Here is a 56,188-nt window from a genome sequence, read left to right on the forward strand (position 1 = left end):
CGCGCGCATGCTGGAGGTGCTGCGGCCCGCGCCCGCCCTGGCCACCGGCCGCGGGGCGTGAGCGTCACGGCGGCGGCTGGAGCGTGCGGACCTTCGCGACGAGGTCGTTGAACCAGTCCTGGACCGTGCCGCGCACGTCGTCGTGGTCCTGGTGGTAGGCGTTCAGGTGGCAGACGAACTGGAGCGCGGTGACGCCGTCGCCGGCGTCGGTCGCGACGAGCGATCCGTCCTGCACCTCGACGTTCACCGTGCCGTGGATGCGCTGGTAGCGGAAGCCGATCACCTCGGGCGCCTCGACCGTGCCCACCAGCGGCCCGCCCCGGTAGGCGATCACCCAGTGCACCCGGAGGCCCGACGGGCCGGCCTCGTAGCGGATCTCGAACGAGAGCGGGAAGTCCGGCTCGACTGTGCCGGTCACGCGCCAGTCCGCGCCGTGGATGTGGCTGGTGGCCGGGTCCTGCAGCGCCTCCCAGACGACCGGGAGCGGCACGTGCACGTAGGCCGCGCCGTGCGCCCACGACCACTCGGGCCCGTCGCCGTCCACGGTCACCAGCGTCTCGGGGTGGGGATCCCCCTCCACGGGCGCGGGGAAGCTCGCCCTGCAGTCCTCCAGCGGCTCGTAGCCGGCGGACGGATCGAAGGGGCTGTCGGTGTTCCCGCAGCCGCGGCCGCACCCGGCGAGCGCGACGATGGCGGCGAGCCCGAGCCGGCGGACGGTGCGCATCGCGACCTCCACCGTCAGCGTAGCGCCGGCGGCACGCACCGATCCGGCCCTGCTGCGCTCCGTCCTTCGGGGCGCGCCCGACGGACGCGGCCGGAGGGGCGAACCCGGGACGGCGGGCCACGCCCGGTGCGTTGACGGGCCCGCTCCCGGGTGGTGCGCTTCGTCCGTCCACTTCACAGGGGGAACCACCGTGCGCACCACGCGAATCGCCCTCGCCCTCGCGGCGCTCTCTGCGGCCGGCTGCGGCTCCAGCAGCAACGACGGCGGCGGTCCCACCGAGCTCACCGGCACGATCCGCGGCCAGCCCTTCACCGTGGTGGAGGCGGCGTTCGCCGGGCCGGAGGCCTCGAACGACTGCAGCATCGAGGTCGGCCTGCCGGCGCCGCTCCCGTACGCGCCCTCGTCGGTGCTGATCGGCTTCTCGAAGAGCCCCGGCCTGTGCCAGACGCTCACCACGCCCTGCGCCATGAAGAAGAGCTTCGGCCTGGTGGGCGGGCTGCTGGTCCACGCGCGCATCGGCCAGCCGGGCACCCCCGTGACCGCCCCGCCGCTCGACGCCGCCGGCTACACGGTGGTGACCGATCCGAGCAGCCTCACCCCGGACGCCACCGGCGCGGTGCGGGTGGGCATCTTCTCGGCCAACGAGACCGACGACGCCTGCGTGGACAAGGCGTCCATCGACGCGACCGGCACCGCCACCGTGACCGCGATCTCGGCGAACGAGATCCGTGGGTCGCTCGACCTCACCTTCACGGACGGCGGCACGCTGAAGGGGCCGTTCGTCGCGCAGAAGTGCGCCGTCACCTACGACGCGTGCGACCCGGCGCCGCCCGTCTGCAACGGCACGCCGACCTGCAACTGAGGCCGCTTGATCGCGCTCGCCGCCGCGCTCGCCCTCGCGCTCGCGCCGGGCGCCGCGGCCGCGGAGGAGCCCGGGCCGTTCCTGGGCGAGGGGACCCGCTGGGCGGACCTCCCGGTGGTCCGGCGCGTCCTGCTCGACGTGGTGGCGATCCCGGCCGACGCGCCGCGCTGGAGCGCACCGGACGCGGCCGGGCTCGCGGTCGCGCTCGGCGCGGGGCTGGCGCTCATGTGGCCCGCCCACCCGTCGGCCGACGTTCGGCTCGACCGCTGGATCACCCGCGAGCTGAACCCGCACCTGCCGCTGGTCTGGAACGACGTGGTGCAGCCCGCGCTGTGGGGCGGGATCGCGGTGGGCGGCCTCGGGACGTGGTGGCTCGCGACCGCCCGCGGCGACGCCCACCTCGCGCAAGGGTGCTCGCTCATGGCGGAGGCGCTCACGGTGGCGCAGGCGTATCACGTGTCGGTGAAGCTGCTCGTCGGACGCGAGGGACCGCACGACGGCGCGGGCGAGGGCCGCGTGCTCGGCCCGCGCGCCTCGCTCCGGCTCTACCCCTCCGGCACCCCCTCCGGCCACGCCGCCACGCTGTACTCGCTGCTCTCCGCGGGGACGGCGTACTTCGAGCCGCCGCTCGCGGCGCAGCTCGGGCTGCACGCGCTGGCGGGCGGGCTGGTGGCGTTCCACGTCATCGACCACCGCCACTTCCTCTCCGACTCGCTGCTCGGCTCGGTGCTGGGCTGGTCGGTGGGGCGATGGGTGGTGCTGCACCGGCGCTCCGACCCGGACGCGCCGCCCTCTCGCGGCGGGTCGTCCCTCGCGCTCGTGCCGCTGCCGCTGCCGTCCGGCGCGGGGCTGGCGCTCGCCGGCACGCTCTAGTCCCCCCGGACCGGGACCCGTCCGTCGGCGCCGCTCGGCCCGGCCCCGCCCACGCGCTGCGCCACTGCCCGCGCGGGCGGTGCCGCCCGGGCCGCCCACGCGCCGCGCCGTGGCGCGAGGCGCATCGTTCGGTGCGGAGGGAACGTTTGCCCGACTCGATCCTCGCCCGAGCGCGCCCGCTCATGGCCGCGCGCCTCGCCGGCGCCGCGCTCACCTTCGCGGTCCCGCTGGTGCTGGCGCGCGTGCTGGTGCCCGCCTCCTACGGGACGTTCAAGCAGGCCTGGCTGCTCTCCCAGACGCTCGCGCTGGTGCTGCCGCTCGGGCTCACCCAGAGCCTCTACTACTTCGTCCCGCGCGACCCCGCCCGGCGCGACCGCTACGTGGCGCAGACCGCCTGGGCGCTCCTCGCGGTGGGGGCCGCGTCGGCGGTGCTGCTGCTCCTGGCGCGCCCCTGGGTGGCGGCGCACTTCGAGAACCCCGAGCTCACCCGCAACCTGCCCTGGGTGGCCGCGTTCACCGCGTTCACGGTGGCGGGCGCGCCGCTCGACGTCGCCTGGAACGCCACCGGGCGCATCGGCGCGGCGGCGCTGGCGCGCGTCGCCACCGAGGGCGGCCGCGGCGCCGCCATGGTGGCGGGCGCGCTCCTGTGGCGCTCGGTGGAGGGCGTGTTCGCCGGGATCGCGCTCGCCACCGCGGCGCGCGCCGCGCTCTCGCTGTGGCTCCTGGCGCGGCGCCACGGGCTGCGCGGCGACCTCGCGCTGCTCCGGCGCCAGGTGGCGTACGCGCTGCCGTTCGGGCTCGCGTTCGTGCTCATCGTGCCGCAGCAGCAGTGGCACCAGTACGCCGTCGCCGCCGCGGTGAGCGCGGCCGCGTTCGCGGTGTACAGCGTGGGGACGTTCCAGCTCCCGGTGGTGGACGTGCTGTACACGCCGGTGTCGGAGCTGCTGCAGATCGGCCTCGCCGAGCACGAGGGCGCCGGCCGGCCGCCGCGGGCGGGGCTGGCGCTGTTCCACGAGGCGGTGCTGCAGCTCTCCTTCGCGTTCGTGCCGCTGGCCGGCCTGCTGGCGGTGGCGGCGCCGGTGCTGGTGCCGTTCCTGTTCTCGCCGCGGTACGCCGCCGCGGTGCCCATCTTCCGGCTGGCCACCGGCTCGGTGCTGCTCGCGGCGCTGCCGCTCGACGGCGTGATGCGGGCCCGGGCGCAGAACCGGTTCATGCTCGCGCTCTCCGCCGGGAAGCTCGGCGCCACCGCCGCGCTGGTCGCGGGCGGCCTCGCGCTCCTCGGCCCCATCGGCGCGCTCGCCGGCTGGACCGCGGCCGAGGCGGCCGCGCGCGCCGCCATGCTCGTGCGCACCGCCCAGCTGTTCGAGGCGCCGCTCCGCCAGGCGCTGCCGGTCCGGGCGCTGGCCCGCCAGGCGGCGGCGACCGCCGTGGCCGCGCCCGCCGCCTGGGTGGCGCTGAACGCGCTCGCCGCGCCGCCGTTCTTCCGGCTCGCCGCCTGCGGCCTGGCCTTCGCCGCCGCCTACCTGGGCGTCTCGTGGGCGTTCGGCTGGCTGCCCGCCGGCTGGGTGAGCCTCTTCCGCGCGCGGCGGGCCGGACGGACGCCCGCAGCGCCCCCGGAGAGCGCGTGAGCGCCGGCCGGCCGGGTCCCGACCCGCGCCCGGGGTCGCCGCGCCGCCCGGCGCTGCCCACGTCCCCTCGCATGCGGCCTCGCGCCCTCGCCCTCGTCCTCCCTGCCGCGGTGCTCGCCGCGCTGACGCTCGCCCGCCTGCCCGCCGCCTGGGAGAGCGGGAACGCGCTCAACCACGTCTCGGGCGCCTGGATGGCGCTCGCCGACGACCTCGCGCACGGCACGTTCTACCGCCCGCTCGCCTCGGCGGAGCTGGGCTATGGCGGCACCCGCTTCTTCCCGCTCGCGTTCGCGCTGCACGCCGGGCTGCTGCGCCTGGGCGCGCCGCTGCTCCCCGCCGGCTACGCGCTCTCCCTCGCCGCGGGCGCGCTGCTGGTGGTGGGCGGCTTCCTCCTGGCGCGGCGCATGGGGCTGGCCCGCGCGCCCGCGGCGGCGTTCGCCGCGCTCGCGCTGGCGGGCTTCGCCGGGCAGCACGCGCTCTCCGCGGTGCGCGGCGACCTCCTCGCGGTGGCGCTCCAGGCGCTCGGGCTCGCGGCCACGCTCGGCTCGGATCCCGACGCGGACGCGCCGCCGCGCCCGCGCCGCGGCCGGCTGGCGCTCGCGGCGCTCTGCTTCGTGCTCGCGTTCGCGGCGAAGCCGACCGCGCTCACCGCCCCGGCCGCCGCGGCCGCGTGGCTGGCGCTGCGCCGCGCGCCTCGGGCCGCGCTCGGCCTCGCCGCGGCCACCGCCGCCGGCGCGGCCGTGGTGACGCTCGCCACGGACCTGCTCTCCGGCGGCCGGTTCCTGTCCGTCCTGGCCGCCTGCGCCGCCGGGGGCGCAGGGCCCGGCGACCTGGTGCGGGCGCCGTTCCGGCTGGCGCGGCTGTTCCTGGTGGAGGACCGCGCCGGGCTGGTGCTGGTCGTCGCGGCCGCCGCCGCGCTCCGCGCCGCGGCGCCGCGCGCCCTGGCCGGCTGGCGCGCGCCCGCCGCGGGCGGGCTCCTGCTGGCCGCGCTCTGGGTGGCGTTCGCGGGGCTGGGCGTGCTCGCGGTGCTCGCCTCGCCCGGCACCGGCGTGAACCACCTGCTCGAGCTGGAGGCGGCGGGGGCGTCGGCGCTCGCGGCCGCCGCGGCGACCCGCGCCCGGGCACGCCCGTGGCCCTGGCCCGGGCTCGGCGCCCCGGCGGCGGCGGTGGCCGGGGCGCTGCTCGCCGGCGTCACCTGGCGCGCCGACACGGCGAGCTCGCGCCTCGCCGAGCTGCGCGCGGTCGTCTCCGCCCTGCCGCCCGGGCCCGTCCTCTCCGAGGACCCGCTCGTCCCCCTGCTCGCGGGCGAGCGCCCGCTGCTGCTCGATGCCTGGATGCTGCGGCTGGCGGGGGCGCACGACCCCGCGCTGGCGCGCCCGCTGCTCGAGGTGCTCCGCGCCGGCGCCGTCCCGGCGGTGGTCCTGCTGCAGGATCTCGCAGGCCCGGAGGCGGACGGCTGGTACACGGCCGGCAACCTCGGCGCCGCCCCGATCGCGGAGATCCGCGGTGCGTACCGGCGGGCGCTCTGGATCGGTCGGTACCACGTGTACCAGCCGCTCGCGCCCGCCCCGCGCGTCCCGGGCGAAGGCGACCGCGTGGTGCTGGCCGGGCCGGTGGCGGCGCCGCTGCCGCCCGCCGCGCTGCCGGCCGTGCCCGCCGACGTCCGCGCGCCGGCGGTGGTGCCGCCGCCCGCCGGGAGCCCCGCACGCCGTGCCGCGCGCCGCCCGGCGCCGCCCCCGGCGCCATCGCGGGGCGGCGAGGCGCGCGGGCCGGCGATGTGACGCGAGGACGGCGTCCCTTCGGCGCGGGACCCGTCGCCTCCGGGTCGATTGGCCGGTCGGCGCCCTCGCGCTAGAGTCTCCGGCCCATGCGCAAGATCGCTCAGGAATCCTCCACCCCGGCGCCCGGCGCGGCGGGCGCGCCGCACCGCGAGCTGACCGTCCGCGCCGTGGGAGTCGCCATCGTGGTGGCCGCCATCATGGGCGCGGCCGAGCCGACGGTGGTGCTCCGCATCGGCTACGGCCCGAACATCTCGGTGGTGAGCGCGTTCCTCGGCTTCATCGTGCTCTCGCTGCTCGGCGTCTTCACCCGCGTGCGCGCCACGCGCTGGGAGACGAACCTGGTGCAGACCGCCGGCACCGCCGCCGGCTCGGGCGTGGGCTTCATGTCGGTGGTGCTCGCGGCCATCGACATGCTGAACCAGCGCGGCCTGCTCGACCTGCACCTCAGCCCGCTGCAGATCTTCGCGTGGCTCGCGCCGTCCGGCCTGCTCGGCGTGCTGCTCGCGGTGCCGCTGCGCAAGCACTACATCGACCAGGAGAACCTCACCTTCGCCGACGGCACCGCCGCCGGCGAGACGCTGCTCGTGCTCGACCAGGGGCGCAAGCAGGCGGGGCCGCGCGTGGCGGCGCTCGGGATCGGCGGCGCCATCTCGGCCGGCTTCGTGGCGCTGCGCCAGGGCCTGGGCTGGATCCCGGAGACGATCGCGTTCCGCTTCCTCACCCCGCACGCCGAGGCGCTCCGCGTCGGCTCGGAGCTGGGCGTGCTCTCGCTCGGCGCCGGCCTCCTCATCGGCCTGCGGGTCACGCTCTCGATGGGCCTCGGCCTCGTCCTCGCCTGGCTGGTCGCACCCGAGCCGCTGTTCCGGGCCGGGCTGGTGCCGGAGCTCACCTTCAACGCCGTGCTGCAGCGCTGGATCATGTGGCCGGCCACCGGGCTGATGGTGGCCGGCGGCCTCGCCGCGCTGGTGCTGAAGTGGAAGGTGATCGCGAAGACGTTCCGCGGGATGTCGGCCAAGGGCGCCGGCGACGGCGGCGACTTCCCCATGCGCTGGGTGGTGTGGGGCGCGATCGCCTGCACGGTGGCGCTGGTGGTGGTGCAGAAGATCTCGCTCGGCTTCCCCATCTGGCTGTCGCTCGTGTCGGTGGGGCTCTCGCTCATCCTGATGCTGGTCGGCATCCGCGTGCTGGGCGAGACGAACTGGGCGCCCATCAGCGCCATGGCGAACGTGATGCAGGCGGTGTTCGCGGTGCTCGCGCCGGGCCACGTGCCCATCAACATGGTGGGCTCCGGGATGAGCGGCTCGGTGGCCGCGAACGGCGAGCACCTGATGCAGGACTACCGGGCCGGCAAGATCGTCGGCTCCACCAACCGGAACCTCACCATCCTGCAGCTCGTCGGCGTGCCGGTGGGCGCGCTGGCGGTCGCGGTCGCCTACCCGGCGGTGCGGGCCAAGTACGGCGTGGGCGGCGAGGGCGGCCTCACCTCGCCGATCAGCGTGAAGTGGGCCGGGTTCGCCGAGCTCCTCTCGCAGGGCTTCGGAGCGCTCGCGCCGAGCGCCGTCGCCGCGCTCGGCATCGCGCTGGTGCTGGGCGTGGTCCTCACCGTGCTCGAGTCGAACCCGCGCTTCGGCCGGTTCGTGCCCTCCCCCACCGCGGTCGGCCTCGGGATGCTCATCCCCGGCTTCGCCATCTTCCCCATGGTGGTGGGCGGCCTCATCCAGGATCTCTGGAAGCGGCTCTCGCCGCGGACCGAGGGGATCTACAACACCCCGCTCGCGTCCGGCTTCATCACCGGGGAGGCGCTGGTGCTGCTGGTGCTGGCGCTCCTGGCGCTGTGATGGCCGGCCCTGCGAAGCGGATGCGGCGCGCCGACCTCGAGCGCGAGCGCTCCCGGGCCCGCGGCGCGCGGCGGCTCCTCCCGTGGGCGGTCGCCAGCGCGATCGCGGCCGGCCTGCTGGTGGGCACGGCCGGCGCCGGCTGGCGCGGCGGCCTGGCGATCGCGGCGGTGGGGCTGCTGTTCGCCGCGTTCGCGGCGGCGGCCTCCGTCGCGCGCTGCCCCTCGTGCGGGGCGCCGCTCGGGAAGGCGCTCGGGAAGGAAGACGATCGGCCGGCCCCGGGGGGACGTCCGGGACCGGCCGATCCGTTGCGGGAGCAGCACTGCGCGCGCTGCGGGGCCCGGTTCGACTGAGCCCCGCGAGGCGAGGGAACTACGGCACGAACTCGACGTGCGGGGTCATCTGGCGAGCCAACGGCGACTCGGTGAGCAGGCGAAGCGCCCGTTCGAGCTTCTTGTCGCCGATACCGGGGACCGCCTCGTACGCGGCGGAGATGAGGTCTCCGAGCGTGGTGACCATGCGACGGGGCGCGAGGTGCTTCATGCGGCGGCGGGCCTTGCGGTTCATGGATCCCTCCGTGTCTCGAGCGTGCGGTTCCTACCGATAGCAATCCGCTTGCCTTGCCCCGAGCGACGAGGTTACAGGGGCTTGGCGCCGGAGACCCCACCCCGACCGGTAAGGATTTCAGCCCGGCCCGCGAAATCCCGACAGCATGCTGTCGGTTTTCCACCGGTTCGCACCAAGCCCGAAGGACGCCTCATGCCGACCCAGCCCTCCCGCGACCTCCAGACGTTCCCGAACCCGAAGCCCGGACGCCCGTTCGAGATCGCGATGGAGTGCCCGGAGTTCACCTGCGTGTGCCCGATGACCGGGCAGCCGGACTTCGCCACCATCCGCCTCCGCTACGTCCCGGCCGAGCGCTGCGTGGAGCTGAAGAGCCTGAAGCTGTACCTGTGGAGCTTCCGGAACGAGGGCACGTTCCACGAGGCGGTGACGAACCGCATCTGTGACGACCTCGTGGCTGCCCTCGCGCCCCGCTGGATCGAGGTCGTGGGCGACTTCGCCGTCCGCGGCGGCATCCACACGGTGGTGACCGCCCGCCACGGCGAGCGCCCCGCCGGAGTCTGAGCGCGCTCGACAGCGCCCGAGCGGGCGTGCGCGCGCCCCTGTCAGGCTTCCCCTTCACCCCCTCGCACTTCACCTTGAGGTCCGGGGAGGGGAGGGTGGATGCGCAGAGGGCGGCTCTCGATCGCGTACGTCCATTACGGGTCCCAGAGCGGGGTGACCGCGGCCATCGCCGCGGCGCTCGGGGAGCGGGGGCACGAGCTGCGGCTGGTCGCGGCGACCGGCGACCTCGAGCCGCGCGACCCCGGCACGCGAAGGCTCCGCCCCGCGCCGCCGGTGATCGCACACCTGGCGCTGGCCGCGGCGCGCTACGGCCGCCTCGCGCTCCGGCACCGGTGGAACACGACCTACGCCTGGGATCGCCACGCGTCCCGCGCCGGCGAGCGCCTGCGCGCGCTCGCGCCGGCGCCGGACCTGGTGCTCCAGAACGGCGCGCTGTTCGCGCCCGGCCTGCCGCCGCCGCTCCCCTACGCGCTGCTCCTCGACCACACCCGCGCGCTGGCGCAGGCGAGCCCGCCCTGGCCGGCCGCCGGCCTGGCGGCGCCGGTGGACTACGGGCCCGGCTGGCGGGCGCGCGAGACGGCCGTGTACCGGGGCGCGCGCGTGATCGCGACGTTCTCGGCGAACGTGGCCCGCTCGCTGGTGCGGGACTACGGCGTGGACCGCGCGCGCATCGCGGTGGTGGGCGCCGGCGCGAACGTGTTCCCGGCCGAGGCGCCCCGGCGCGACGACGGCCGCACGCTCCTGTTCGTGGGCAAGGACTTCCGGCGCAAGGGCGGCCCCATCCTGCTCGAGGCGTTCGCGCGCCTCCGCCGCCGCCGGCCGCGCGCGCGGCTGCTGGTGGCCGGGCCGCGCGAGGTGCCGGGGCTGCCCGAGGGCGCCTTCCACCTCGGGCCGGTCGCCACCGAGGAGCTGCCCGCCCTGCTCGCCCAGGCCACCGCGCTCGTGCTGCCCACGCTGCGCGAGCCGTTCGGGATCGCGTTCCTCGACGCGATGGCGTGCGGGGTGCCGTGCGTGGGCACGCGCATCGAGGCGGTGCCCGAGATCGTGGCCGAGGGCGAGACGGGGGTGCTCGTACCCCCCGGCGATGCCGTCGCGCTGGCCGGCGCCCTGGAGCGGCTCCTCGACGACCCGCAGGGCGCGCGGGCCATGGGCGCGCGCGGCCGCGCGCGGGTGGCGGAGCGCTTCACCTGGGCACGCGTCGCGGCGCGGCTGGAGCGCGCGCTCCTCCGGGCCACCGGCGGCGACGCGCCCGGCCCGCGTGCGCCCCGCCGGGCGCGGAGCGTGCCTCCCATCCGCGCGGTGCCGCCGCCCGCGCCGCATGAGGCCGTTCTCACCCTGCACTGACGGTCCGCCTCACCCTGCCCCGGTGATCCGGCCGGGGCGGCCCCGGGGTGGGGTGGTACACGGTACGCGCATGGGCGCGGGCGGCGCTGCGACATGGGCAGCCGCTCGAACGCGGTTAGAATCCAGGTCCGCTTGTCCGGATCCGGAATGTCCGCCCCCGCCACCTTCGAGCCGGCGACGCTCGTCGGCACCTGCCTCGACGGTCGGTACGAGCTGACCGGCCACCTGGCCACCGGCGGCATGGGCGCGGTGTTCCAGGCCCGGCACGTCCACCTGCGCAAGGACCTGGCGGTGAAGGTGCTCCGGCCGGAGCTGTCGGCCTCGCCGGACCTGGTGGAGCGGTTCCGGCGCGAGGCGGAGATCGCGAGCGCGCTCCAGCACGACCACATCGTGCACGTCACCGACTTCGGCCGGACCGAGGAGGGCTGGCTGTTCCTCGCCATGGAGCTGCTCACCGGCGAGAGCCTGTTCGACCGGCTCCGGCGCGAGGGCGCGCTCGCGCCCGCGGCGGCGGTGCCGGTGCTGTGGCAGATCTGCGCCGGCCTCGGCGCCGCCCACGCCATGGGCGTCGTGCACCGCGACCTGAAGCCGGAGAACGTGTTCCTGGCGCGGACCGCGAGCGGCCGCGAGGTGGCGAAGATCCTCGACTTCGGCATCGCCAAGATGACCGATCCGAGCTCCGGCTGCGCCACGCAGGCCGGCATGGTGGTGGGCACGCCCGAGTACCTCGCCCCGGAGCAGGCCACCGGCGGCGCGGTGGACGCGCGCGCCGACCTGTACGCGGTCGGGCTCATCGCCTGGCGGATGCTGGCGGGGCATCACCCGTTCACCGCGCCCGACGCGCGCGGCCTGCTCATGAAGCAGGCCACCGCGCCGGTGCCGCCGCTCGCCGGGGCGCGCCCGGAGCTCGCCGCCTGGCCGGAGCTGGTGGCGGTGGTGGCCCGCGCCTGCGAGAAGGAGCCGGCCGCGCGGCCCGCCAGCGCGGCCGAGCTGGGCGAGGCGCTCGCGGCCGCGCTCGGCCCCGCCTTCGCCCTGCCGCCCGGCGCGACGCCCGCGCCCTCCCCGCCCCCGCTCGCCTCCGCCGAGTTCGAGCTGGTCGCGCCCGAGACCCTGACCCCGGCGGTCGCGCCGCCCCGCACGCTCACGCTGCCCGGCGCGTCGGCCTTCGCCGTGCCCGGCCCGCTCGACCGGGTGCGCGCCCGTGCCGCCGGCGCGCTGTCCCGCGCCGCCGGAGCGCTCGCCTGGGCGCGGACCGCCGCCCGCCCCGCGCTCGACGCGCTCGGGCGTCGCGCCGCGGCCTCCGCGCGCGCCCACCCCCGCCGCGCCGCCGCGGTGGCCGGCGCGGGCCTCCTGGCGCTCGCGCTCGCGGGCGGCATCGCCTGGGCCCGGGCGCGCCCGGCCGCCGAGGCGCGCGCGCACCTCGCGGCGGGCCGGCCCGCCGAGGCGAGGAGCGCGCTCGAGGCGGCGCTGCGGCGGCGCCCGGACGATCCGGAGCTGCTCCTCCTGCACGGGCGCGCCCTGCACCGGCTGCCGGGCCGGGCCGCGGACGGCGTGGAGGCCTACCAGGCGGCGCGCGAGGCGGGCGTGCTCGACGCCGAGGCCCGCTCCGACCTGGCGCGGGACCTCGGGGGCGAGCGCAGCCTCGCCGATCGCGCCGCGCGCCTGCTCCGCGACGAGGGCGCGCGCGCCGTCCCGGTGCTCGCGGGCGCGGCGGCGGCGGGGACGGGCGTGCAGCGGCTGCGCGCGCTGGCGGTGCTGCGCGACCTGGGCGCCGAGGAGGAGGTGGAGCGGCAGGCGGCCTATGGCGCGCTCCTCTCCGACCCGGAGTGCGACGTGCGCCGCGCCGCCGCCCGGCGGCTGGGCGAGCTGGCCGATCCCGCCGCGCTGCCCCGGCTCCGCGAGGCCGCCGCGGCCCGCACCGAGCGGCGCGGCCTGTTCGGCCTCACCAGCACCCGGGTCCCGGTCTGCGGCGCGCCGGAGGCGGCCGAGGCCGTCCGCCGCATCGAGGCGGCGCAGTAGCCCTCGCCGTGCTAAACGACGCCTCCACACACCCGTGGAGGAGCACGCATGTCCCGAGGCATCGAGCGGATCGCGGTGAAGGCGGCAGGGGCGGCGCCGGCGGAGGCGGAGGCCGACGCGCTGGCGCTGCCGGTGTTCGAGGACGAGGTCCGCGGCGCCGGGGCCGGCGCGGTGAAGGACCTCGACCGCCTGCTGGACGGCGCCCTCCTCGCCGCCGCCCGCGCCGAGCGGTTCGCCGGCAAGGCCGGCCAGGAGCTGTCGCTCGCGACGCTCGGACGCGCCCGGGCAGGCCGCGTGGTGCTCATGGGGATGGGGCCGCGCGCGAAGGCGCTCGAGGCCTGGGCGCGAGACGGGTACGAGGCGCTGCGGGCCGCCGCGGGCAAGGCGGCGCGCGGCGCGGGGAAGGCCGGCGCGCGCAGGCTCGCGCTCGCCGCGCCGGCGCTGGACGGGGACGCGCTCCCCGGCGCCGCCCGCGCGCTCGCCGAGGGCGCGCTCCTCGGCTCCTACCAGTTCACCCGCTACAAGAAGGACGATCCGGCGCGGCCGTCCGGCGTCGCCGAGGTGGCGGTGCTGGTGCCGCCGTCGCTGGAGCGCGCCCGCGCGGTGAAGGACGCGCTCGACGTCGCCCGCCGGATCGCGGGCGCGGTGGCCTGGGCGCGCGACCTCGTGAACCTGGGCCCGGCGGACTGCACGCCGGAGCTGCTCGCGCGCGCGGCCGCCGAGGTGGCGCGGCGCGCCGGCCTCGCGGTGGAGGTGCGCGGGCCGAAGGAGATCCAGGCGCTGAAGATGGGGATGTTCCTCGGCGTCACCCGCGGCTCCGCGGAGCCGCCGCGCCTCGTGAAGGTGAGCTGGATCCCGCGCGGCGCCGCCGGACGGAAGGCGCCGGTGGTGCTGGTGGGCAAGGCCATCACCTTCGACTCGGGCGGGCTCTCGCTGAAGCCCACCGAGAGCATGGTCACCATGAACACCGACATGGCGGGCAGCGCCGCGGTGCTCGGCGCGATGCAGGTGATCGCCGCGCTGAAGCCGCCGTTCCCGGTGCACGCGGTGCTGGGCGCCTGCGAGAACATGCCGGGCGGGCGCGCCTACAAGCCGTCGGACGTGCTGGTGGCGCACGACGGGCAGACCGTCGAGATCACCAACACCGACGCGGAGGGGCGGCTGGTGCTCGGGGACGTCCTCTCCTGGGCGGCGGACACCCTGAAGCCCGCGGCGATGATCGACGTCGCCACGCTCACCGGCGCGTGCATGGTGGCGCTCGGCAACGGCACCGCCGGCCTGTTCGGCCCGGAGGGCCCGGTCGCCGACGGCGTGCTCGCGGCCGCGCGCGCGGCCGGCGAGGACGTCTGGCGCCTGCCCATGACCGAGGCGCTGAAGGAGCAGCTCAAGAGCGACCGCGCCGACCTGAAGAACACCGGCGATCGCTGGGGCGGCGCCATCACCGCCGCGCACTTCCTCCACGCGTTCGCGAAGGAGACGCCCTGGGCGCACCTCGACATCGCCGGGCCTTCCCACACCGGGAAGGAGCAGGGCTACGTCGCGAAGGGCGCGACCGGGTTCGCGGTCCGCACGCTGGTCGAGTTCGTGCGCGCCTGGAAGGCGTGAGCGGCAGCATTCACGGTTCGTGATCGCGGCCGCCCGGGCCCGGCCCGGCGCGCCGCGATCACTCCGCGAGCGGCGCGTCCTCGGTGCCGGCCGCGTCCGGCGTCGCGAGCACCTCGCGCGCCTTCTCCAGCTCGTCGGGCAGCACGAGCAGCACCAGCCCGCCGTTCGCGAGCGCGATCGGCGGGAGCAGCGACGCGAGCGGCCGGTCCTGCACCACCGCCTCGATCCCCTCCGCCTCGAGCAACCCGAGCGCCACCTCGGCCTCGGAGAGGCTCTCGAACGACGCCACCGGGACGAGCTCCTGGTTCTCGTGCATCGCGCGCCTCCTCGCCCGGAGGATACCGCCGACGGGGCCCGCGCGCAGGCGGGTCCGGCGGCGCACGCCCGCCCGCCCGCCGAGCGGGGACACCGGTCGGGTTCCTACCGGTCATGCAATTGCCCGGCGGGGCGTGCCCCGGCATGTCGAGGAGATGACCGACCTCGCCCGGCTCCCTCCGCGCGACGAGCGCGGCGCGCTGCGCGTGGTGGTGGAGTCGCCGCGCGGTGCAAGCCTGAAGCTGAAGTACGACGCGGAGCTGGGCGTGGTGACGGTGTCGCGCCCGCTGCCGCTCGGGCTCGCCTACCCGTACGACTGGGGGTTCATCCCGGGCACGCGCGCGCCGGACGGCGACCCGGTGGACGCCCTCGTCTACTGGGACGCGGTGAGCTTCCCCGGGGTGGTGGTGCCGTGCCGCGCCGTGGGCGTGGTGCGCCTGGAGCAGGACTCGAGGTCGAACGGCCGGGTGCGCAACGACCGCATCCTGGCCGTCCCGGTGAAGCACCCGCGGGGCGACGACCTCCGCTCGCCGGACGACCTGCCCGCGCGGGTCCGCGACGAGATCGCGCAGTTCTTCCTCTCCGCGATCTTCTTCGAGCCGAAGAACCCGGCGCTGCTGGGCTGGGGCGGGCCGGAGGAGGCCGAGCGCCTGGTGGACGGCTGCACGCGCGCGCTCGCGGCCGTGATCCGGCGCCGCTCCTGATCCAGCGCAAGCCGCCGCCGTCCCCCTGGCCGATCGCGCGCCGGCGGGGTGGGCCGGAGGCGGGCCCCTGCGGTAATCTCGCCGTTCACCCGGCGGGCGCGCCGCGCCCCGGAAGCGAGCGAGGAGAGCCATGATCGCGTGGACGCCGGACCTGGCGGTCGGGATCGAGGAGATCGACGCGCAGCACCAGGAGCTGTTCCGCCGCGCCGAGCGCTTCGTGTCCAGCCTGGGCCAGACCTCGCGCCAGGAGGTCGGCATCCTGCTCTCGTACCTGCGCCTCTATTGCGTGACGCACTTCGGGGCCGAGGAGTCCTGGATGCGGGAGGTGGAGTACCCGGGCTACGCGCAGCACAAGGCGGAGCACGACGGCTTCGTGGCGAGCCTGATGGCGCTCTCCGACGAGCACGAGAAGCGCGGCGGGCCGGGGCTGCAGGCGACGCGCGTCTCCACGTTCGTGGAGCGCTGGCTGCAGGACCACGTCACCAGCACCGACGTCGCGTTCGCGAGGTTCGTGCTGTCGCGGTCGGAGTAGGGCTCGCGGCCCGTGGTCGCGCACCCCCGCCGCGGAGGTGCGCCGCCGCCCGCGCGGGGCTAACCTCCGGGCGTGAACCTCACCGACACGCTCGCGCTCCTCCTCCGCCCCGCCGGCGGCGGCATCCACCTCGTCTCCAGCGGCAAGGCCGAGCAGCTCGCGCTGCAGCGCCGGCTCTACGGCGCCGACGACGAGCGCGAGATCCGCGCGCGCTGGCGCGAGGACCTGGAGCGCGCCGCCACCGCGCGCGCGGTGGTGCTGGGCATCCCCTCCGACGTGGGGGCGGGCTTCCGCCGCGGCGCGAACCTGGGCCCGGCCGCCATTCGCGAGCGGCTGCTCGCCGACGATCCGTCGCGCAGCGCGCGCGACCGCGCCGACGGGGTGGTGGACCTCGGCGACGTGTTCGTGGTCCCGCAGCTCCTCCACGACAACATGCTGGGCGAGGCGCAGCTCGCCGCCAGCCGCCGCGCGCTCTACCCGGACCTCCCGGCGGACGAGGCGGCGCGCCTGCCGGTGTCGCCGCTCTCCATCGCGGAGCACGCGCTGTCGCTGGTGCTGGAGGTGAACCCGCGCGCCCGCGTGTTCGCGGTCGGCGGCGATCACTCCACCGCCTGGCCGGTGGTGAAGGCGCTCTCGGCGCGCTGGCCGGGCCTCGGCATCGTGCAGATCGACGCCCACACCGACCTGCTCGAGGACCGGCTCGGCATCCGCTACTGCTTCGGCACCTGGTCGTACCACGCGAACGAGCTGGTGGGCCGCGGCGGGCGGCTGGTGCAGGTGGGCACGCGCGCCTCGGGGCGCGACCGCGCGCACTGGGAGTCCACGCTCGGCGTGCGGCAGTTCTGGGCGGCCGACGTGCTCGCCGATCCGCGCGCGGCGCTGGACGCGATCCTGGCGCACGTGAAGGCGACCGGCGTGTCCTCGGTGTACTTCACCAACGACATCGACGGGACCGATCAGCAGTGGGCCGACGCCACCGGCACGCCCGAGCCGGGCGGCCTCACCCCGGCGTTCGTTTCGGCGCTCGTCCGGCGGCTGGGCAGCGAGGTGGGGCTTGCGGGCGGCGACGTGATGGAGGTCGCGCCGGGGATCGCGGGCGGCGAGGGCGCGGGGCCGCGCACGGTGGGGCTCGCGGCGGGCTACCTCGCCGAGACCATCGACGCGGCGCTGGGCCGGACCCGGTGAGCGCCGCGGAGGACGCGGAGACGGCGAGGCCCCGGCGCCTCTCGGAGCCGGGGCCCTCCTGCGGATGCCGGACGTTGCCTCGGGGCTCGCGCCGCTAGGCCTTCTCTTCCGCCTTCTTCGAGGTCGGGGTGGTGGCGCCGAGGAGCGCGCCCACCGCCGCGCCGGCGGCCGCGCCGCCCACCGCGAACAGCGAGGCGACCGCGGTGACGCCGAGGACCATGCCGAAGACGATGAGCGCCTTCACGCCGATCGAGGCGGTGACCGGGGTGCCGAAGATGCCGCCCGCGAGCAGCACGCCCGCGTAGCCGCCGTACAGGAGCGCGGGGAGGAGCGCGACCGCGAGGAAGACCGCGAGACCGATGCCGGCGCCGACGAGAGCGGGGACCTTGTTCTTGTTCGCCATGACCTTCTCCTTGTTCGCTGGGGCCGTCCGTCCGGCCATCCGCCCTCTCGTTGTGCACGGCCCCTGCCAGCCTTCTGCGCCCCGGATCTCGCGGGGTTGCGCGCCGTCGTGTCGGGACTTCCCGACCCGCGCTCCGCCGGTCCCGACTGGGGGAGGTCTGCGCGTCCGTGTGGTAGGTTCTCGCGCGTGAACGCGTTCAAGCCCCACCTCGCCTCGGTCGCCGACTACCCGTACGCGAAGGTCGATGCGCGCCTGAAGCTCGACCAGAACGAGAGCCCCGACGACCTCCCGCCCGACCTGAAGGCCCGCGCGCTGGAGCGCATCGCCGCCGCCGCCTGGAACCGCTACCCCGAGCTGCACGCCGAGGACGTGCGGGCGGCGCTGGCGCGACACGAGGGCTGGGACCCGCAGGGCGTGGTGCTCGCGCCGGGCTCGAACCTGCTCGTGCTCGCGCTCACGCAGGCCGCGCGCACCGTCGTCGACACGGTGCCGGCGTTCCCCTACTACAAGGGCGGCAGCCTCGCGACCGGCACGCCGTGGCGCGGCATCCCGCTCGCGCCCGGGTTCGCGATCCCCATGGACGCGCTGCTCGCCGCCATGGACGGCGCGGGCGGCGTGCTGTTCCTGCCCAACCCGCACGCGCCCACCGGGCAGCTCTTCGCGACCGGCGACGTGGAGCGGCTCGCCGAGCGCGCCCGCCAGCAGGGCTGGGTGCTGGTGGTGGACGAGGCGTACCACGCGTTCGCGGGCAGCGACGCCCGGCCGCTGGCGCGCGCGAACGACCACGTGGCGGTGCTGCGCACGTTCTCGAAGTCCTGGTGCCTGGGCGGCGTCCGCGCCGGCTACCTGCTCGCGTCGCCGAAGGTGGCGGCGGTGGTCCGCGCCTGCCTGCCGCCGTTCTGCATCCCGGTGCACACCGGCGCGATCCTGCAGACGGTGCTCGAGGCGCCCGGCTACGTGGGCGAGCTGGCGCAGCGGATCCAGGCCGAGCGCGCCCGCGTGCTCGAGGCGCTCTCGACGCACCCGACCTGGCGCCCCTATCCCAGCGCCGCGAACTACGTCCTCGTCCGCACGCCGGACGCGAAGGCGGCCTGGGACCACCTGCTCTCGCGCGGCATCCTGGTCCGCCGGCAGGACCACTACGCCGGGCTGGAGGGCTGCATCCGCATCACCATCGGCACGCGCGCCGAGAACGACGCGCTGCTGGCGGCGGCGGCCGAGGCCCGCTGAGGCCGGGGCCGCCGGCTCCGGCTCCGGCTCGACGCTGCGCGACCCGATCCGGCGGGCGCCCCGCCCGCGGCGCTCACCCGGCGCGCCGCGGCACCACCGCGCCGGTCCGCCGCGCGTACGCCTCCCACTCGGCGCCGAACCGCGCCGCCGCCTCGCGCTCCTCGGCGGCGGCGGCGAAGCCGTAGCTCGCGAGCGCGAGCGCGGTCGAGAGGAGCCCGGCGCTCGAGGGCAGGCGCAGGAGGTGGCCCGCGAGCACCATGCCGAGCCCGAGGTAGAGCGGGTGGCGGATGCGCGCGTACGGGCCACCGGTCGCGAGCCGTCCCCGGCCCGCCTCCAGCCGGGCGCGGAACGAGGCGCCCGCCAGGAGGAAGCCGGCGACCAGCAGCAGGCCGCCCGGGATGCGGCCGGCCAGCCCGGGATCGACGGCGCCCGCGCGCGGGACGAACCCGTACGCGGCCGCGAGGGTCACGGCGATCGCCGCGACGTACACCAGGATGCCCGCGAAGTCGCGCCCGCGCTCCGGCAGCGTGAAGCGGTACCCGAGCACGATCGCGAGCGCGGAGATCGCGAGGGTGAGGCTGCCTTCGGCGGAGAGCAGGGATTCCACGCGGGCTCCGGGCGTCAGGCGGCGATGGCCGGGGTGGCCTGGCCGTCCTTCACGACCTCCTTGCGCTTCCAGAGGAAGTAGATGGCCGGGTACACGGTCAGCTCGAGGAGGAAGCTCGTCACCAGGCCGCCCACCATGGGCGCGGCGATGCGCTTCATGAGATCCGCGCCGGTGCCGGTGGACCACATGATCGGCAGCAGGCCCAGCATGGCGGCGAGCACGGTCATCGCCTTCGGCCGCACGCGCTTCACCGCGCCGTGGATGATCGCCTCCACCAGGTCGCTCTCGGTGCGCAGCAGCCCCTTCTTCTTGTACTCGTCGTGGGAGAGGTCGAGGAACAGCAGCATGAACACCCCGGTCTCGGCGTCGAGCCCCATCAGCGCGATGAGCCCGACCCAGACCGCGATCGACATGTTGTAGTCGAGCATCCACAGCAGCCAGATGGCGCCGATGGCGGAGAACGGCACCGCCAGCATGATGACGCTCGCCTTGAAGGTGCTCCGGGTGTTCATGTAGAGCAGGAAGAAGATGAGCACGAGCGTGATGGGCAGGATGAGCTTCAGCCGCTCGTTCACGCGCATCATGTTCTCGTACTGGCCGCTCCAGGTCATCGAGTAGCCGGTGGGCGTCTTCACGCCCGCCGCGACCGCCTTCTTCGCCTGCTCGACGTAGCTGCCCACGTCCACCTTCGAGGTGTCGAAGTCCACGAAGACGTAGCCGGCCAGCAGGCCGTTCTCGTCGCGGATCATCGACGGGCCCTGCGCCAGCTCCACGTCGGCGATCTCCTCCATGGGGATCTGGCCCTGGCCGCCCGGCAGCGGCAGCAGCACGCGCCGGAGCGACTGGAGGTCCTCGCGGTAGTCGCGCGCGTAGCGGACGTTGATGCCGTAGCGCTCGCGGCCCATCACGGTGGTGGACTGGTTGTCGCCGCCCACCGCGGTCATGACCATCATGTTCGCGGCGTCCACGCTCAGCCCGTAGCGGGCGAGCTGGTCGCGCTTCAGCACGAAGTCGAGGAAGTAGCCGCCGGCCACGCGCTCCGCGTAGACGCTGCGGGTGCCGGGCACCTTGGTGAGCGCCGCCTCGACGTCGAGGCCGATCTTCTCGATCTCGGCCAGGTCCGCGCCCGCCACCTTGATGCCGATGGGCGTGCGGATGCCGGTCGAGAGCATGTCGTTGCGCCCCTTGATCGGCATGGTCCAGGCGTTCGAGATGCCGGGGAGCTGCAGCGCCTGGTCCATCTCGTGCTCGAGCTCCTCGTACGAGATCCGGTCGCGCCAGAACGGGCGCAGGCCCGCCTTCAGCCACTCCGGCGCCCAGGACGAGTACCAGCGCGGGTGCTCGCGCCACTCGCGCTCCGGCTTCAGGATGATGGTCGTCTCCATCATGGTGAACGGCGCCGGGTCGGTGGAGGTGTTGGCGCGGCCCGCCTTCCCGAAGACGCGCTCCACCTCGGGGAAGGTCTTCAGGATCTTGTCCTGCACCTGCAGCGCCTTCTGCGCCTCGGCCACCGACATGCCCGGCTCGACCGCGCTCGGCATGTAGAGGATCGTCCCCTCGCGCAGCGGCGGCATGTACTCCGAGCCGAGGTGCCGGAACACCGGGATGGTGGTGAGCACGAGCAGCGCGCTCACCGCGATGGTGGCCTTGGCGTGGCGGACCACGAAGCGGCAGGGGCGCTCGTACAGGTGGTGCAGGACGCGCGAGATGGGGTGGCCTTCCTCCGAGTAGTACCTGCCCACCAGCACGCGGGTGGCGATCGCCGAGGCGAAGCGGGGCCGGAAGGTGTACGGCTCGATGCGCGCGAACAGCATGCGCATGGCCGGGTCGAGCGTGATCGCGAGCAGCGCCGCGATCGCCATGGCGAGGTTCTTCGAGTACGCGAGCGGCCGGAACAGCCGTCCCTCTTGATCCACCAGGGTGAACACCGGCATGAACGCGACCGCGATGACGAGCAGCGAGAAGAACACCCCCGGCCCGACCTCGAGGAGCGCCTCGAGGCGGACCTCGTGGAAGTCGCCCTTCTTCCCGTCCTGTATCCAGTGGTGGATCTTGTTGTAGGCGTTCTCGACCTCGACGATGGCGCCGTCCACCAGCACGCCGATCGAGATCGCGATCCCGGAGAGCGACATCAGGTTCGCGTTCAGGCCCATCAGGTACATGGGGATGAACGAGAGCGCGACCGACACCGGGATGGTGACGATGGGGATGATCGCCGACGGGATGTGCCACAGGAAGATGAGGATGATGATCGAGACGATGATCACCTCCTCGATCACCTTGTGCGTCACCGTCTCGATGGCGTGGTCGATGAGCTCGGACCGATCGTAGGTGGTGACCACCTCGACGCCCTTCGGCAGCGACGGCTTCACCTCCTCGAGCTTGGCCTTCACGCGGTGGATCACGTTGAGGGCGTTCTCGCCGTGGCGCATCACCACGATGCCGCCCACCACGTCGCCCTCGCCGTCGAGGTCGGCCACCCCGCGTCGCATCTCCGGGCCGAGCGCCACCGTGGCCACGTCCTTCACCAGGACCGGCGTGCCGCCCTCCGCCTTGAGCACGATGTTCTCGAGGTCCGCGATGGTCTTCACGTAGCCGCGGCCGCGAACCATGTACTCCCGGCCCGCCAGCTCCACCAGGCGGCCGCCCACGTCGTTGTTGCCGGCGCGGACCGCCTGCACCACCGCGTCGAGCGGCAGCTTGTAGGCGGCGAGCGCGTTCGGGTTGACGGTCACCTGGTACTGCCGGACCTGGCCGCCCACCGTGGCGACCTCCGACACGCCCGGCACGCTCTGGACGGAGTAGCGCAGGAACCAGTCCTGGTAGGAGCGGAGCTCGTCCGACGAGTGCTGCCCGGAGCGGTCCACAAGCGCGTACTGGAAGATCCAGCCGACGCCGGTCGCGTCCGGGCCGAGCTCGGTCTTCACGCCGGCCGGGAGCTGCGGCTGGATCTTGGAGAGGTACTCGAGCACGCGGGTGCGCGCCCAGTAGAGGTCGGTCCCGTCCTCGAAGATGACGTAGACGTAGCTGAAGCCGAAGTCGGAGAAGCCGCGGATCGCCTTCACCTTCGGCGCGCCGAGCAGCGCCGTGGTGATCGGATACGTGACCTGGTCCTCGATGATGTCCGGGCTGCGATCCCACTGCGAGTAGACGATGACCTGGGTGTCGGACTGGTCCGGCAGCGCGTCGAGCGGGATGTTCCGCATCGTCCACCACGCGCCGACCAGCGCCACCACCGTGGCCGCGATGACCAGGTACTTGTTGTGCGCGGAGAAGCGGATGATGGCCTTGATCATGGCTCACCGCCCTCCGTGCCCGGCGTGGCCGGAGCCCGCGTCCGCGCCGCCGGACGCCTCGCCCGCGTCGGCCGGCGTCGCCGCGGCCGGAGCCGCCGGCGCGCCGCCGGACGGCGCGAGCGCCGCGAGCGAGGCGCGCAGCCGCGACTCCGAGTCGATGAGGAAGTTCGCCCGGGTGACGACCTTCTCGCCCTCGTGCAGGCCCGAGACGACCTCGACGGAGGTGCCGTCGGACGCGCCGAGCTTCACCGCGCGCGGCTGGAACTTGCCCTCCTCGAGCGCCACGAACACCACGCTCTGCGTGCCCGAGTCGATCACCGCGTCGGCCGGCACGCGCAGCCCCTCGCGCGCCTTCCCCTGCAGGACCACCTCGCCGAACATCTCCGGCCTGAGCTCGCCGGTCGGGTTCGCGAACGCGAGCCGGACCTTCACCGTGCGCGTCTTGGGATCGAGCAGCGGGTCGATGAACGACACCTTCCCCTTGAACGGGTGGTCGGGGAAGGCGTTCAGCGTGAGCGTGGCCGGCAGGCCGACCTTCACGTTGCGCAGCTCGCGCTCGTACACGTCGGCGAGCACCCAGACCTGGGAGAGGTCCACGATCTCGTAGGGCATGGCCCCCGCGTCGAGCTTCATCCCCTCGACCACGTCCTTCTTCACCACCACGCCGGAGATGGGCGAGTAGAAGGTGAGCGTCTTCGTCGGCTTGCCGGTCTCCTCCAGCTTGCGGATCTCCGCCGGCGGGACGTCCCAGAGCTGCAGCTTGCGCCGCGCGGCCTCGACGAGCGCGTCGCCCCCGACCGCGCGCGAGCCCGCCAGCGTGCCCTGCGTGCGCAGCGCGAGCAGGAGCTCCTCCTGCGCGGCGAGCAGGTCCGGGCTGTAGACCGAGAACAGCGGCTCGCCGCGCTTCACCGGCTTGCCCACGAAGTCCACGTAGATGCGCTCCACGTAGACCGGGATCTTCACGTTCACGTGCTTCACGCGCGTCTCGTCCACCGCGACCCGGCCGACCGTGCGCCAGGCGCCGCCGACGGTGCCGCGCGTCACCTGGGCCGTCCGGAGCCCGATGAGCTGCTGCCGCGAGGGGTCGATGCTCACCGTGGCGAGCCCCTCGACGTCGGCCGCGCCCCCGCCCCCGTCCACCTTCACCAGCTTCATGCCGCAGATCGGGCAGTCGCCGGGGTGGTCCTGCACGACGCTCGGGTGCATCGGGCACTGGTACTGCGGCTTCTGCTCGCCGGCGCCGGCCCTGGCGCCACCCCCCGCGGCCGCGCCGCTCCCGGCGCCGCCCTGCGGCTGCTCCATGGGGACGAGCTTCATGCCGCAGAGCGGGCAGTCGCCCGGGTGGTCCTGCACGATCGTCGGGTGCATCGGGCAGGTGTAGAGCTGCTTCGTCTCGGCGTGGGCCGCGTGGTCGTGGCCGTCGCCGCCGGCGGCCTCGCCGCCGCGCAGGCCGCCGGCGAGCAGCACCGCGCCGCCGCCCAGGGCCGCGCCCGCGAGCAGCGCCGCGAGCAGGATCAGCGCCCCGCGCGCGCGCCGCGGCGGGGGGGGGACGTTCGGGTTCGTCGGGATCGTCGCGTCGCTCACATGCCACCGCCCATCGAGGAAGAGGAAGAAGAGGAGGAGCCGCCGGTGGCCGCCGCCTGCGCGCCGCCGCCCGCCGCACGGGCCGGGGCGGCGGCGGAGGCCGCACCACCCGCGCCGGGCATGCCCCCGCCCGCGCCCGCGGCGCCGCCCGGGAGCGCCTCGTCGAGGCTGACCTCGCGCGCGGCGACCCACAGCCGCTGCGCCTCGGCCGCCACGCCGAGGAACCCCTCCTCGTCGGAGACCGTGCCGGCCAGCGCCTCGAGCACCGACGCGAACGGCACCCGGCCGGTGACGTACTGCGCGAGCGCGCTCTCCGCGGTCGCGCGCGACTGCACCAGGAGCCCGCCGCGGTAGAGCGCGAGCGTCTCGAGCGCGGCCGCCAGCGACTCCTCGCGCTGCAGCGCGCGGAGGCGCACCACCTGCGCGAACGCGTCCGCCGCGGCGACGCCGTTCTCGGCTCGGGCCGCGCTCATGGCCACCGCGCGCGACTGCTTGCGCCCCGAGAAGATCGGCAGCGGGACCGACAGTCCAACCTGCCACATCGGCTCGAGCGCGCCGCGCGGCATCAGGCCCGCGCTCAGGGTGACGTCCGGGAAGCGCTCGCGCCGCGCCAGCGCCGCCTCGCGATCCGCCTGCTGCGCCGCCGCCCGCGCCGAGGCCAGCTCCGGGCTGCGCGCCTCCGCGTCGGCGAGCGCCGCGTCGCGCTCCGGCAGCGCCGGGTCGGCGAGCGCCTCCAGGCTGGCGATGGTCTCGACGGGCTCGCCGGCGGGCTGGCCGCGCAGGCGGTTCACCACCGCCCGCCGGGCGCGCTCCTCCGCCTCGAGCGCGACGCGCCGCTGCCGCAGGCGCGTCCGCTCGAGCTGCGCGCGGAGCAGGTCGGTCTGGGCGCCCACGCCGGACTCGTAGCGGGAGCGGGCGGTGCCCTCCGACCGTGCCCAGAGCGCCTCCAGGCGCCCGAGGAGCGCCAGCCGGTCGCGGACCAGCACGAGGTCCACGTAGGCGCGGCGCATGTCCGCCTCGGCGCCGAGCCGCGCGCGGTCCAGCGACGCGATCGCCGCGCTCGCGCCGGCCGCCGCCGCCTCGGCCCGCAGCGCGCGCTTGCCCGGGAACGGGAACGTCTGCGCGAGGCCGATGGAGTAGTAGCTCGTCTCCATCTTGCCGACCTGGATCCCGCCGAAGCCGTCGTTCTGCAGGCCCAGCGACAGCACCGGATCCGGCAGCGCGCCGGCCTGCGGGACGCGCTCGTGCTCGGCGCGGGCCATGGCGTGCGCGGAGCGGAGCTCGGGCCGCGCCTCGAGCGTCTCCGAGACGAGCCGGGCGAGCGCGGGATCGTCGTCGAGCGGGACGCGCCCCTCCGCGGCGGCGAGGGCCGGCGCGGCGGCGACGAGGAGCAGGATTGCGGGACGGAGTCGTCTCATACGGGGCAGCTTCCCAAGCAGCGCGCGTGCCACCCGGCGGCGGCCGGACCGCAGCCTGATCAGGCGGAAATCCGTCGGTTTTCGACGGACCGGCCCCACCGCACGCGTCACGTGTAACCCGCGGCGTCACGCATTCCCGCGTGAACCCAGGGCCCCCTCCATCGGGCCCCGGCGGGGTATCCTGCCGCGGACCGCGCCCCCCGGCCCCGCCGACCCCATGCCCGTTCGCAACCCAGCCCTACCGTCCGCGACGACCGACGCGGAGCGCCGGGTGGCGAGCGTCGCGTGGGAGGCGCTCGACGGCACGGGTCCCGGCCTCGGGCCGGAGCTCGCCGAGGTGCTCGCCGGCGGCGCCGCGGAGCGGGTCGTGACCCGCGCGCTGCGCGCCCGGCCGGCGCTCGACGCCCAGGGGCGCGCCGCGGTGGCGGAGGCGATCTTCGGGGTGGGGCTCTGGCGCCGCCGGCTGCGCGCGCAGCTCGGCGATCCGCTGGCGCCGCCGGCGCTGCTGCTCGCGGCGCTGCTGCGCGACCTGGGTCGCCGCGAGGCGGGCGTCGCCGAGGCGCTCGCGGGCGTCCCCGCGGGCGCGCTCCCGCCGCCGCGTCCGCCCCCGGCCGCGCGCGCCGACCGGTTCTCCCTGCCCGGCTGGCTCGACGCCGAGCTCGAAGCGGCGGCCGGCCCGGAGGCGGACGCGCTCGCCGCGGCGCTGTGCCTGCCCGGCCCGGTCGCGCTCCGGGCGAACCGGCTCCGCATCGAGCCGGCGGCGCTCGCGGCGCGCCTCGGGGCCGAGGGCGTGCGCACCCGGCCCGGCGCGCTCGCGCGCGCGTGCCTCGTGGTGGAGGGCCCGCGGCCGAACGTGTACGGGCTGCGCGCCTGGCAGGAGGGGCTGCTCGAGGTGCAGGACGAGGGGAGCCAGGTCCTCGGCGACGCGGTGGGCGCGCGCGCCGGCGAGGCGGTGCTCGACGCCTGCGCCGGGGCCGGCGGGAAGACGCTCCTGCTCGCCGCGGCGGTGGGACCTGCGGGCCGCGTGCACGCCGTGGATCCCGACGCGGAGCGGCTGGTGCGCCTGCGGACCCGCGCGATCGCCGCGGGCGCGGCACGCATCGTGGCGGTGCACGGCGCCGCCGCGCCGGCCGAGCTCCGGGTGGACCGCGCCCTGGTGGACGCGCCCTGCTCCGAGCTCGGCGCGCTCCGCCGCGGGCCGGACCTGCGCTGGCGGCTCGATCCCGCCGCGTTCGAGCGGCTGCCCGCGCTGCAGGCGCGGATCCTCGAGCGCGCCGCCGCGCGCGTGCGCCCCGGCGGCCGGCTGGTCTACGCGACCTGCACGTTCCGCCGCGCCGAGGACGAGGACGTCGCCGAGGCGTTCGAGGCGGCGCACCCGGAGTTCGCGCGCGTCGCCCCGGACGCGCCGGCGAGCACGCTGACGAAGGACGGCTTCCTGCGGACCTGGCCGCACCGCGACGGCACCGACGCGTTCTTCGCGGCGGCGTGGGTGCGGAGGGGATAGCCGCGCGCGCTACCTGGCCTTCGCCGCGCGCGCTGCCAGCAGCTTCGCGCCCCCATGCGCCTCGAGCGCGACCTCCAGCGCCCGCGCGTAGTCGGGCCGCGCGCCCTCGAGCCGCGCGCGCCCTCGCTCGGTCAGCACCGTGTACACGCCGCGCTTGTCGTCCGGGCACAGGTCGCGGACGGTGAGGCCGCCGCGCTCCAGGCGCTCGACCATCCGCGAGACCGAGCTCTGGTTCAGGCGCAGCTGGCCGGCCAGCTCCTGCATGCGCAGCTCGGAGTCCGGAGCCCGCGCCAGCAGCTCCAGCGCGCGGAACTCCGTCAGCCCGAGCCCGTGCCGGGCTTGCAGCACCTTGCCCAGATCGGCCTCGACCTGGGCGACGAGCTGGACCAGCTCGAGCCACGCATCGCCTCGCCTCGACGTCACCGGCGCGCGCTCCTCTCGGACGGCATGCGGCGCATGCTCTCACGTGCATGCCCATGCAAGCAATGGGCAGCGGGGGTCGCGCCCGCCCGTCAGGCGCGCGCCCGGGGCGCTCCCGGCGCGGGCCGGGCGCCGTCGGCGAGCTTCAGCCAGACGACGCCGGCGATGATGACCGCCAGCCAGAACGCCTGGACCGGCGTCAGCGACTGGTCGAGCAGGACGCTGCCCAGGATCGCGGCGCCCACCGAGCCGATGCCGGCCCACACCGCGTAGCCGATGCCCACGTCGATCGTGCGCAGGGCGACGCTCAGCGCGTACAGCGTCAGCAGGAAGAACACCCCGGCGGAGATGGACCAGCCGGGCACGGTGAACGCCCGGCTGCCGGCGACGCTGAGGGCGTAGCCGATCTCGAAGGCCCCCGCGAGCAGCAGCATGATCCACGCCCGCCCACTGCCCCTGTTCGTCTCGTTCGTCGTCGTCACGTCTCGCTCCTCGTCGATGATCAGGAGGGATGAAGGAATGAAGGGATGACGGCCCCTGCGGTCAGGCGGCGCCGCTGAGCCGCAGGCCCACCACGCCGCCGATGACCAGCAGGATCCCCAGGAGCTTCTGCCAGCCGAGTCGCTGCCCCAGGAACAGCGCGCCCAGCACGACGACCCCGACGCCCGCGACCGACGTCCAGATCGCGTAGCCCACCCCGACGTCGAACGTCAGCAGCGCGAGGCTCAGGAAGAAGGTGCCGATCGCGCCGCTGACGAGCGTGGCGGCCGTCCACCACGGCCGGGTGAAGCCGCGCGCATTGCCTGCGGAGATGGCCACCGCGATCTCGAAGATCACGGCGACGCCGAGATGGATCCAGCTCATGAAGGGGTCTCCTGGTCGGTTCGGTTCAGGGAGCGCCGTCGAACGGCGCGGTGTCATTGCTTGCGCATGCATGTAGTCGCGGCGACCGGAGCCGTCAAGTCCTTGCATGTGCATGCAATGCGATGGCGGCCCGGGCACGGCAAGAGGGGGCAGCGGGGATCGGGGGCGGCCCCGGGTGACCGGAACCGCGGGGGAGAGATCGGCTCACGAACTGCGCGTGGACGGACCGTGGACGCGGCTCCGCGTGCGAGGTCGGAGGCGGCTCCGGCGCTGCGCGGCGGCGGCACCCATTTGTCTTTTGGTGAAGCTTGACGCATCTCGCGAGCGGCGAAGGTTTCGCGCTCGAAGGCGCGCGAGAACGGGCTCTTCGCACGCCGCCGCGGCGACCCGACGATGCGTTCGCGTGTCACGAGGGGTCGCGACCCCTCGACGGCGATCGTGCGCCCTGGGCGGTCCTGGCGCGTCTCACGGGGCGCGAACTTCGCGTGCGATGCTTCCGGCATGGACACCGCACGCCAACTCGCCGACGACCTCGCCCGGCTGCTCCGACATGAGCACGGCGCCATGGCCGACTTCCTCCTCGCCCTCGCCCGCTTCGACGAGCGGCAGCGCTGGCGCGAGCTGGGCCACACCTCGCTGTTCTACTTCCTCCACCGGGAGCTGAAGCTCTCCAAGGGCGCCGCCCAGAACCGGAAGACTGCGGCCGAGCTCATCCAGGCGTTCCCGGAGGTCGAGTCGGCCCTTCGCTCCGGTGAGCTGTGCCTTTCCACGGTCAACGAGCTGGCGAAGGTGCTCACCCCTGAGAACCGCGCCGAGGTGCTGCCGCGGTTCTTCGGGCTCTCACGCCGGGACGCGGAGGCGGTCGCGGCGGCGCTCCGGCCGGCGGCGGTGGTGCCGGAGCGCGAGGTCGTCACCGTCATCCGCGCAACCGGGCCCGCGCCGCGGGCGCTCGCCCTCGTCGCGGCACCCTCCCCGGCCTCGGCGCCGCCCGGCCATTCGGTTCATCCGGATGAACCACCGCGGTCAGTGATTCACCCGGGTGAACCGCCTTCCCTCGTGACCACCGGGGGGTCGTCCACGCTGCCGGCGGCGCCACCGCCACCTCGCGAGACCGTGAAGCCGCTCGACGCGGAGGTCGCGCGCCTGCACCTCACCGTCTCGCGGGCGTTCCTCGACAAGCTCGAGGCCGCGACCGACGCGCTCGGGCACGCGTGCCCGGTCGGGAACGCGGCAGAGATCCTCGAGCGCGGGCTGGACCTCGTCCTCGCCCAGCGGGCGAGGCGTCACGGCCTGGTCGAGAAGCCGCGCAGGAGCCGCGGTCCGTCCCGAGCCGACCTCGTCCCGGCGGAGGTGAAGCGGGAGGTGTGGCGGCGCGCGGGTGGCCGCTGCGAGTGGACGCTCGAGTCCGGCGAGCGCTGCGGCTGCCGGCGCCGGCTCGAGTACGATCACGTCCAGCCCCTCGCGCTGGGGGGCGCCTCGACGATCGACAACGTCCGGCTCGTCTGCCGGCCGCACAACGTCCTCGCGGCACGGCACGTCTTCGGAGACGCGCTGATGGACCGCTACACCGCGCCTACAGGTCCGTGCTCCGCAGCACCGCGCCGTTCGCGGCGTTCGTGACGAGGTGCGCGTAGCGGCGGAGCCAGGACGAGCCGGGGTCGCGCCGCTTCGGCCGGAAGCCCGCGCGGCGCCGCGCCAGCTCGGCGTCGGAGACGTCCACCGTCAGCGCGCGCGCCTCCACGTCGATGGTGATCCGGTCGCCGTCCTGCACCAGGCCGATCACGCCGCCCTCGGCGGCCTCGGGGGAGACGTGGCCGACGCAGGCGCCGCGGGTCGCGCCGGAGAAGCGGCCGTCGGTGACGAGCGCCACGCTCTCGCCCAGGCCCATGCCCATGATGAGCGACGTGGGGGAGAGCATCTCCTGCATGCCGGGCCCGCCCTTCGGCCCCTCGTAGCGGATCACCACGAAGTGCCCGGGCTTCACCTTGCCGCCCATGATCCCGGCGATGGCCTCGTCCTGCGAGTCGAAGCAGATCGCCGCGCCGGTGAACCTGCGCATCGAGGGCTGGATGCCGGCGGTCTTCACCACCGCGCCCTCGATGGCGAGGTTCCCGAACAGCACCGCCAGGCCGCCCACCGGCGAGTAGGCGTTCTCCAGCGGCCGGATGAGCTCCGGATCGGCGGTCCGCGCGTCGCGGATCCGCTCGCCCACCGTCTCGCCGGTCACGGTCAGCGCGCCCTCGCGGACGATGCCGCCGCGGCGGGCCGCCTCGCGCAGCACCGCCGGGACGCCGCCGGCGCGGTGGATGTCCTCCATGTGCACGGTCGCGAGCGAGGGGGCGATCTTCGCGATGTGCGAGACCTTGCCGGCGATCTCCTCGATGTCGCGGAGCGACAGCGGCGCGCCGGCCTCGCGCGAGATGGCGAGCATGTGCAGCACGGTGTTGGACGAGCCGCCCATGGCCATGTCCACCACCATGGCGTTGTGGATGGCGTCGCGGTTCGCGATGTTCCGCAGCTTGAAGCGCTCGTCGGCGGCGATCTCCACCGCCCGGCGCGCGGCGCGGCGCACCAGCGCCTCGCGCTCGGGGGTGAGCGCGAGCACGGTGCCGTTCCCGGGCAGCGCCACGCCCATGGCCTCGCACAGCACGTTCATCGAGTTCGCGGTGAACATGCCCGAGCACGACCCGCCGGACGGGCAGGCCTGGCACTCGATCTCGTACAGCTCGGCGTCGGTCAGCTGCCCCTGCGCGCGCTTGCCCACCGCCTCGAACGCGGTGTTGAGGTCGATGGGCGTGCCGTCGTGGAGGTGGCCGGCCTTCATGGGCCCGCCGGACACGAACACGGTGGGCACGTTCACGCGGAGCGCGCCCATGAGCATGCCGGGGACGATCTTGTCGCAGTTCGGGATGCAGACGAGCGCGTCGAGCTGGTGCGCGTTCATCACCGTCTCGATGGAGTCGGCGATGAGCTCGCGCGAGGGCAGGCTGTACTTCATGCCCTCGTGGCCCATGGCGATGCCGTCGTCCACGCCGATGGTGTTGAACTCGAACGGCACCCCGCCGGCCTTGCGGATCTCGTCCTTCGCGATCCGGCCGTACTCCTGCAGGTAGTAGTGGCCCGGGATGATGTCGATGTGGCTGTTGGCGATGCCGATGAACGGCTTCTCGAAGTCGCCGTCGTTGAGGCCCGTCGCGCGGAGGAGGCTGCGGTGGGGCGCACGCTCGAAGCCCTTCTTGATCCGGTCGCTGCGCATCCCCCCGTTTTCGCGGAAACACGCGTGGAAAGCAATCGGCCGCGGCGCGCGCCGTCGCGGCGGACGGGCGGGCGTCCCCCTCGCCGCCCGGCGCGCCGGCGCGCGTCGCGTTAGATGGAGGACGATGCGTGCCCCCGGCTTCGACGAGGCGACCGAGCGCGTGCGCCGTGCGCTCGCCGCGCGGCCGCGGCGGGCGCTCGCGGTGCCCGGCTTCCGGGCGGCGGCGGTGCTGGTCGCGCTGCTCGACCGCGCCGGCGGCCCCTCGATCCTGTTCACCCGCCGTTCACAGGCGCTCGAGCACCACCGCGGCGAGATCTCCTTCCCGGGGGGGCGGCTCGAGCCCGGAGAGGACGCCGCGGCCGCCGCGCTGCGCGAGGCGCACGAGGAGGTGGGCCTGGCGCCGGCCGCGTCCGAGGTGCTCGGCCTCCTCGACGACCTGCCCAGCGTGGCCGGGTACGTGGTGACGCCGGTCGCCGCCTCGGTGCGCGCGCCGCCCGGCGCGTTCACCGCCTCCGCCGGCGAGGTGGACGAGCACTTCGAGCTGCCACTGGCGCAGCTCCTCGATCCGGCGCTGCGGCGCGCCTCGCTGTGGGATCCCGCCGGCCTCCCGGAGCGGCTCGCGGCGGTGGTGGCGCGCGCGGCGGTGCCGTTCGAGGACGTGGACCCGGGGACGGGACACTGGCGGGTGTGGTCGTTCCACGCGGACGAGGCGCGGGTGGTCTGGGGCCTGACGGCCCGCATCCTGGCGGATCTCCTCGATCGGGCCTTCGTCGCGCGGGGGTGATGGCCGGGGGGCACCCGCGTCGGGGGGGCCCGTCGCGCGCGGGGATGGGCGGGCTTACCATCCCGGCGTGAGCCGCACGCGCGCCGCCCTGCTCGTCGCGCTCGCCGCCGCGGGGCTCGCGGCCGGCGGCTGCGGCAACCCGAGCTTCGACCGGCGCATCGACCAGGGCGGGCGCGGCGTGGGCGAGGCGTGCACGCGCGCCTCCGACTGCCGCTCCGGCCTGTGCCTCTCGCGCGTGTGCGCCGCGTCGATCCCGGCCGGCGCGTGCAGCCCGTCGGGTCGCCGGCCGGCGATCGCGCTCGGCGCGGTGGCCGGCCCGGCGGAGCGGCCGGCCGACGTGCCCGACCCGCCCTGTGCGCTGCCGGTGAACACCGCGGTGATCGGGCCGGTGCAGGAGCGCGGCACGCACGTGCCCGGCGACGAGGTCTCGTTCGACGTGCCGCCGGGCACCACCGGCTTCACGCTCTACCTCCAGGAGGTGGACGGCACGGCGCCCGAGGCGGTGGACTGGCCCGGCGCGGGCCCGGCCGCGAACGCGCCCTTCCCGCAGCTCGTGCTCGACGCCGGCGGCGCGCGCTTCTACGACGACGCCGCCTCGCCGCCGATCGTGGACGGCAGCCGCGATTACAGCCAGTGGCTGCTGTTCTACGCGGGGGTGATCCCAGCGGCCGGCGCCGTCACGATCCCGAACACCACCACCGCGCTCGACCGCGTCCGCTCCGACGGCCAGCTCGCGCCGGGCGCGTGGCGCTTCACGCTGAACGACCTGGCGGCCGCCTGCACCACCACCGCCGGCTGCACCGGCGGGAGCACCGCGGGGCGCTACGACGTGAAGGTGGTCACCCGCGCCGGACCGCTCCTGTCCACCGGCACGCTCGACCTCGAGATCTACCTCGTCTCCTCGGACCCCGCGCACCCCGAGTACACCGCCGCGAACGCCGCCGCCGACCCGTCCACCAACGCGACCGCGGCGCAGTTCCGCCGGCTGGTCGACGGGCTGCAGTCGCTGTTCGCGCGCGCGGGCGTGTGCCTCGGCACCGTCACCTTCCACGACGTGCCGGACTGGGCGCGCACCGAGCTGAGCACGCCGAGCATCGACGACTCCGGGCCGTGCAGCGAGCTCGCGCGCCTGTTCCGGCTGGCGGTGCCCCGCAACGCGGTCCACCTGTTCCTGGTGGACGAGCTCACCACGTCCGCGAGCGGCAGCGGCGGCACGGTGGTGGGGCTCGACGGCTCGATCCCGGGGCCCTCCGGCGTGCCCGGGGGCGTGAACAGCGGGGCCGCGGTGGTGCTCGCGGACCTCGGCGCCGAGGCCGCGCCGGGCGCGTGCTCGCCGGCGAGCCCGTTCTCGGTCGCGGCCTGCGGCACCGACGTGGTCTCGTACATCGCGGCGCACGAGGCGGGCCACTGGCTCGGCCTCTACCACACCACCGAGGCCACCGGCACCGCGCTCGACCCGCTCGCCGACACGCCCGGCTGTCCCTGCGGCACCTGCCGCCCGGCGTCCTCGCCGCTGCCCTGCGGCAGCGCCCTCCTCTCCGCCCCGCAGTGCGCCGGCGGCTCGGGCTGCGGCGGCGGCGACAACCTGATGTTCTGGCAGATCGATCCGTCGGTCGCGCGCGGCACGCTCACCCCGCAGCAGGGTGAGGTGGTCCGGCTCAACCCGGCGGTCCGCTGAGGGAGGCCCCCGTGCTCGCGCGCCTCGCCGCCGCCCTCGTCCTCGCCGCCCTCGCCGCCGCGCCCTCCACCGCCGACGAGGTGCGGGCCATGCTCGGCACCATCGACCGCCCCATCCCGGCGGAGGCCTGGCGCGCGCTCGGCCCCGAGGCCGGGCCGCTGCTGGAGGCCGCGGCCGCGAGCGGCGCCGAGCTCCCGAGCCGCCGCGCCCGGGCGCTCGAGGGCCTCGCGGCCCGCGGGGGCGCGCGGGCCGAGGCGCTCCACCGCCGGCTCGCCGCCGACCCGGCCGCGCCGCGCATCGTGCGCGCCGGTGCGGTCCGCGGGCTCGGCGCGCTCCTCCCGCCGGCGGGCCTCGGCGACGCGCTCGTCCCGCTCCTCTCCGACCGCGACCCACGTCTGCGCCGCGCCGCGGCGGAGGCGCTCGCCGCACGGGCGCCGGCCCAGGGCTGCGGCGCGGTGCGGGCGCAGGCCGCCCGCGAGCCGGGCCGCGCGCTCGCCGCGGCGGTGCAGGCGTGCGAGCGGGCGATGCCGCGCCGCCGCTGATCGCCCCGCGCGATCGTCGTCGCCGCGCCGGACCCCTGCTATCGTCCGGCCGTGCTCGCGCTCGCCGTCGCCCTGCTCGCTGCCGCCGCCGCCTCGGGCCCGCCCATGGCCTGCGAGCGGCTCGCCAGCCTGTTCCCGAACGCTCCCCGCCCGCCGGGCGGGGAGCCGGGCTGCGCCGCGGCGCTCCGCGGGGCGTGCGACGCGGGGCGGCGGCTCGCCTGCGCCGAGCTGGGGCGCGTGCTCGAGGCGGGCACCGCCGGGCCGGCGGATCCGGCCGGCGCCGCCGCGCTCCACCGCCGCGCCTGCGACGCCGGGGTGGGGGCCGCCTGCGCGCGCCTCGCGCAGCACCTCCGCGAAGCGGGGCAGCCGGCGCGCGCGGTGACCGAGGCGCTGGAGGAGGGTTGCGCGCTGGGCTCCGGGGCCGCCTGCCTGGAGCGCGCCGCGGCGGAGCCGGACCCGGCGCGCGGGGTGCGGCTTCGCGAGCGCGCCTGCGATCTCGGCGAGGCGGAGGGCTGCCTCGCGATCGTCGCCGGCGCGCCGCCCGCCCGCGCGCAGGCGCTGCGGGATCGCGCCTGCTGGCTCGGCTCGGCCGACGGCTGCGCGGCCGCCGGGGCGGGGCTCGCCCGCGGCGACGCGGGGCCGGAGGATCCCGTCGCGGCGCGGCTGCGGCTCGAGCGCGGCTGCGAGCTGGGGGGCGCCGAGGCGTGCGCGCGGCTCGGGCTGGTGCTGCTCGCGGAGGGGCGGCGCGGCGAGGCGGCGCGCGGCGCGCGGCTGCTGGTGGAGGGGTGCCCGGCGCTCGGCGCGGAGGAGTGCCTGGACTCGGCCGAGGCCTGGCTGAAGGGCCCGCAGGCGGTGATCGACGAGGGCTCGGACCCGGCGCTGCTCGACCTCGCCTGCCGGCGGAAGGTCCCGGACGCCTGCGCGTGGCTGGGGCGGATGGTGCAGGAGGGCCGGCGCCTGCCGGCGGACGGCCCGCGCGCCGCCGACCTGTACCGCCGCGCCTGCGAGGCGGGCCGCGCCGGCGCCTGCTCGGACCTGGGCGTGCTCTACCGGTTCGGCGCCGGCGTCCCGCGCGACGAGGCGCGCGCCGGGGCGCTGTTCGCCGGCGCCTGCGCCCGGGGCGTCGAGCGCGCCTGCGCGCTCCGCGACGATCCCTCGCGGCCGATCGACTGACCGGCGCGGGATCAGCTCGCGAGCGCGCGCGGGCCCTGCGCGCCGCCCAGCGCGGCGACCTCGATCGGCCCCGCGGCCTCGAGGCCGTCGGCGCGGAGCTCGGCGCGGAACAGCTCCTCCGCCTCGCGCGCGTCCCAGGCGCGGACGTGCGCCACGCGCCTCCCCTCGGGCGACGCGATCGTGCAGCGGTAGAACGACTCCCGGTGGGCGTTCATGCGATCCTCGGTTCGGAGGGCGCACGGTCCGGTGACGGACCGGTGGCGCCGCGGCGAAGGTAGCGCCTGCGGCATGGCGCCGCGGTGCCGGGATCGTGTCGTTCTCGTGACGGCGGCGCGCTCAGGCGGCGGGCATGCCGGGCGGGTCGTCGGGCCGGAACGGGCGGCCCAGCGCACGCGCGATCGCGTCGAGGAGCGGGTGCTCCTCCACCGGCTTCGCCACGAACGCGTCGGCGCCGGCCTGCAGGAGCGCGCGGGCCGCGCCGTCGTGCCCGGAGACCCCCACCACCGCCAGGCTGCGCAGCCGGCGCTCGCGCGAGCGACGCAGCAGGCGCACCAGCTCGGAGCCGAGCATGCCCGGCATCACCTCGTCCACGATCACGAGGTCCGGCGGATCGGCGTGCACGAGCGCCAGCGCCGCCTCGCCCGAGTCGGCGTCGATGGGCGTGTAGCCCGCCCCCTCGAGGATGAGGCCGATCAGCTTTCGGATGAGGTGGTTGTCGTCCACCACCAGGATCCGGATGGGCGCCATGGTTGGACCTCGCGCCAAGGCTAAGCGCGCACCCTGACGCGGACCAGCCCGGCACGCGTCGCCTGTCGAGGCCGCCCCATCAGAGAATGCCCTCCGGTGCGCACGGCGGCGGTGCCCACGCGTGAACTCAGCGCCCCTGCTGCTGCGTGACGTCGGCGGCGGCGTCGGCCTGCGCCCACATCGACCGCGGCGTGCGGGCCTGCTCCATGATGGCGATGCCGATGGCGCAGGCCAGGAACACGGCCAGCGCGAGCATCCAGGGCCGGAACTCGAGCAGATCCCGGGGCTGCACGGGACGGCGCCCCCCGCTCTCGTCTTCCCACGGCCACATCATGCCCCGTAAGTAGACCGCGATTCTCGCGAGATGCAACCCCTAGCTCGGGATGACGAGCGGGCGTTCAGGGGATCCCCCGGGTGGGTGGGGAAGCTCCGGCCCGCCACCTCCGCCGGGGCGGCTACACTGTCCGGCCCATGATCCCCCTGCTCGTCGCGCTCGCCGTGTCGGCGGCCCCCTCCCAGCCCCGGACCCTCCGCCTCGACCTGTTCCACACCGGCACCGCCACCGAGGAGCGCTTCGCGGTGGACCGGGTGGTGCTCGAGCCGCTGCCGTTCCCGGGCAACCCGGCGCGCCCGGTCGACGACACCAACCTCGGCAAGTACTTCTTCGAGGTCCGGGACCTCGCCACCAACCGCGTCGTCTACTCCCGCGGCTACGCCTCCATCTACGGAGAGTGGGAGACCACCGAGGACGCGCGCAAGGTGGGCCGCACCTTCTCCGAGTCGCTCCGCTTCCCCGCGCCCGACGCGCCGGTGCAGGTGTTGGTGAAGAAGCGCGGCGCCGGCAACGCGTTCCAGGAGGTCTGGTCCACGGTGGTCGATCCGAAGGACCGCTTCGTGGACCCGTCGCGGCCGCCCTCGCCCGGGCCGCTGATCGAGATCCTGAAGAGCGGCGACCCCGCCCACAAGCTCGACCTGCTGCTGCTCGGCGACGGATACACCGAGGCCGAGCGCGGCAAGTTCGAGAAGGACGCGCGGCGGCTGGTGGCGGAGCTGTTCGAGCACGAGCCGTTCCGCTCGCGGAAGGCCGACTTCAACGTGTGGGGGCTCTGCCCGCCCGCCGAGGAGAAGGGCGTCTCCCGCCCGCTCACCGGCGTGCACCGCCGCACCCGCGTCGGGGCCACCTACGACGCGTTCGGCTCGGAGCGCTACCTGCTCACGTTCGAGAACCGCTCCATGCGCGACGTGGCGTCGTTCGCGCCGTACGACGCGCTCGCCATCCTGGCGAACGGCGAGACCTACGGCGGCGGCGGCATCTTCAACCTCTACGCCACCGTCGCCGCCGACAACCGCTGGGCCGGCTACATCTTCGTGCACGAGCTGGGGCACCACCTGGCCGCGCTCGCCGACGAGTACTTCACCTCCGACACCGCCTACCTCTCGCCGGAAGGCCGACCCGAGCCGTGGGAGCCGAACGTCACCGCCGACCCGAAGGCCGCGAAGTGGGCCGACCTCGTCGCGGCGGGCACGCCGCTCCCCACGCCGTGGCCGAAGGACGTGTTCACGAAGCGCGCGAACGAGTTCCAGGAGCGCCGCAAGCGCATCCGCGCGCAGAACCGGCCCGAGGCCGAGATGGACGCGCTGTTCCTGGCGCAGCAGAAGGAGGAGACCGCCCTGCTCGGCCAGGCGCGGTTCTCGAAGGCGGTGGGCGCGTTCGAGGGCGCGAACTACGAGGCCACCGGCTACTTCCGGCCGCAGATGGACTGCGTCATGTTCACCCGCGATCCGGTGCCGTTCTGCTCGGTCTGCCAGCGCTCGATCGGCCGGGTGATCGATCTGTACACGGCGCGGTGAGGGATCCCGGCGGGGACGCGTCGTCCCCGTCGGCCCCCGACCCGGAGTCGTTTCCTCCCGACCCAGAGTCGTTTCGGCGGGACGGTTCGCACCCCGTCCGGGGGACTGCGCTCCGGTCGTGCTGCGACGCGTTATGATTCTGGAATCAGCGACGGCGCCATCCCCCCCCGCGCCAGCCCGGAGACCGCCATGGTGGACAAGAAGACCGCGAGCTTCATGCGCTCGCTCGCCCTGGGTGACATCGAGGAGGAGATCCTCCTCCCCTACCCGGAGCCGCGCCGCGCCGAGAAGGAGACCCTGGAGGCGATCCAGCAGACCTTGAAGTCCATGCTGGGCGGGCGCGGCGCCGACTTCCGCGCCTGGGACCGCGCCGGCGAGATGCCGCCCGGCTTCGTGCAGGACCTGAAGGACGCCGGGCTGTTCAGCCTGGTGGTCCCGGAGCACCACGGCGGCATGGGGCTCGGCGCCACCGCCTACGCCCGCGTCATCCAGGAGCTGGGGCGCTACGACGCCTCGGTCGCGGTCACCGTCGGCGCGCACAGCTCCATCGGCATGCGCGGCCTGCTCCTGTTCGGCACCGAGGAGCAGAAGGCGCGCTACCTGCCGCGCCTCGCCACCGGCGAGCTCATCGCCGCCTTCTGCCTCACCGAGCCGGGCGCCGGCTCCGACGCCGCCAGCATCAAGACCACCGCGGTCCGCGACGGCGACGACTGGATCCTGAACGGCGAGAAGCTCTGGATCACGAACGGCGGCATCGCCGACTTCTTCACGGTCTTCGCGAAGACCTCGCTGGAGGGGCGCGGCCACATCACCGCCTTCATCGTCACGCGCGACATGAAGGGCGTCACCACCGGCCCGCACGAGGACAAGATGGGCATCCGCGCCTCCTCCACCACCACGGTGGTGCTCGAGGACGTGCGCGTGCCCGCGGCGAACGTGCTCGGCGAGGAGGGCAAGGGCTTCAAGGTCGCGATGAAGATCCTGAACGCCGGCCGCACCGGCCTGGGCGGCGGCTCGGTGGGCGGGATGAAGCGGCTCATCGAGCTGTCGGTGGCGCAGGCGAAGGAGCGCAAGCAGTTCGGCCAGCCCATCGCGAGCTTCGGGCTCGTCCAGCAGAAGATCGGCCAGATGGTGATCGACTGCTACGCGGCCGAGAGCGTCGTGAACATGGTGGCGGGGCTGGTGGACCGGGGGTTCGAGGAGACGCAGGTCGAGGCGGCCATCTCGAAGGTGCTCGCCTCGGAGAGCGTGTGGCGCACCGCCGACGAGGCCCTGCAGATCGCGGCCGGCTCGGGGTACATGCGCGAGATGCCGTACGAGATGGCGCTCCGCGACACCCGCATCAACCGCATCTTCGAGGGCACGAACGAGATCCTCCGGCTGTTCATCGCGCTCACCGCGGTGAACGACCTGGGCCAGGAGCTGGCCGACGTGGCGGAGTCGATGAAGGGCGTGCTCGCCGATCCCATCAAGGGCTTCGGCGTCATGTCCGACTACGCGAAGCGCCGCGCCGCGCTCGCCACCGGGCTGCGCCGCAAGAAGGGCAAGTGGACCATGCTCCACCCGGCGCTCGCCGAGGACGCGGCGGTGTTCGAGGCCGCCGCCACCGACCTCGCCATCGCCGCGGACAAGCTGCTGCGCAGGTACGGCAAGAAGATCGTGGGCGCGCAGCTCCTCACCAAGCGGCTCGCCGACGCGATGATCGACCTGTTCACGCTCGCCTGCATGCTGGCGCGCGTGTCCACGCGGCTCGAGGACCACGGCGAGGCGGCCGCGGTGGAGGAGCGGCGCATCCTGACGGTGTTCGCGCGCCAGGCCCGCCGGCGCGTGGAGGCGGGGCTCGCCGGCCTCGAGCAGAACGAGGACGGCGCGCTCCAGGCCGTCGCGGCGCACGCGCTCGAGACCGGCCGGTACGGCTGGGACAATCTGTAGCGCGGACGCGAAGCGCCCGCGCGCTCCCCGGGGACGGTGGAGCGCGCGGGCCGTGGGTTCGCGGGCGAGGGGCACCGCGGCCGCGCCGGGCTACGCGGCGTGCAGGAACGCGAACACGACCTTGCGCCAGCCCTCCTCGCCGAGCGCGGCGGGGAGCGGCTCGACCAGCGCGCCGCCGTCGGCCGCGGCGAGGCCCAGCTCGGACTCGACGAAGCGCGACAGCCGCGTGCGCTCGGCCGAGAGCCAGCCGCCCGCCTCCCGGTCCTGCGGCAGGCGCATGTAGGCCGCGTCCGCGGGCGCGAGCGTGAACAGCCAGCCGCCGCCGTACGGCTCGCGGTGCACCAGCCCCGGGTCCCGGCGCACGGCCGGGTTCACCCGCATCACCTTGCCGTCCACCGGCGCGCCCATGCGGACGGTCCGGCCTCCGGCGCGGAGCACGACGATGGGGTCGCCGCGGTGGACGTCCATGCCGGGCCGCGGCAGCTCGACGGACGTCACCGACGGCAGGATGTGCCGCGCCAGGTCGTCGACACCAACGGTGAACTCGCCGGTGCGGCGCCCCGGCGCGAGCCAGGTGTGGTTGGGGGCGAAGTACGCCCCGGGCCGCCAGGCGAGCCCGTCCTCCATGGGCACCGCGCGTGCGCGCCGCTGCCGCAGCGCGTGGATCCCGACGCCCAGGAGCACCGCCGGGATCGCGAGCGCGAGCCCGCCCGCGATGCTGAGCGCGAGGCGCCCACCCATGCCGACCAGGAGCGAGCCGGCGGCTTCCAGGATCTCCATCAAGGTCGTCATCTCCGCTGCCGCCTTTCCGGCGGGAGGGGTCCCCCGAGCCTGCGGAGCCGCTCCGCCGGGAAAGACCCAATGCAAGGGGCAGGCCATCCGCGGACCCCAGCGGTTTCGCGCCCCTGCGATCCTCCGCGGCAAGCCGCCGCGTCGAGAAGCTCACCATACGATGGGTGCGACCCGCGCGAACCTCTCGCCTTCACTGCGGTTCGGCCCTGCGTCGAGATCCTCGACAGGTGATGCGATCCTCACCTGCGCCGGACGCCGCCGGAGGCTCCGGGCGCGCGGCGCTGGCCCCCCGGTGCGCCGCCCCACCGGATGCGACCGGCGAGGCTTGCCCCCGCCGCCGCGGCCGCCAAGCTTCCGGTGCGGAGGTTCCACGGATGCTCCGCCACGCCCTCGTGATCCCGCTCGCGGCCGCCCTCGCGCTGCCGGCCCGCGCCGAAGACCCCGAGCCACCGGTGGAGGGTCGGCTCGAGGCCGGCGCCGCGCAGGTGGAGATCCTGGGCCGCCCGGTCCGGGTGGGCGAGCGCATCGAGCTCCCCGAGGGCTACCTGATCGTGGAGGAGAAGGGCACCGAGGACGCGCGGGTGGGCTCCTTCAGCGTGGTCCCGGCGGAGTCGTTCCAGCCGGTGGCGATGTTGGCGATGGCCGCGGGCGACGGCGCCGGGCGAGGCACGGCCTCCGACGCCGCGCCCGCCCCGGCGCCGGCCGCGCCCGCCGTCCTCCCCGCCGGGCAGCGCCCCGAGCCGCCGTGCCGCGGCGAGCGCGCCGCCTACCTGCGCGAGCTGTGGAAGACCTCCGGCATCGACGTGCGGGACCCGGACGCCCTGCTGACCGGGCTGGAGGCGGGAGCGGCCGGGCCGGCCACCGGCTACTACTGGTTCGCGCTCGCGACCGACCCGTTCCGCCCGCTGGCGTGGTCGTCCGACCTGCGCGAGCGCGCGGACGCGCTGGCGCGCTGCGTCCGCGGGCGCTGAGCCCGCTAGCCGCCGACGAGGGCGCGCCCGTCGTCGAGCTCCCGCGCCGGTGGCGACGCAGCCTCGCGCTCGGACTCCTCCACGCCGACCGGCAGCTCCAGCCGGAACACGGCCCCGCCGCCCTCCGGCGCCTCCACCGACACGCGGCCGCCGTGCGCCTCGGCGATGCTGCGGGTGATGTAGAGCCCGAGGCCGAGCCCCCCGGTGCCCGCGCTCCGCTCGCCCTGCTCGAACAGCTCGAAGATGCGCGCCCGGTCCGCCTCGGAGATGCCGCGCCCGGCGTCCTTCACCGCCACCTCGACCGCGGCGCCGCGCCGCGAGACGCGCAGCGCCACCGGCCCGGACGCGCCGTGCTTGACCGCGTTGGAGAGCAGGTTGGTGATGACCTGGTCCACGCGCCCGCGGTCCCACACGCCGCGCAGCGCCTCCGGCGTCTCCACCGTGAACGCGCGCCCCTGCAGCGCGAGCACGTCCTCGAAGCGCCCGGCCACGTCGCGCGCGATCTCGACGAGGTCGCAGGGGGCGCGCTCCAGCGCCAGGCGCCCGCTCCGGATCCGGGCCAGGTCGAACAGGCTGTTCACGAGCCCGCCGAGCCGCTCCACCTGCTTCACCGCGCCGCGTACGCGCCGCTGCAGCTCCTCGCGCGAGCCGGGCGGCACCGGGATGCGCCCGGTGTCGAGGAGCTGGTTCAGCACGCGAGCCTGCAGCAGCAGCGCCGCCAGCGGCGTGCGCAGCTCGTGCGAGGCGATGGAGAGGAAGCGCTCGCGCAGCTCCACCGCCTCCTTCGCGCGGTGGTAGAGGAGCGCGTTCTCCACCGCCTGCGCGACGCGCCGGCCCAGCTCGGCGGCGAGCTCGAGGTCGCGGGCGCGCGCCGGGCGCGAGGTGAAGAGGCGCATGGTGCCGAGGCGCTGGTCGTGCGCGGTGAGCGCGACCTGCACGATCTCCGCGGCGGCGAGCGCGTCGAGATCGCGCGCCAGCCCCTCGCCGTCCGCGTCCAGCAGGCCGGCCGGATCCTGGATCACCTCGGTGCCGCGCTCCGGCCCCCGGCCGAGCGACGGGTGACGGGCCACGCGCTCGAGCGCCTCGCGCGCCTCCGGGCGGACGTGGGCGACCGCGCGCACGGGCGGGGCGCGCGGATCGACCACCACCTCGACCGCGCAGCCCTCGCCGAGCGACGGCACCGCCACCGCCGCGGCGCGCGCGACCGTGTCCCGGCAGTCGAGCGAGCCGGACAGCTCGGCGGTCGCCCGCGCCAGGAGCTCCAGCGCGGCGCGCCCCTCCACCACCTCGGTCACCTCGACCGAGAAGCCGCGCAGCTCGAGGCCGGCGCCGTCCTCGCCGGGCAGGAGCCGCGCCGCCGTCTCGAACCACGCCTCGGACCCGTCGGCGCGCACGAAGCGGTGCTGCAGCGTGGTGCCGTGGCTGCCGGCCGTGATGGCGCGGAGCGACGCCAGCACCTGGTCGCGATCGGCCGGGTGCAGCGCCGCCGCGAACAGGCCAGGGTCCGCGGTCCAGCGGTCCGCCGGGTGACCGAGGATCGCCTCGGCGCTCGGGCTCACGAAGCGGCACACCAGCGTGTCGGGATCGATCACCCACACCAGCGCGTGGGTGATCCCCTCGACCAGCGTGCGGTAGCGCTTCTGCGCCGCCTCCTGCCGGCGCAGGCTCTGCAGCTCGAGCTGCGCCAGCGCCAGGGCGTGCTCGCGCCGCTCGTGCGCCCGGAGCTGCTCCGCCTGCGCCAGGATCTGCCGCTGCGCGCGGTGCAGCGCCACGAACGCCGCCACCTTGGAGCGGAGCAGCTCGGGGGTCACCGGCTTGAACAGGTAGTCGACCGCGCCCGCCTCGTAGCCGCTCAGCACCCGGCGCTCGTCGGCGCCGTACGCGGTGATGAAGACGACCGGGATGTTGCGGGTGCGCGGGTTCTGCCGGACCAGGCGCGCGGTCTCGTACCCGTCCATTTCCGGCATGTTCACGTCGAGCAGGATGAGCGCGCACTCGTCGCGCAGCAGGAACCGCAGCGCCTCCGCGCCGGATCCGGCCTTCACCAGCTCGTACCCCGCCCCGGAGAGCGCCGATTCGAGCGCCAGCAGGTTCGCCGGCCGATCGTCGACCAGCAGGATCTTCACGGGCTCGACACCGTCCATGAACGCTCCGGAGGCTCCGCCGAAATGCGTCCATGATCCGTTCGACCCCCCGCATGCGTAACGCCCCCGGTGCGGCCCCTTCCCGCCAGGGTCTGTTCGTACTGACAGTCAACGAAACCCCCCGGCGGGGAATGGAGAAACGCGCTCCAGATGGAGAAATGGATCCCTCTTCCCGTCCTACTCTTCCGAGGAACCCCCATGACGAGCCGCGCGCGCGTGAAGCCCCACGTTGGTGCTCCCCCTCCCCCGCCCGTGCCGGCTCGCGCCGCCCGCGCCGGCGCCGCGCGCGCGCCGGGCGGACCGGGGCGCGTCAACGGCGACGAGGTGGCAGACGGACGCACCTCGACGCCGGCACCGGGCGCGCACGCGCGCCTCCAGGCGCTCGACCCGGAGGACCGCGAGGAGCTCGCGCAGCTCGTCGAGGTGCTGAAGGCGGCGAAGGCCGGCGACTTCTCGGTCCGGCTGCCCTACCGGCGCGACGGCCTGCTGAACCAGGCCGGCGAGCTGCTGAACGACCTGCTCGCGCTGAACGAGCACGCCACCGACGAGCTGGTGCGCGTGGGCCGGGTGGTGGGGCAGGAGGGGCGCTCGACCGAGCGCGCCTCGGTGGGCCCGGCGCGCGGCGGCTGGGCGGCGGGGGTGGGCGCGGTGAACCAGCTCATCTCGGACCTGGTCGCGCCGACGAACGAGGTGGCGCGCGTCCTCACCGCCGTGGCCACCGGCGACCTCTCGCAGAAGGTCGCGCTCGACCTGGGCGGCCGGCCGGTGCGCGGGGAGTTCCTGCGGATCGCGACCAGCGTGAACGCGCTCGTGGACCAGCTGAGCGCGGTGTCCGCCGAGGTCCGGCGCGTGGTGCGCGAGGTCGGCAGCGAGGGCAAGCTGGGCGGCCAGGCCGCGCTGAAGGGGCTGACCGGCACGTGGAAGGACCTCACCGACGACGTGAACGGCCTCTCCGCCAACCTCACCGCGCAGCTCCGCAACATCGCCAAGGTCACGACCGCGGTCGCGAAGGGCGACCTCTCCCAGAAGATCACGGTGGACGCGCGCGGAGAGATCCTCGAGCTGCGCGACACCATCAACACCATGGTGGACCAGCTCTCCTCCTTCGCCGCCGAGGTGACGCGCGTCGCGAAGGAGGTCGGCAACGAGGGGAAGCTGGGCGGCCAGGCCGACGTGCGCGGCGTCTCCGGCACGTGGAAGGATCTCACCGACAACGTGAACGGGCTCGCCGCGAACCTCACCGCGCAGGTCCGCAACATCGCCAAGGTGACGACGGCGGTCGCGAACGGCGACCTGTCGCAGAAGATCACGGTCGACGCGAAGGGCGAGATCAACGAGCTGAAGAACACCATCAACACGATGGTCGACACGCTCCGGTCCTTCGCGGCGGAGGTGACCCGCGTCGCGAAGGAGGTCGGCACGGAGGGCAAGCTGGGCGGCCAGGCCGACGTGAAGGGCGTCGCCGGCACGTGGAAGGACCTCACCGACAACGTGAACGGGCTCGCCGCGAACCTGACGGTGCAGCTCCGCGACGTGTCGAAGGTCGCGACCGCCATCGCGCACGGGGACCTGACGCAGAAGATCACGGTCGACGTCCGCGGCGAGATCCTCCAGATCAAGGACGTCATCAACCGGATGGTGGACCAGCTCAACTCCTTCGCCGCCGAGGTGACCCGCGTCGCGAAGGAGGTCGGCACCGAGGGCAAGCTGGGCGGCCAGGCCAACGTGCGCGGCGTGTCGGGGACCTGGAAGGACCTCACCGACAACGTCAACGCCATGGCCTCCAACCTGACGGTGCAGCTGCGCGACGTGTCGAAGGTCTCGACCGCCATCGCGAACGGCGACCTGACCCAGAAGATCACCGTCGACGTGAAGGGCGAGATCGCCCAGATCAAGGACGCCACCAACAAGATGGTGGACCAGCTCAACTCCTTCGCCGCCGAGGTGACGCGCGTCGCGCGCGAGGTGGGCACGGAGGGCAAGCTGGGCGGGCAGGCCAACGTCCGCGGCGTGTCCGGCACCTGGAAGGACCTCACCGACAACGTGAACGGCCTCGCGGCGAACCTGACGAACCAGGTGCGCAACATCGCGCTCGTCACCACCGCGGTCGCGAACGGCGATCTCTCGCAGAAGATCACCGTCGAGGCCCGCGGCGAGATCTTCGAGCTGAAGAACACCATCAACGTGATGGTCGACCAGCTCCGCTCCTTCGCCGCCGAGGTGACCCGCGTCGCGAAGGAGGTCGGCACCGAGGGCAAGCTGGGCGGCCAGGCCTACGTGAAGGGCGTGTCCGGCACCTGGAAGGACCTCACCGAGAACGTGAACGGCCTCGCGGCCAACCTCACCAACCAGGTGCGCAACATCGCGCTCGTGACCACCGCGGTCGCGAACGGCGACCTGTCGCAGAAGATCACCGTCGAGGCGCGGGGCGAGATCTACGAGCTGAAGAACACCATCAACGTGATGGTCGATCAGCTCCGCTCCTTCGCCGCCGAGGTGACCCGCGTCGCGAAGGAGGTCGGCACCGAGGGCAAGCTGGGCGGCCAGGCCTACGTGAAGGGCGTCTCCGGCACCTGGAAGGACCTCACCGAGAACGTGAACGGCCTCGCGGCGAACCTCACCAACCAGGTGCGCAACATCGCCAAGGTGACCACCGCGGTCGCGCACGGGGACCTGACGCAGAAGATCACCGTCGAGGCGCGCGGCGAGATCCTCGAGCTGAAGAACACCATCAACGTGATGGTCGATCAGCTGAACTCCTTCGCCGCCGAGGTGACCCGCGTCGCGAAGGAGGTCGGCACCGACGGCAAGCTGGGCGGCCAGGCCGAGGTGAAGGGCGTGTCCGGCACCTGGAAGGACCTCACCGACAACGTGAACGCGCTCGCCGCGAACCTGACCAACCAGGTGCGCAACATCGCGCTCGTCACCACCGCGGTCGCGAACGGCGACCTCTCGCAGAAGATCACCGTGGACGCGAAGGGCGAGATCCTCGAGCTGAAGGACACCATCAACGTGATGGTGGACCAGCTGAACTCCTTCGCCGCCGAGGTGACCCGTGTCGCGAAGGAGGTCGGCACCGACGGCAAGCTGGGCGGCCAGGCCGACGTCCGCGGCGTCTCGGGCGTGTGGAAGGACCTCACCGACAGCGTGAACCTGATGGCGACCAACCTCACCACCCAGGTGCGCGGCATCGTCCGGGTGGTGACCGCGATCGCGAACGGCGACCTCTCGCAGAAGTTCGTGCTGGAGGCGAAGGGCGAGGTGGCCGCGCTGGCCGAGACCATCAACGGCATGACCGACACGCTGCGCACCTTCGGCGACCAGGTGTCGAGCGTGGCCCGCGAGGTGGGCATCGAGGGCAAGCTGGGCGCGCAGGCGCACGTGCCGGGCGCGTCGGGGATCTGGAAGGACCTCACCGACAACGTGAACTTCATGGCCGCGAACCTGACCAAGCAGGTGCGCGGCATCGTCAAGGTCGTGACCGCCATCGCGAACGGCGACCTCTCCCAGAAGTTCATCCTGGAGGCGAAGGGCGAGGTGGCGGCGCTGGCCGAGACCATCAACGGCCTGACCGGCACGCTCGGCATCTTTGCCGACGAGGTGTCGAGCGTGGCCCGCGAGGTGGGCATCGAGGGCAAGCTGGGCGGGCAGGCCAAGGTGCCGGGCGTCTCCGGCATCTGGAAGAACCTCACCGACAACGTGAACCAGCTCGCCGGCTCGCTCTCGGCGCAGGTGCGCGCCATCGCCGAGGTGTCCACCGCGGTGACGAAGGGCGACCTCACCCGCAAGGTGGCGGTGGAGGCGCAGGGCGAGGTGGCCGCGCTGAAGGACAACATCAACCAGATGATCGAGGCGCTGCGCGACACCACCGACAAGAACACCGCGCAGGACTGGCTCAAGACGAACCTGGCCAACTTCTCCAACATGATGCAGGGCCAGCGGAACATCGTCTCGGTGGCGCAGGCCATCATCTCCGAGCTGACGCCGCTGGTGGACGCGCAGCACGGCGCGTTCTTCATGCTGGAGCAGCCGGAGGACGGCGTGCCGGACGAGCCGGTGCTGCGCCTCATCGGCAGCTACGGCTTCGGCGGGCGGCGCAGCCTCTCCAGCACCTACCGCATGAAGGAGACGCTCATCGGCCAGTGCGCCTTCGAGAAGAAGCGGATCATCGTGAGCGACGTGCCGGAGGGCTTCCTCTACATCGCCAGCGGCATGGGCGAGGCGCCGCCGCGCAACCTGCTGGTGCTGCCGGTCCTGTTCGAGGGCGAGATCAAGGCGGTCATCGAGCTCGCCTCCTTCCGCGAGTTCAGCCCGAACCACCTCGCCTTCCTCGACCAGCTCATGGAGAAGGTCGGGTTCGTGCTGAACATGATCTCCTCCAACATGCGCATGGAGGGGCTGCTGCTCGAGCTGAAGCGCTCCAACGTCGAGCTGGAGGCGCAGGCCGCCGAGCTGAACGAGAAGGCGCGCCTGCTCGAGCAGAAGAACTCCGAGGTGGAGCTGGCGAGCCGCAGCCTGGAGGAGAAGGCGGAGCAGCTCCAGCTCATCTCGCGCTACAAGTCCGAGTTCCTCGCCAACATGTCGCACGAGCTGCGCACGCCGCTGAACAGCCTGCTCATCCTCTCGAAGATGCTGGCCGAGAACCGCGACGGGAACCTCACCCCGGAGCAGGTGAAGTTCGCGAGCACCGTCTACACCTCCGGCCACGAGCTGCTCGGGCTCATCAACGAGATCCTCGACCTCTCCAAGATCGAGGCGGGCAAGATGCCCATCGAGCCGCGCGACACGCGCCTCGAGGCGGTGCGCGACGACCTGGAGCAGACGTTCCGCCACGTCGCCGAGCACAAGGGGCTGGGCTTCCAGGTGCGCATGGGTCCGGACCTCCCGGAGCGGATCCACACCGACCCCACGCGCCTCCTGCAGATCCTGAAGAACCTCATCTCGAACGCGTTCAAGTTCACCGAGCGCGGCGAGGTCGTGCTCGACGTGGGCCCGGCCGCCGGCGGCGCGCTCGCGTTCGCGGTGCGCGACACCGGCATCGGCATCGCGGCGGACAAGCAGAAGCTCATCTTCGAGGCGTTCCAGCAGGCGGACGGCACCACCAGCCGCAAGTACGGCGGCACCGGCCTCGGGCTCACCATCTCCCGCGAGATCGCCCGGCTGCTGGGCGGCTCGATCGAGGTGGAGAGCGCGCCGGGGCGCGGCAGCGTGTTCACGCTGGTGCTGCCGGCGCGCTGGGCCGGCGCGGAGACGGGCCGGGATCCGGCCATGGCGCTCGCGGCGGAGCGGCCGGAGGACTACCCGGAGCTGCCGGCCGGCGTGGACTTCTCCGGCCGCACCGTGCTCCTCGCCGACGACGACATGCGCAACCTGTTCGCGATCCACAGCGTGCTCGAGACCGCGCACGTGAAGGTGATCCACGCGCAGAACGGCCGCGAGGCGCTGGAGGTGCTGGAGGCGTCCCCGCAGGTGGACCTGGTGCTGATGGACACCATGATGCCGGAGATGGACGGCCTCACCGCGATCCGCGCCATCCGCGCGCAGGCGCGCTACCGGGCGCTCCCCATCGTCTCGCTCACCGCCAAGGCGATGACGGGCGACCGCGACGACGCGCTCGCCGCCGGCGCCACCGACTACGTGGCGAAGCCGGTGGACCCGCAGCGGCTCCTCTCGGTCATCGGCCGCTGGCTGGCCGAGCCCGACGCGCGGCCGGGCGGCGCGGTGAACGGCGCGGCGCGATAGCCGGGAGGCGGCCGCCGCGGCGCGCCTGCGGCGGCCGGCCCCGCCGCGTGCGGTTGACTTCCCCGCGCGCGTGGCCGACAACGGGATCGTCGTGATCGGAACCCTCGCCCAGCGCTCCTCCGCCCGCCTCGCGGCATCACCGGCCCTCCGGCCGGCGGCGGCCGCGTGCGCTCCGGCGCCGGCCTGTCTTGGTTCCCGCGTCCTGGCGCAGCGCGCGTAGCGCCGCCGGGACGCAGCCTCGCACCTCAGGCCCCGCACCACCCCAGCGTCCACCCGCGCCGGGGGCGCGCGCGCGCGCGCCGCCCGGAGAGAGGAGCTCCACGTCATGAAGCGCGTGACCATCCGGGATCTGCACTGGCTCATCGGGCCCCAGGAGCCCCCTTGCCTGTCCGTGTACCTCACGCTCGACGCGGGGTGGCCGGGCGGCCCGGAGGACTGCCGGCGCCTGAACGCGCTGCTCGAGGAGGCGGCGCGGCGCCTCGCGGCGTCGCACCCGCGCGACGAGGTGAACGCGCTCCTGAAGCCGATGGTCCGCGGGCTCGAGCGCGGGTGGCCCCCGCGCGCCCGCGCGCTGGCGCTGCTGCGCTCGCACGAGGTCAACCTCGCCTTCGAGCTGCCGTTCGAGGTGCCGGCGCTTGCGATCGTGGCGGACGCGTTCCACACCAAGCCGCTCCTGCGCGACGCGGACCGGAGCCGGTTCTTCGTGCTCCGGCTCCTCGGCGGCGGGACGGCCGAGCTGCTGGAGGGCACGCCGGAGGCGCTCGCCGAGGTGGAGCCCTCCCGCACGCCTCGCGCGCTGCGCGCCGCGCTCGCGGGCGAGGTGCGCGAGGACGAGGTGGCCGTGCGGCCGCTCCGGCTGGTGGCCGGGCGCGAGGAGGAGGCGCGCCTGCGGCGGCGGTTCCGCGCGCTCGACGACGCGCTCTGCGCGTTCCTGGACGACCGCGGCACGCCGCTGGTGCTGGCCGGCGTGGCGGAGCACCACGCGCCGTTCCGCGCGGTGAGCGCCTACCCGCACCTGCTCGACGACGGGATCGAGGAGGAGGTGGCGGACCTGGAGGCGCTCCACGCGCGCGCGTGGGGCCTGGTGCGCGCGCACCACGAGGAGGTGGAGCAGCTCGCCGCCTCGCAGTTCGTGAGCGCGTCGCTGCGTGGCGAGGCGAGCGACCGGCTCGACGAGATCGCCGCGGCCGCCGCCGACGGCCGGGTGGGGCTGCTGCTCCACCGCGAGGGCGCGCACGTGCCGGGCCGGGTGGACCCGCGCAGCGGCGCCTGCGCGCTCGCGCCCGGTCGCGAGCCCCGCGCCGGCGCGGACGTCATCGACGCGCTCTGCGACCTCACGCTGCTGCGCGGCGGCGACGTGGTCGAGGTGCATCCGAGCCGCATGCCCAGCGACTCCCCCATCGCCGCGGTGTTCTGGAGCTGAGCCGATCGTCCCCGCCGACCCCGACCGGACAGGAGGTGCACATGTTCACGGAGCTGCGGCTCGAGCGCAGGCTCGAGCTGCTCGATCTGGAGGAGCGCAGGCTCCTCACCCGCGCCGCGCTCGGTGCGGCCGCGGCGGTGGCGCTCGCCGTCGCCGGCGTGGTGGGCGCGGCCAGCCTGGGCGCGTCCGGCGCGACCGCCCTCTCGCAGGCGCTCACCACCGCGCCGCTGCCGCTGGCGGCGCTGGTGGGCGCCTGGGCGTACGGGCAGCGGCGCCGCGCCGGCGAGCTCCGCGAGCGCCGGGCCGAGGCGCGCACGGCGCTCGAGGCCGGACCGGACGGCGACCTGCTCGACGATTTGGGACCGGCGGGGCGGGTCTCGCCGGCCGACCTCATCGCCCTGGAGCGCCTGATGCGCACGTTCTACGAGTCGGCCTCGGGCGCGCCCGCCGAGAAGCGCTGGGGCCGGTTCACCGCGCTGTTCGCCCCCGGGGCGCTCGTCGAGACCGGGCGCGGCGGGCCGTCCGACGCGGGCCTGCCGGTGGACCGGTACGTGGCGCTGGCGCGGCTGGAGGGGCGCGAGGTGTGGCTCCGCGAGGTGGAGCGGACGCTGCACCTCCTCGGCGAGGTCGCGGTGGCGCTGAGCGCGTTCGAGGCGCACGAGCCGGACGCCCCCGCGCCGACGCGCGGCGTGAACGTCCTGCGGCTGCGGAAGGTGCGCGGCGCGTGGGAGGTGGAGGGGGTCACCTCCCGGCCGCTGGAGCGGCCCGTCACGCTGCGGCGCACGCTGGCGCCGTCGTCCGGCCCGCGACCGCCGCCCCCGCGCGCAGCCTGACGGCGGCGCGTGAGCGCGGCGGGCGGGCGTGGAGGCGGCCTCGCGTGAGGGCGCACGAGGCGGCGTCAGGGGATGGGTGCGGGCGGGGCGTCAGGAGACGCCCCACGGCGCGGAGAGCCCGCCGGTCCCCTCCAGCCAGCCCGCCACCCGGTCGGCCGCGCCCGCCACGTCGCCGTCGGTGACGTCGAGCTCGAGCCAGGGCAGCGACGACTCGCGCACCAGCCGGCGGAACAGGTCCTGCTCGCGCACGAACGCGTCGAGGTCGTCGTACTGCGAGGGCTTGCCGGAGATCTTCAGCCGCTCGGCGCGGGCGGCGGCGAAGGTCTCCGGCCGGCGCGTGCAGAGCACGTGGCGGAAGCCGAGCACGCGCAGGCGCGGATCGAGCCAGGAGAAGTCCGGGTCGCGGCGGCCGGCCTGGAGCTGGTACGCGCGGGTGGAGACGTGGAAGCGGTCCACGATCCACGAGTAGTAGCGGTTCAGCTCGAACAGCCGGGCCCAGGTGGCGTACGTCTCCATCGCCTGGGCCTCCTCCTCCGGCGCGTAGTTGATGGGTCCGCGGCCCCAGGGCACGTCGGTGAACGCGCACCACTCCGCCGACACGAGCGGCGAGTGGTACCGGTACCTGCGCGGGCCGACGATGCGCGGGTGCTCGTTCAGCGCGAACGCGAGGTCGGTCTTGTGCGTGAGGCGGGTGCCCTCGAGGATGATCTTCGGCGTGAGCTTCGCGCCCATGCGGCCTCCTTGCGCCGCGCAGGATAGCGCCGTCCTCGCGCGCCACCGCCCGCCGCCTGGGGCGTGCGCCGGGATCGATCCCCCGGGCGCGGGGCGTCGCCGTCCCTCCCGCACGCCTGCGCCCTTTTCGACCGCAGGTGACCGCCGCGCGGCGCGCTAGAGTCGCGGCTCCGGCGCCCTGGCGCGCCCCCGGAGGCCGCATGACCCCGTCCCGCCGCCCCGCCGCGCTCCTCGCCGCCGCCCTCGCCGCGCTCGCGTGCGCGCACGCGCCCGCCGGATCCTCCGGCGCCGGCCCGGCCCGGGCCACCGGCGCGCCGGCCGCGCCGTGGTGGAAGGGCGCGGTCTTCTACGAGGTGTTCGTGCGCAGCTTCGCGGACTCCGACGGCGACGGGAAGGGCGATCTCCGCGGCCTCACCGCGAAGCTCGACTACCTGAACGACGGCGATCCGGCCACCGCCACCGACCTCGGCGTGGACGCGATCTGGCTCATGCCGGTGTTCGCCTCGCCCAGCTACCACGGCTACGACGTCACCGATTACCTGAAGGTCAACCCCGACTACGGCACCGAGGCCGACCTCGACCGGCTCATCGCGGAGGCGCACCGGCGCGGCGTCCGCGTGGTCCTCGACCTCGTCCTCAACCACACCTCCGACCAGCACCCGTGGTTCCGCGAGTCGGCCTCCTCGCGCACCTCGCCGCGCCGCGACTGGTACGTGTGGCGCGCGGACGATCCGGGCTGGACGCAGCCGTGGAACCCGTCGCAGGCCGCCTGGTACCGCCGCGGCGGCGAGTGGTACTACGCGATCTTCTGGAGCGGGATGCCGGACCTGAACTACCGGAACCCGGCCGTGCGCGAGGAGGCGAAGCGGATCGCGGCGCACTGGCTGGGGAAGGGCGTGGACGGGTTCCGCCTCGACGCCATCCGCCACCTCGTCGAGACCGGCCCGGGGGCGGGCCAGTCCGGCTCGCAGGAGAACCACGTCTTCCTGCGCGAGCTCGCGGCGGCGGTCCGTGCCGGAAAGCCGGACGCGGTCCTGGTGGGCGAGGTCTGGTCGGAGACCGACGACATCGCGCGGTACTACGGGGACGGGAAGGACGAGCTGCAGCTCCTGTTCGACTTCCCGCTCGCGAAGGCGATCGTGGAGGGGGTGGACGCGGGCGACGGCGGCTTCACCGCGCACGTGCTCCGCGAGGTCGCCGCGGCGTATCCGCCCGGCGCGGTGGACGCGCCGTTCCTCACCAACCACGACCAGTTCCGGGTCGCGACGCAGCTCGCGAACGACGCCGGGAAGCTGCGGCTCGCGGCGGCGATCCTGCTCACGCTCCCCGGCGCGCCGTTCGTCTACTACGGCGAGGAGCTGGGGATGCAGAACGGCCCCGGCCGCGAGGACGAGTGGAAGCGGACGCCCATGCCCTGGGACCGCTCGGAGCAGGGCGGGTTCACCCGGGGTGACCCGTGGATGCCGCTCGGGCCGGGGCACGAGAGCGCGAACGTGGCGGTCGAGTCGAGCGATCCGGGGTCGCTGCTGTCGAGGTACCGGGCGCTCGTGCGCGCGCGGAAGGGGTCCGCGGCGCTCGCGCGCGGGGATGCGGTGCCGCTGTCGACGCCGGGTTCGGCGCTCGCGTACGTGCGGCGGGTCGAGGGGGAGACGGTGCTGGTGGTGCACAACATGGGGGCGGGGCCGCTCGAGATCGGGGGGCTGGAGGCGCCGGGTGCGGTTGCGGAGGCGGTGTTCGTGGATCCTGGCGCGGCGCTGGTGCGGGACGGGACGGGGTGGCGGGTCGTGCTGCCGCCGCGGGCCTCCGGGGTTTGGAGGGTGAGGTAGGGGGGCTTTGAAGGGCGCGGCGGGGGTGCGTGGCCGGAATGGGTTCGGAAGCGGAGCTGGAGGTCGGGCAGCGGGCTTGCGGGACGGGCCTCGCTGGCCGCGGCCGGCGACGGGGGATCGGCTTGCGAGAGGCCTGATGGCGGGGCGGGGCTGGCTTCCGCCGGGCGCGGCCGCGCTTCTCCGCTCATGGTGAGCCCCGTCGAACCATGAGCGGGATGCCGGGACCGAAGTCACGCTGAGTGACTGCTTGCAGCCCAACTGGAACGCGCTCCGCGGTTGACGCTCCCTTCACTGTAAGACGATCCCGCGGTCTTGGGCGCACGGGAACCCTGCCCAGAACGCACTGCCTCTCGCCTGCGCCTCGCGCTCTCGTTCCGAGCGCGTTTGCGACCCTGCCCTCCCCTTCGCGTGCCTGGCGCCGAATGCGTGCGTTCGGGGAGGGCCCGGAAACGCGTGAGAGAGTGTCGACATGGGCACTGCGCGTGAACTCTCGGATCGGCTCGCCACCCTCCTACGCCGTGAGCGCTCGGCGCTCGCGGAGTTCCTGGTCGCGCTCGCGGGCTTCGACGCGAGGCGCGCGTGGGCGGAGCTGGGGTACGCCTCGCTCTTCCACTACCTGCATCGCGACCTCGGGCTGTCGAAGGGCTCGGCGCAGTACCGGAAGGTCGCGGCGGAGCTGATCCAGGCGGTCCCGGCCATCGTCGAACCGCTGCGGGACGGGCGGCTGTGCTTCACGACCATCATCGAGGTGGCGCGGGTCGTCACGGCGGAGAACTGGGAGACGGTGCTGCCTCGGTTCTTCGGGCTGTCGCGGCACGAGGCGACCGAGGTCGTCGCGGCGCTCGCGCCGCACCCGGCGCCGCCGGTGCGGACGGTGCTCACGGCGGTGCCTCGGGCGCCGGCTGGTTCAACTGTTGAACTGAATGTCCCTGCGGTGACTTTTGGTTCAACTGTTGAACCGACGGGCACGACGGTGGCGTCCAGTTCAACTGTTGAACTGACCGCCGCGGCGCACTCTCCCCGCGGCGCGACGGTCACACCGCTCACCGCGACCCTTCAGCGGCTTCATGTCACGGTAAGCGAACGTTTCGGGCGCAAGCTTGAGCGGCTGCGCGATCTTCGCCCGGATCTCTCCGACGACGCGCTCCTCGAGGCCGCGGTGGATCTGCTGCTGGCGAAGGCGGAGAAGCGGAAGGGCGGCGGAGCTCGTTCCTCGGACCGGCCTCGTGCCTCGGTCCGGCCTTCCCGCGACCCAGGCTACATCCCTGCCCACGTTCGCCGGGAGGTCTGGCGGCGCGACGGTGGGTGCTGCCAGTGGCGGCTCGCCAACGGCGAGATCTGCGGCTCCACGCATGCGCTGCAGCTCGACCACGTCGTGCCGCGCGCGCTGGGCGGGGAGTCCAGCGTGGGCAACCTTCGCGTGCTCTGCGCGGCGCACAACCTCGAGGCGGCGCGGCGGGTGTTCGGCGACGCGCTGATCGACGCGTACGCGCCGGGACGTCTGCACCGGGCTACCGCTCGTCCCGAGCCTGTCGAGGGATGAGCGGGCGCGGTGGACACCACGGGGCGCGCGTGCTGTCATGCCCGCCGCCATGGGTGGCATGGGCCGCACCGAGCTGTTCCTCGTCGTCCTGCTCGCGCTCGCCGTCGTCGGCGTGGCGTGGTTCCTGCGCACGGGCGCCTGGAAGCGCGGGCGGATCGGGATCGTCGCGGCCGCGGTGCTGGTGGGGCTGCTGCTGCTCACCCGGCGCGTGGGGTGGGGGGAGCTCGCCGTCGTGCTGGTGCTGGCGGGGATCCCGTTCTTCCTGCTGGCGCCGCGGCGGCGCTGAGGTCGGCGATCGCTACGGCCCGGTGCAGGTACCGTGGGGCGAGGCGAGCATCATCAGCTTGCCGGAGAGCCG

General features: G+C 75.0%; 49 protein-coding genes (2 of these 49 cut by a window edge). 30 read left to right on the forward strand and 19 right to left on the reverse strand.

Annotated features, from left to right (window positions below; translation table 11 throughout):
* Positions 1-61: the final stretch of a glycosyltransferase family 4 protein gene (locus A2CP1_RS21320; RefSeq protein ID WP_015935262.1), read on the forward strand. Its footprint begins 1,082 nt before the window's first position; only the last 61 of its 1,143 coding nucleotides appear in the window; its start codon lies beyond the left edge, outside the window; the stop codon is at positions 59-61.
* 3 nt (positions 62-64) lie between these two features.
* Here A2CP1_RS21320 and A2CP1_RS21325 read toward each other — a convergent pair whose 3' ends face one another.
* A complete protein-coding gene (locus A2CP1_RS21325; protein ID WP_015935263.1) occupies positions 65-724 on the reverse strand; it encodes an SRPBCC family protein in 660 nt (219 codons plus the stop codon).
* A gap of 190 nt (positions 725-914) precedes the next feature.
* Here A2CP1_RS21325 and A2CP1_RS21330 point away from each other — a divergent pair, with 190 nt between their 5' ends.
* The 6 genes from A2CP1_RS21330 (at position 915) to A2CP1_RS21355 (ending at position 8,056) form a co-directional block, all read left to right on the forward strand.
* Positions 915-1,586 carry a hypothetical protein gene (locus tag A2CP1_RS21330; RefSeq protein WP_015935264.1) on the forward strand — a complete coding sequence of 224 codons (672 nt, stop codon included), beginning with the start codon at positions 915-917 and terminating at the stop codon, positions 1,584-1,586.
* A 6-nt stretch (positions 1,587-1,592) separates the two neighbouring features.
* Positions 1,593-2,459: a phosphatase PAP2 family protein gene (locus tag A2CP1_RS21335; RefSeq protein ID WP_015935265.1), complete on the forward strand. Its 867-nt coding sequence runs from the start codon at positions 1,593-1,595 to the stop codon at positions 2,457-2,459.
* Positions 2,460-2,605: 146 nt separating this feature from the next.
* Positions 2,606-4,087 (forward strand): lipopolysaccharide biosynthesis protein, encoded by a 1,482-nt coding sequence (locus A2CP1_RS21340; protein ID WP_015935266.1) that lies wholly within the window; start codon positions 2,606-2,608, stop codon positions 4,085-4,087.
* A gap of 71 nt (positions 4,088-4,158) precedes the next feature.
* Positions 4,159-5,868 carry a hypothetical protein gene (locus A2CP1_RS21345; protein WP_015935267.1) on the forward strand — a complete coding sequence of 570 codons (1,710 nt, stop codon included), beginning with the start codon at positions 4,159-4,161 and terminating at the stop codon, positions 5,866-5,868.
* Between the two features lie 86 nt (positions 5,869-5,954).
* Entirely contained in the window at positions 5,955-7,706 is a 1,752-nt protein-coding gene (locus A2CP1_RS21350; RefSeq protein WP_015935268.1) for an OPT/YSL family transporter, read from the forward strand.
* Complete coding sequence (locus A2CP1_RS21355; protein WP_015935269.1) at positions 7,706-8,056, forward strand: hypothetical protein; 351 nt, start codon at positions 7,706-7,708, stop codon at positions 8,054-8,056. The genes A2CP1_RS21350 and A2CP1_RS21355 overlap by 1 nt, the downstream gene beginning before the upstream one ends.
* 19 nt (positions 8,057-8,075) lie before the next feature.
* Here the strand turns inward: A2CP1_RS21355 and A2CP1_RS21360 are convergent, their stop codons facing one another.
* On the reverse strand, positions 8,076-8,270 hold the full coding sequence (locus A2CP1_RS21360; RefSeq protein ID WP_012528174.1) for a hypothetical protein: 195 nt from the start codon (positions 8,268-8,270) through the stop codon (positions 8,076-8,078).
* A 192-nt stretch (positions 8,271-8,462) separates the two neighbouring features.
* On the opposite strand from A2CP1_RS21360, the gene queF reads away from it, so the two are divergent.
* The 4 genes from queF to A2CP1_RS21380 all read left to right on the forward strand — a co-directional run bounded on the left by queF (position 8,463) and on the right by A2CP1_RS21380 (position 13,799).
* Entirely contained in the window at positions 8,463-8,831 is a 369-nt protein-coding gene (gene queF / locus A2CP1_RS21365) for a preQ(1) synthase (protein ID WP_012528175.1), read from the forward strand.
* A 99-nt stretch (positions 8,832-8,930) separates the two neighbouring features.
* Positions 8,931-10,175: a glycosyltransferase family 4 protein gene (locus A2CP1_RS21370; RefSeq protein WP_015935270.1), complete on the forward strand. Its 1,245-nt coding sequence runs from the start codon at positions 8,931-8,933 to the stop codon at positions 10,173-10,175.
* Positions 10,176-10,307: 132 nt separating this feature from the next.
* The gene (locus tag A2CP1_RS21375) at positions 10,308-12,194 is read left to right on the forward strand and encodes a serine/threonine-protein kinase (protein ID WP_245529889.1); all 1,887 of its coding nucleotides are present in this window, start codon (positions 10,308-10,310) and stop codon (positions 12,192-12,194) included.
* Positions 12,195-12,242: 48 nt separating this feature from the next.
* On the forward strand, positions 12,243-13,799 hold the full coding sequence (locus tag A2CP1_RS21380) for a leucyl aminopeptidase (protein WP_015935272.1): 1,557 nt from the start codon (positions 12,243-12,245) through the stop codon (positions 13,797-13,799).
* A 58-nt stretch (positions 13,800-13,857) separates the two neighbouring features.
* Here the strand turns inward: A2CP1_RS21380 and A2CP1_RS21385 are convergent, their stop codons facing one another.
* Complete coding sequence (locus tag A2CP1_RS21385; protein WP_012528179.1) at positions 13,858-14,115, reverse strand: putative signal transducing protein; 258 nt, start codon at positions 14,113-14,115, stop codon at positions 13,858-13,860.
* 154 nt (positions 14,116-14,269) lie between these two features.
* Here A2CP1_RS21385 and A2CP1_RS21390 point away from each other — a divergent pair, with 154 nt between their 5' ends.
* The 3 genes from A2CP1_RS21390 to A2CP1_RS21400 all read left to right on the forward strand — a co-directional run bounded on the left by A2CP1_RS21390 (position 14,270) and on the right by A2CP1_RS21400 (position 16,535).
* The gene (locus A2CP1_RS21390; RefSeq protein WP_015935273.1) at positions 14,270-14,818 is read left to right on the forward strand and encodes an inorganic diphosphatase; all 549 of its coding nucleotides are present in this window, start codon (positions 14,270-14,272) and stop codon (positions 14,816-14,818) included.
* Positions 14,819-14,948: 130 nt separating this feature from the next.
* Positions 14,949-15,350, forward strand: a complete 402-nt coding sequence (locus tag A2CP1_RS21395) for a bacteriohemerythrin (protein ID WP_012528181.1) — start codon at positions 14,949-14,951, stop codon at positions 15,348-15,350.
* Positions 15,351-15,422: 72 nt separating this feature from the next.
* Entirely contained in the window at positions 15,423-16,535 is a 1,113-nt protein-coding gene (locus A2CP1_RS21400) for an arginase family protein (RefSeq protein WP_015935274.1), read from the forward strand.
* A gap of 94 nt (positions 16,536-16,629) precedes the next feature.
* Here A2CP1_RS21400 and A2CP1_RS21405 read toward each other — a convergent pair whose 3' ends face one another.
* A complete protein-coding gene (locus A2CP1_RS21405) occupies positions 16,630-16,938 on the reverse strand; it encodes a hypothetical protein (RefSeq protein WP_015935275.1) in 309 nt (102 codons plus the stop codon).
* A gap of 186 nt (positions 16,939-17,124) precedes the next feature.
* Here A2CP1_RS21405 and A2CP1_RS21410 point away from each other — a divergent pair, with 186 nt between their 5' ends.
* Positions 17,125-18,168, forward strand: a complete 1,044-nt coding sequence (locus A2CP1_RS21410) for a pyridoxal phosphate-dependent aminotransferase (RefSeq protein WP_015935276.1) — start codon at positions 17,125-17,127, stop codon at positions 18,166-18,168.
* A 73-nt stretch (positions 18,169-18,241) separates the two neighbouring features.
* Here the strand turns inward: A2CP1_RS21410 and A2CP1_RS21415 are convergent, their stop codons facing one another.
* Genes A2CP1_RS21415 through A2CP1_RS21430 form a run of 4 tightly spaced genes read right to left on the reverse strand, consistent with a single transcriptional unit; the run spans position 18,242 to position 25,073 of the window.
* Positions 18,242-18,775 carry a methyltransferase family protein gene (locus tag A2CP1_RS21415; protein ID WP_015935277.1) on the reverse strand — a complete coding sequence of 178 codons (534 nt, stop codon included), beginning with the start codon at positions 18,773-18,775 and terminating at the stop codon, positions 18,242-18,244.
* A 14-nt stretch (positions 18,776-18,789) separates the two neighbouring features.
* Positions 18,790-22,071, reverse strand: a complete 3,282-nt coding sequence (locus A2CP1_RS21420; RefSeq protein WP_015935278.1) for an efflux RND transporter permease subunit — start codon at positions 22,069-22,071, stop codon at positions 18,790-18,792.
* Positions 22,072-22,074: 3 nt separating this feature from the next.
* Positions 22,075-23,655 carry an efflux RND transporter periplasmic adaptor subunit gene (locus A2CP1_RS21425; RefSeq protein ID WP_015935279.1) on the reverse strand — a complete coding sequence of 527 codons (1,581 nt, stop codon included), beginning with the start codon at positions 23,653-23,655 and terminating at the stop codon, positions 22,075-22,077.
* Positions 23,652-25,073 (reverse strand): TolC family protein, encoded by a 1,422-nt coding sequence (locus A2CP1_RS21430; protein ID WP_015935280.1) that lies wholly within the window; start codon positions 25,071-25,073, stop codon positions 23,652-23,654. Before A2CP1_RS21430 ends, A2CP1_RS21425 begins: the two co-directional genes overlap by 4 nt.
* A 271-nt stretch (positions 25,074-25,344) precedes the next feature.
* Between A2CP1_RS21430 and A2CP1_RS21435 the strand changes: the two genes are divergently transcribed.
* Complete coding sequence (locus A2CP1_RS21435; protein WP_015935281.1) at positions 25,345-26,577, forward strand: RsmB/NOP family class I SAM-dependent RNA methyltransferase; 1,233 nt, start codon at positions 25,345-25,347, stop codon at positions 26,575-26,577.
* Between the two features lie 9 nt (positions 26,578-26,586).
* On the opposite strand, the gene A2CP1_RS21440 is transcribed toward A2CP1_RS21435, so the two are convergent.
* The 3 genes from A2CP1_RS21440 to A2CP1_RS21450 all read right to left on the reverse strand — a co-directional run bounded on the left by A2CP1_RS21440 (position 26,587) and on the right by A2CP1_RS21450 (position 27,861).
* On the reverse strand, positions 26,587-27,000 hold the full coding sequence (locus A2CP1_RS21440; protein WP_015935282.1) for a MarR family winged helix-turn-helix transcriptional regulator: 414 nt from the start codon (positions 26,998-27,000) through the stop codon (positions 26,587-26,589).
* An 89-nt stretch (positions 27,001-27,089) separates the two neighbouring features.
* A complete protein-coding gene (locus tag A2CP1_RS21445; RefSeq protein ID WP_015935283.1) occupies positions 27,090-27,479 on the reverse strand; it encodes a DMT family transporter in 390 nt (129 codons plus the stop codon).
* Positions 27,480-27,540: 61 nt separating this feature from the next.
* The gene (locus A2CP1_RS21450; protein ID WP_015935284.1) at positions 27,541-27,861 is read right to left on the reverse strand and encodes a DMT family transporter; all 321 of its coding nucleotides are present in this window, start codon (positions 27,859-27,861) and stop codon (positions 27,541-27,543) included.
* A gap of 501 nt (positions 27,862-28,362) precedes the next feature.
* Here A2CP1_RS21450 and A2CP1_RS21455 point away from each other — a divergent pair.
* Positions 28,363-29,481 carry an HNH endonuclease gene (locus tag A2CP1_RS21455; protein WP_015935285.1) on the forward strand — a complete coding sequence of 373 codons (1,119 nt, stop codon included), beginning with the start codon at positions 28,363-28,365 and terminating at the stop codon, positions 29,479-29,481.
* On the opposite strand, the gene ilvD is transcribed toward A2CP1_RS21455, so the two are convergent.
* Positions 29,435-31,117, reverse strand: coding sequence for a dihydroxy-acid dehydratase (ilvD, locus tag A2CP1_RS21460; RefSeq protein ID WP_015935286.1), 1,683 nt, complete (start codon positions 31,115-31,117; stop codon positions 29,435-29,437). The two genes, A2CP1_RS21455 and ilvD, sit on opposite strands and share 47 nt — an antisense overlap.
* Positions 31,118-31,241: 124 nt before the next feature.
* Between ilvD and A2CP1_RS21465 the strand changes: the two genes are divergently transcribed.
* The 4 genes from A2CP1_RS21465 (at position 31,242) to A2CP1_RS21480 (ending at position 35,294) form a co-directional block, all read left to right on the forward strand.
* The gene (locus A2CP1_RS21465; protein ID WP_015935287.1) at positions 31,242-31,901 is read left to right on the forward strand and encodes an NUDIX hydrolase; all 660 of its coding nucleotides are present in this window, start codon (positions 31,242-31,244) and stop codon (positions 31,899-31,901) included.
* Positions 31,902-31,968: 67 nt separating this feature from the next.
* On the forward strand, positions 31,969-33,579 hold the full coding sequence (locus A2CP1_RS21470) for a zinc metalloprotease (protein ID WP_015935288.1): 1,611 nt from the start codon (positions 31,969-31,971) through the stop codon (positions 33,577-33,579).
* A gap of 11 nt (positions 33,580-33,590) precedes the next feature.
* Entirely contained in the window at positions 33,591-34,121 is a 531-nt protein-coding gene (locus A2CP1_RS21475; RefSeq protein WP_015935289.1) for a HEAT repeat domain-containing protein, read from the forward strand.
* Positions 34,122-34,172: 51 nt separating this feature from the next.
* Positions 34,173-35,294, forward strand: coding sequence for an SEL1-like repeat protein (locus A2CP1_RS21480; protein WP_015935290.1), 1,122 nt, complete (start codon positions 34,173-34,175; stop codon positions 35,292-35,294).
* A gap of 11 nt (positions 35,295-35,305) precedes the next feature.
* On the opposite strand, the gene A2CP1_RS21485 is transcribed toward A2CP1_RS21480, so the two are convergent.
* From A2CP1_RS21485 to A2CP1_RS21495, 3 genes are all read right to left on the reverse strand, one after another.
* Positions 35,306-35,509 (reverse strand): hypothetical protein, encoded by a 204-nt coding sequence (locus A2CP1_RS21485; RefSeq protein ID WP_015935291.1) that lies wholly within the window; start codon positions 35,507-35,509, stop codon positions 35,306-35,308.
* A 121-nt stretch (positions 35,510-35,630) separates the two neighbouring features.
* Entirely contained in the window at positions 35,631-36,041 is a 411-nt protein-coding gene (locus A2CP1_RS21490; RefSeq protein ID WP_015935292.1) for a response regulator, read from the reverse strand.
* A gap of 127 nt (positions 36,042-36,168) precedes the next feature.
* Positions 36,169-36,333, reverse strand: a complete 165-nt coding sequence (locus tag A2CP1_RS21495; protein WP_232288304.1) for a hypothetical protein — start codon at positions 36,331-36,333, stop codon at positions 36,169-36,171.
* A gap of 179 nt (positions 36,334-36,512) precedes the next feature.
* On the opposite strand from A2CP1_RS21495, the gene A2CP1_RS21500 reads away from it, so the two are divergent.
* Both A2CP1_RS21500 and A2CP1_RS21505 read left to right on the forward strand, forming a co-directional pair.
* On the forward strand, positions 36,513-37,892 hold the full coding sequence (locus A2CP1_RS21500; protein ID WP_015935293.1) for an IgA Peptidase M64: 1,380 nt from the start codon (positions 36,513-36,515) through the stop codon (positions 37,890-37,892).
* A 189-nt stretch (positions 37,893-38,081) separates the two neighbouring features.
* Positions 38,082-39,824, forward strand: coding sequence for an acyl-CoA dehydrogenase family protein (locus A2CP1_RS21505; protein WP_015935294.1), 1,743 nt, complete (start codon positions 38,082-38,084; stop codon positions 39,822-39,824).
* Positions 39,825-39,914: 90 nt separating this feature from the next.
* Here the strand turns inward: A2CP1_RS21505 and A2CP1_RS21510 are convergent, their stop codons facing one another.
* Positions 39,915-40,604: a glycine cleavage system protein H gene (locus A2CP1_RS21510; RefSeq protein WP_245529892.1), complete on the reverse strand. Its 690-nt coding sequence runs from the start codon at positions 40,602-40,604 to the stop codon at positions 39,915-39,917.
* A 386-nt stretch (positions 40,605-40,990) separates the two neighbouring features.
* Between A2CP1_RS21510 and A2CP1_RS21515 the strand changes: the two genes are divergently transcribed.
* On the forward strand, positions 40,991-41,587 hold the full coding sequence (locus A2CP1_RS21515) for a hypothetical protein (protein ID WP_015935295.1): 597 nt from the start codon (positions 40,991-40,993) through the stop codon (positions 41,585-41,587).
* A 5-nt stretch (positions 41,588-41,592) separates the two neighbouring features.
* On the opposite strand, the gene A2CP1_RS21520 is transcribed toward A2CP1_RS21515, so the two are convergent.
* Positions 41,593-43,731 (reverse strand): hybrid sensor histidine kinase/response regulator, encoded by a 2,139-nt coding sequence (locus tag A2CP1_RS21520; RefSeq protein WP_015935296.1) that lies wholly within the window; start codon positions 43,729-43,731, stop codon positions 41,593-41,595.
* 198 nt (positions 43,732-43,929) lie between these two features.
* On the opposite strand from A2CP1_RS21520, the gene A2CP1_RS21525 reads away from it, so the two are divergent.
* The 3 genes from A2CP1_RS21525 to A2CP1_RS21535 all read left to right on the forward strand — a co-directional run bounded on the left by A2CP1_RS21525 (position 43,930) and on the right by A2CP1_RS21535 (position 51,729).
* Positions 43,930-49,473: a HAMP domain-containing protein gene (locus A2CP1_RS21525; RefSeq protein WP_015935297.1), complete on the forward strand. Its 5,544-nt coding sequence runs from the start codon at positions 43,930-43,932 to the stop codon at positions 49,471-49,473.
* 325 nt (positions 49,474-49,798) lie between these two features.
* A complete protein-coding gene (locus tag A2CP1_RS21530) occupies positions 49,799-50,896 on the forward strand; it encodes a baeRF3 domain-containing protein (protein ID WP_015935298.1) in 1,098 nt (365 codons plus the stop codon).
* A 41-nt stretch (positions 50,897-50,937) separates the two neighbouring features.
* Entirely contained in the window at positions 50,938-51,729 is a 792-nt protein-coding gene (locus tag A2CP1_RS21535; RefSeq protein ID WP_015935299.1) for a hypothetical protein, read from the forward strand.
* 90 nt (positions 51,730-51,819) lie between these two features.
* Here A2CP1_RS21535 and A2CP1_RS21540 read toward each other — a convergent pair whose 3' ends face one another.
* Positions 51,820-52,461: a hypothetical protein gene (locus A2CP1_RS21540; protein WP_015935300.1), complete on the reverse strand. Its 642-nt coding sequence runs from the start codon at positions 52,459-52,461 to the stop codon at positions 51,820-51,822.
* A 200-nt stretch (positions 52,462-52,661) separates the two neighbouring features.
* On the opposite strand from A2CP1_RS21540, the gene A2CP1_RS21545 reads away from it, so the two are divergent.
* From A2CP1_RS21545 to A2CP1_RS21555, 3 genes are all read left to right on the forward strand, one after another.
* The gene (locus A2CP1_RS21545) at positions 52,662-54,287 is read left to right on the forward strand and encodes an alpha-amylase family glycosyl hydrolase (protein ID WP_015935301.1); all 1,626 of its coding nucleotides are present in this window, start codon (positions 52,662-52,664) and stop codon (positions 54,285-54,287) included.
* Between the two features lie 469 nt (positions 54,288-54,756).
* Complete coding sequence (locus tag A2CP1_RS21550; RefSeq protein ID WP_015935302.1) at positions 54,757-55,830, forward strand: HNH endonuclease; 1,074 nt, start codon at positions 54,757-54,759, stop codon at positions 55,828-55,830.
* Between the two features lie 37 nt (positions 55,831-55,867).
* The gene (locus A2CP1_RS21555; RefSeq protein WP_015935303.1) at positions 55,868-56,116 is read left to right on the forward strand and encodes a hypothetical protein; all 249 of its coding nucleotides are present in this window, start codon (positions 55,868-55,870) and stop codon (positions 56,114-56,116) included.
* Between the two features lie 12 nt (positions 56,117-56,128).
* On the opposite strand, the gene A2CP1_RS21560 is transcribed toward A2CP1_RS21555, so the two are convergent.
* Positions 56,129-56,188, reverse strand: partial view of a hypothetical protein gene (locus A2CP1_RS21560; RefSeq protein ID WP_015935304.1) — the 3' portion only. 963 nt of this gene lie beyond the right edge of the window; the window shows 60 of its 1,023 coding nt (coding positions 964-1,023); its start codon lies off the right edge, out of view; the stop codon is at positions 56,129-56,131.

Origin of the sequence: Anaeromyxobacter dehalogenans 2CP-1 (assembly GCF_000022145.1) — a bacterium.
Classification (GTDB): Bacteria; Myxococcota; Myxococcia; order Myxococcales; family Anaeromyxobacteraceae; genus Anaeromyxobacter; species Anaeromyxobacter dehalogenans.

Bases quoted from the DNA above. Each gene is read 5' to 3' on its own strand.
- A2CP1_RS21325 (WP_015935263.1), bottom strand. From the start codon at position 724: ATGCGCACCGTCCGCCGGCTCGGGCTCGCCGCCATCGTCGCGCTCGCC.
- A2CP1_RS21345 (WP_015935267.1), top strand. From the start codon at position 4,159: ATGCGGCCTCGCGCCCTCGCCCTCGTCCTCCCTGCCGCGGTGCTCGCC.
- A2CP1_RS21350 (WP_015935268.1), top strand. From the start codon at position 5,955: ATGCGCAAGATCGCTCAGGAATCCTCCACCCCGGCGCCCGGCGCGGCG.
- A2CP1_RS21355 (WP_015935269.1), top strand. From the start codon at position 7,706: ATGGCCGGCCCTGCGAAGCGGATGCGGCGCGCCGACCTCGAGCGCGAG.
- A2CP1_RS21360 (WP_012528174.1), bottom strand. From the start codon at position 8,270: ATGAACCGCAAGGCCCGCCGCCGCATGAAGCACCTCGCGCCCCGTCGC.
- queF (WP_012528175.1), top strand. From the start codon at position 8,463: ATGCCGACCCAGCCCTCCCGCGACCTCCAGACGTTCCCGAACCCGAAG.
- A2CP1_RS21370 (WP_015935270.1), top strand. From the start codon at position 8,931: ATGCGCAGAGGGCGGCTCTCGATCGCGTACGTCCATTACGGGTCCCAG.
- A2CP1_RS21380 (WP_015935272.1), top strand. From the start codon at position 12,243: ATGTCCCGAGGCATCGAGCGGATCGCGGTGAAGGCGGCAGGGGCGGCG.
- A2CP1_RS21385 (WP_012528179.1), bottom strand. From the start codon at position 14,115: ATGCACGAGAACCAGGAGCTCGTCCCGGTGGCGTCGTTCGAGAGCCTC.
- A2CP1_RS21390 (WP_015935273.1), top strand. From the start codon at position 14,270: ATGACCGACCTCGCCCGGCTCCCTCCGCGCGACGAGCGCGGCGCGCTG.
- A2CP1_RS21395 (WP_012528181.1), top strand. From the start codon at position 14,949: ATGATCGCGTGGACGCCGGACCTGGCGGTCGGGATCGAGGAGATCGAC.
- A2CP1_RS21405 (WP_015935275.1), bottom strand. From the start codon at position 16,938: ATGGCGAACAAGAACAAGGTCCCCGCTCTCGTCGGCGCCGGCATCGGT.
- A2CP1_RS21420 (WP_015935278.1), bottom strand. From the start codon at position 22,071: ATGATCAAGGCCATCATCCGCTTCTCCGCGCACAACAAGTACCTGGTC.
- A2CP1_RS21430 (WP_015935280.1), bottom strand. From the start codon at position 25,073: ATGAGACGACTCCGTCCCGCAATCCTGCTCCTCGTCGCCGCCGCGCCG.
- A2CP1_RS21450 (WP_015935284.1), bottom strand. From the start codon at position 27,861: ATGAGCTGGATCCATCTCGGCGTCGCCGTGATCTTCGAGATCGCGGTG.
- A2CP1_RS21455 (WP_015935285.1), top strand. From the start codon at position 28,363: ATGGACACCGCACGCCAACTCGCCGACGACCTCGCCCGGCTGCTCCGA.
- ilvD (WP_015935286.1), bottom strand. From the start codon at position 31,117: ATGCGCAGCGACCGGATCAAGAAGGGCTTCGAGCGTGCGCCCCACCGC.
- A2CP1_RS21465 (WP_015935287.1), top strand. From the start codon at position 31,242: ATGCGTGCCCCCGGCTTCGACGAGGCGACCGAGCGCGTGCGCCGTGCG.
- A2CP1_RS21485 (WP_015935291.1), bottom strand. From the start codon at position 35,509: ATGAACGCCCACCGGGAGTCGTTCTACCGCTGCACGATCGCGTCGCCC.
- A2CP1_RS21490 (WP_015935292.1), bottom strand. From the start codon at position 36,041: ATGGCGCCCATCCGGATCCTGGTGGTGGACGACAACCACCTCATCCGA.
- A2CP1_RS21500 (WP_015935293.1), top strand. From the start codon at position 36,513: ATGATCCCCCTGCTCGTCGCGCTCGCCGTGTCGGCGGCCCCCTCCCAG.
- A2CP1_RS21505 (WP_015935294.1), top strand. From the start codon at position 38,082: ATGGTGGACAAGAAGACCGCGAGCTTCATGCGCTCGCTCGCCCTGGGT.
- A2CP1_RS21510 (WP_245529892.1), bottom strand. From the start codon at position 40,604: ATGGAGATCCTGGAAGCCGCCGGCTCGCTCCTGGTCGGCATGGGTGGG.
- A2CP1_RS21515 (WP_015935295.1), top strand. From the start codon at position 40,991: ATGCTCCGCCACGCCCTCGTGATCCCGCTCGCGGCCGCCCTCGCGCTG.
- A2CP1_RS21520 (WP_015935296.1), bottom strand. From the start codon at position 43,731: ATGGACGGTGTCGAGCCCGTGAAGATCCTGCTGGTCGACGATCGGCCG.
- A2CP1_RS21525 (WP_015935297.1), top strand. From the start codon at position 43,930: ATGACGAGCCGCGCGCGCGTGAAGCCCCACGTTGGTGCTCCCCCTCCC.
- A2CP1_RS21530 (WP_015935298.1), top strand. From the start codon at position 49,799: ATGAAGCGCGTGACCATCCGGGATCTGCACTGGCTCATCGGGCCCCAG.
- A2CP1_RS21535 (WP_015935299.1), top strand. From the start codon at position 50,938: ATGTTCACGGAGCTGCGGCTCGAGCGCAGGCTCGAGCTGCTCGATCTG.
- A2CP1_RS21540 (WP_015935300.1), bottom strand. From the start codon at position 52,461: ATGGGCGCGAAGCTCACGCCGAAGATCATCCTCGAGGGCACCCGCCTC.
- A2CP1_RS21545 (WP_015935301.1), top strand. From the start codon at position 52,662: ATGACCCCGTCCCGCCGCCCCGCCGCGCTCCTCGCCGCCGCCCTCGCC.
- A2CP1_RS21550 (WP_015935302.1), top strand. From the start codon at position 54,757: ATGGGCACTGCGCGTGAACTCTCGGATCGGCTCGCCACCCTCCTACGC.
- A2CP1_RS21555 (WP_015935303.1), top strand. From the start codon at position 55,868: ATGCCCGCCGCCATGGGTGGCATGGGCCGCACCGAGCTGTTCCTCGTC.